Raw genomic sequence first — 56845 nt, 5'->3', positions numbered from 1 at the left:
ACGGGAATCGGTCGCGTCGTGACGAAACGAAAAGATCACACTGCGGTTCGTCATGATTTATTACCTGCGGCCGGAGTATGTTCATACCGGACGTTGGTGCGTCAAGAGGCCAATTCCGGCAATGGCCGAGCAGCTACCACATGTCGCCAATGCAAATGCTATTTGGTAATCGTGCGAAGGCGAGCAATCAAGAAAAGGCACAGCGGCAGGGTGGCACGGTGCTATGAGAGGCTTTCCGGAACGGTGGGGTAGGGATTTTGCGCCCCTTCTATCGTCCGGAAACTCTTCAAAACAACCCTGCCACCTTGCCGCGTAGCCAGAACTTGATATAGCGAAAGTAATGGCTTTGGCTTTGAATACTCCTTAACCCAGTCGGGCTTGTCACTTTTGGGCCACTTTTCGTGATTCACCAGGGAGACCAACTTCTTCCTGCCTCGCCGAGTAGCAACGCGACGGTTAGCTGGCTGACACTGGCGGTGAAACCCTCTTGCCATCACCGTCGTGTTGGTTCGTGCAGTGTGGTCGCAGTGATACCCTCTTGCACCCACCAGCCACGCTTCCCGTCCCCGGACTTTCGCAATTGCGATCCCGAAGTGGCTCCAAAATGCAAAAATCCCAACCGCATTGGCCGGGCCAAGTAGAAGAAACGCAACAAAAAGATAATTGGTGGGTTGTGACAGATTCCAACTGTCGACCTACGGATTAAGGGCTATATTTTCTGTAATTAAACCGACGTCTTGACCCGCCTTCACTCGCTAATGCTCATGGAGTAGTCCCACACTTGCCGCTTGGCACTATTCATTTATCTGCCATGAGCTTCCACTTGCTATCATACGTCATCAGGCAGCATCCGGCCATGAACGGTCCTTTAGGAGTTCTCTCCATGGAGATCATCTGGAAATGCCAAAAGCTCTACGTCGGTGCCCCCAAATATTGGAGATGTTATACGGATACAGAAAAAAATAATCCAATTGCAGTTCATGCTATTAGATTACGATAATGCTGCCATCAATAATAATTGTTATAGAGACCCATGGGGCCGTGTAAACACTATTAGACAGAACAACAAACCAAACTACAGGAGGTACTACGATGATCCCGGGAAAATTGCTGGAAATTTTGAAACAGGATGGGGTTGTTGCCATTGCGACACTGGGGAAGGATGGGCCGCATATGGTGAACACCTGGAATAGCTACATCAGAATATCGTCAGACGAACGATTGTTCATTCCTGCAGGTTACATGCATCAGACAGAGGTTAATATTGCCCACGACCCCAATGTGCTAATTACGCTGGGGAGCAGCAAGGTTGAGGGCTTGCATGGGGCAGGTACCGGTTTTTTGATCAAGGGTAAGGCCATCTTCATAACATCTGGACCTGATTTTGATTTCATGAAAGCAACGTTTAGTTGGCTGCGAGCCACCTTGGCCGTTACTATCGATTCTGCTACTCAAACTTTGTGAAGGTGAGTAGAGAGTGTGTATGTACGTTGCAGTTTCGTGGCTTCTGCAGGCATGGGACAATTGCAAATCATAACTAAACTGTCTAACAATGTGCTTCACCTGACGTGCCACGCAGGTGAGCACTGGCGTTCCTGAATGGCAGTTGTCTGAAACATTCAACGGCTGCAGTGGGTCGTAAAGTGTCAAGCGGGGGTGTCTGAATTGAAGCGGTAAGAGACTTTTCCACGGTACCGCCGCCTTACCATTTGGCCAAGCCCTTGAAATTCTGGTGGGTTGTCGGAGATTCGAACTCCGGACCTACGGATTAAGAGAGGCGGCCGGTGATCTTTACACTTTATAATCATAACGTTATAAGACGTTTTCAAACTGGACTACAAAGTGGACATGCAAGAATCACCATAAAACTGCCACTTAACGAGGTAAATAATAAGCACTGAGCCGCTGATCGCCAACCTGTGTTTTAGAACAATTCAAGTCTAACCTAAATCCCTAATAGTTTTCATATTTCCTTATCACTCCTGCCAAACCCTTGCGATCCGTGGGCCTACAACCCACCAAAACAGTGGTAGGAGAAAAAATCATAATGTCATATATTTGGATCACCGTTTTTTTGGGGGATTCCAGAAATGGCACAGGCAAAAACACTCAGCGACAGAGAGCTAAAAATCGTGCTTTCTACTGTCGCACAAGGCAGGCATGCCGCCAGAAATCGAGCAATGGTGCTGATGAGCTTCTGGGCAGGCATGCGGGCTGGCGAGTTAGCAGCCCTAAGAATGAGCGATGTAGTTGTTCCAGATGGAACAATCAAGGCAGAGATTCGTCTGGAAGCAGATCAGACCAAGGGTCAGCGGGGGCGAGTTGTCATGCTTGGAGACAAGCTCAGGAAGGAAATGGCAGTCTATCTTGCATCCCTTGGCTACCCGCCCGATGACGGGCCATTTTTCTATTCCCAGGTGATGCGCTCAGGGTTATCTGCGAACACTGTGGCCCAGCTTTTCCTGCAAATCTATGAGGCGGCAGGGGTGCAAGGGGCCAGCAGTCACAGCGGCCGCCGCACATTCATTACAACTCTTGCCAACAAAGGTGTCGGTGTGCGGGTGTTGATGGCTCTGGCAGGACATCGGCACATGAGCACCACGCAGCGGTATATCGACTTGAACGACGAAATGCTCAAGGTGGCAGTAAATCTGGTCTAGCAGCCGACAAATAAGCCTGGAAGCACAAGATAGAATCGTCGCAGAAAACCGAGGTGGAAATGGCTAAAAGAACATTTGTAGAATTTTGCGCGGGAATTGGAGGGTTTCGCCTCGGCCTTGAGGCTGCGGGATGGGAGTGCATTTACTCAAACGAGGTTGATAGTGAGTGCGAGCGCACCTACTCAAGCAATTTTGGAACAGGCTTTAGCTCAAAAGACCTCCTAACACTGAATGCTAAGCAAGTGCCTTATGCTGATTTGCTTTGCGCTGGATTTCCTTGTCAGCCGTTTTCAATTGCTGGGAAACGACTAGCCACAGAAGATCCGCGCTCAGCTGTCTTGCCGAAGCTACTAGAAATCATAGGCGAAACAAAGCCAAGAGTTGTCCTCCTAGAGAATGTCTCCCATTTTGCGAAACTTCACAGTGGTGAGCATATGCGGGCATTGGTTAAGGCACTTTCCGAACTTTCGTACGAAGTCCACTTTGAGCTCCTCAACGCAAAATACTTTGGCATTCCCCAAAGCAGAGAGCGGATTTTTATTGTCGGTATCCGTAACAAAACGACACCGCATCACTTCTCCTTTACGAAGGATACGCGGCGAAGGAAAAAGTTAAGTGATGTGCTGATCGCCGGTGACAACTCTATCCCGATCTCCCTGAAGTGGCAGCGCTATATTGACTACTACCTTGGGCACATCACTAGCAAAGATATTGGCTTTGCAATCCCCAAGACTAGGACTGCGATAGAACGGAGTGATGCTACTGCCGACCTTGGCAATTGCGTTCTACAAATACGGTCAAGCGGAATACGGGCAATTTCCCTATCTAGCCAATTTCCCACATTTGCCGTTAGTCACAGTGGTGGTGGCGCGATGATCCCTGTCTTTACAGGGGAACGCAGGCACTTGTCCTTAGCAGAGATGACGCGCTTGATGGGGTTCCCTGATTCGTTCAAATTCCCTGTATCGAGAACAAATGCAATAAAGCAACTTTCCAATGCAGTTTGTCCGGAAGTTATAACCTCAATCGCTCACGACATCGAAAGAAGCTTACTTTCGCTTGGACGGAATTCGGTTGTCAAAATGAGCTGACATTCGATCCCGAACGTCTTCCTTGGTTGGGCTTATTAAGGAAGTGGTTTCGGGAAAGGCTAGTGCACAATTTTTGCAGTCAGCTACAGTGCAGATATTGCAGATTTGCCACTTGGACTTGTTGCAATAAAAGCAAAGAAGCTGGTAATTGTCCAATGAATCACTGCCGCCACCTTTCTCAACGGGATGGCGATGATCTGCTACTACCCGTCGATGATCCCGTGCAAAAGTGTTTGTAGTTATGCTTGTTCGAATGAAGAGCAACGATCCACAAAAATTACAGCGGCCATGCTGCGCCTGTAACAAATCAGCCGCATCAACCTTGGTTGGAGCTTTTCTGAGTGCTTTATGCCTAACTTCAAACAGGCGATCATGATGTTCACGGTCTAGTCGGTATCCTTGGCTCCGCCCAACCTTGTCTCCACCCGTGTTATCGATGAAAGTAAAGCCTTCTTCATTCCACAACTCGCTAAAAGGCTTATTAGCGTCGCCGTACGAGTCCTGTACAAGGCCCTCAGGGAGCTTTGCGCCAAGGATTTTGCGAATGTCTGGGATTGTTGAATTGCCAGCAGCAATATCAGATTCGGCTCCTACGCCTTTGTGAATGAGAACGAGCAACGAAACAATCGTCCGTCGCTTTGTGAGATGAATCGTTCTTCCATCTAAGAATTTAATCTCATAACCCGGTCTATCAGCCGAGGCGGACTTTCCGATTGTCTGAATCTGGCTGAGTGTCAAGTATTTTGGGCTTTTCATATTCAAGGCGAGTAGGTCCAAGTTGGTTTTGTCGCTAAGAGCCTGTACGCGCTGCCCACCATAAATTGAGCGCTTCCATTACTGCACGCGATCTAACCTTATTTGACGGTGACCGAGGACCAACCACGCCTTTATGTTCAACAGCGCAGTTCCATGTTTCGTCATCACCGCTCCCCTCGCGCAATGCAAGAATTCGGATGGAATTCCCTTTGCCTCGATCTTCTGCGCTAAGCCATACATCCAAAGCATAATTTCTAGACGTAGGGGCGCTAGTGGTTGATTTCCACTGCCAATGCTTTTCGCACTTCTTTCTTACTAGTTGGCGTATAGCTGCGATATCAAGTGTGCTGGACGTAGGTTTCGTCATTGTCGCTATCGATCCAAATCAATGCATGCCTATCAATTTTCGCGAAGAATATTGAAATCCTTCCGCGATACTTTTCTGCAACCAGACTGAAGAGACGTGCCCCATTTCTGCCTGTTCTGCGGGACAAACGAAAGTTCATCAAGCTTCGCTCTGAAGGACACGGGCGATTGGTAGATCATGATGGAATCAAACCTAAGGTAACGCACGGGAAGTTCAGTCAGTAGATTATTTGAAAGTCTTCCATTAAACGGGGCAACCGTCATTACTGTCGCCTCGCCGACAACATGTTGTGCGTTGCTTCGCCTTCCCGCTAGGTAGAACAAACAGCGGTCGCCAACATTTATTGCAGCGCGATTGCGCGTCCCTTGATATAGATCCCAATGATTGCTCGCTAAGCGCGCTTGAACCACGTCTAACGCAGGAACCAACTTGCCTTGGATATCTTCGGCATCATTTGCCACGAGAATATAGTAACTAACTGGCATGGACTCCCTTTATATCCGCCATGGGTACATCTACTGGGCACCGACAAGGATACTGCATAGAATTGATGTTCAACTTGGGTAATGCTCAATACCGTGTTCCTACTTGGCTTGAGCCACTTGGCGCATGTCTACAATGTAAGGCTGTTCGCTACCGCTCCTCCTCACACTTTCCAGCTTGTCACATCAATCTTCTTCTGGATCGCAGACTTGTTTGGTGAATTCTTGGCTATAGAACGTATTTGCCCCCCGACCCGTCCATCAGCAACCTGAACATTTTCAAAACTTGATTTGAGGGCCGCGAGCTTTAGTGATCGCCGAACTCCAGTCAGCCACTCAACGCCACCGTCCGGGTCCCTATTCCCCGACTTTGACATCTTGAGCCTGGGTACCGCCAAAGGATCGGGTGTGGGAGCCTTTTCGGGCGAAAGACTGAATTCCCGATCCAACCACATCACCAAGTCAGGTTGATTGCCCAAAGCCTCAGTCAGTACTACAAGCGCAGCTTCATATGCACTTTCTGACTGATGATATAGCCCCTGCCTGACTCGCGGATCGCCATCAACAACCATGCTCTCAGCGCGCACGTAGAGGAAATCTGCCCGTTTCAGGCGGGCAATGTATGGCCTGAGCGTGGCTGGAACCTCAACAAGCTGGGCTTTCAAGTCCCGACGCTGCTCTACCTCAGCCTCATACCTGTCCCACTCGTCAGCAGTAAGGACTAGCTGCAAGTCACGCCGCGCCACGTCCTTCCCTGTTTCAAGCCACCCGATCAGGGTTTGTAGCCTTCGCAGTCGCTTGCTCTTGTTCATGGGGAAATAGACAACAAAAATTCATGCATTATTTTGCATGAAAAGTTCCTGTCTATTTCACCTGCTGAGAAATTTCTAGCCTGCCATGGACATAAATACTAAATATATTTGGAAGGGCAAAGCCACCATGAGGGCGTTCAACTACATACCTGACAGAAACAGACTGACAAACGAGCTAGTTCGCTGGCTGTCGCCAAATGATCAAGGCTATTTCATCAGCCTGAATTCTCTTGTCACGCTGAATGACGCAAGTGATTCTCGGTTTGAGCATGAAATGTTCAAGCTACAGCCCAAGATCACCAAGCTCTGCGGTTTTTTGAAAGAGTATTGCTATGGCAATGGCTTTCGCCGCAGCCGTGACGAGAGCCTGATTAAATGCGTTCTAGCCTATGAGATCGGCCAGGACAATGGGCGCCTTCATGTCCATGTGGTTGGGGCACATGATGGGACTACAAACAGAACAGCAGACGATGTGCAGAAGTTCATGAGCCGCAAGTGGGCAAAGCTCATGAAGATTGACGATCATGAGGGCTTTGCCCACGTTGAAGCAATCGACGTTCTAAGAGATCGAGTTTGGTATGTCACTAAGCAATCGCGATTCCTGTCGCGCTGGCATGGCGAATCCACGCTTGATTTGGCCTGATTTGTGACGCTTGCAAGTTAAGAGAAATTGCCCTTCTGGCAGTGGATCGGCGGCACCTTTTGTTATGAAGAATCAGTGAAAGGCATGCGACGAAAGGGCGCAGGATTTATTTTGTCAAATGCAATATCAATCACAACCAACAACAGAGGAAAAACATGCTGACACTAATCAAATTCATCCAGCTACCTGAACAGGAGCGACTGTCCCTGATGAAAAAGAATGTCGTACAGGCAGACGCGACAGATCACAACATGAAAAATCTGCTTGACAGCAAGCTTATGTCATTCAAGAAATATGCCCAGAACTGGCTCAACATCATTACCAAGTACGCAGACTATCAACTAAATAAAGATGCAGTGGCAACCGATTCAAAGGCCGCTGCGTCACGATCGGATTCAGAGCCCGTTCAAGATCAGCATCATCAACCAACAGGAGAAAGCCATGCCTAGACAACTTGTCCATGATCACTGCACCAGCATCAGAATGCCTTGGAACTGGCATACCAACATGACAGAAATCGCCAAAAAGTTTGGCATCTCGCATTCAGAGATTTATCGGCAGGCAGTCCAGCATTTCCTGCGCGTGCGAAAGCCAGAACATGCCTCTAATGGAAAGTAGTCCAGCAACTCCGCAGACGATCCACAACCACAATAGTAAGGAGAAAAACATGCATTTCACAAGCAGCCCACAACACCCGGACAACTCCATCGTGCTCCACCAAGAGGACGATAAAAACTACCTGCTTGCTTTCCGCGATACTGCCGTTGCGGTGGATTGGCTTACTTCACTTACCAACATGTCACACAAGCACAAGCGCACGCGGGAGATCGTGCAGAAGTTGGGCGAGATGCTTTACATGATACCCGCACAACACACCCGCAAGGGCAAGGTGAAGGTTAGCGAGAATCACTGACCGATAGCTAGGCTGGAGGCTTGTTTGCCGCTGCCTTGGCCTTGCGACCCTCCGCCGCTTTTTCTGGATCATGGCGGCGACCAGCCAACACGTCAGCGGCCATGGCGGCGGTTAGATGACTGTAATGTTTTTCAATCATGGCAACCGAGGTTCCCATTTGCACTGCCAGTGTGTGAATGTCTAATTTGTCAATCACTATCCTGGTGGTGGCGTACATATGGCGGAGGCTGTATAGCGAGCGACTGTCGCCTTGCTTATCCTTCAATAACCCATGCTCCACCAGATAGTCATTGAAGACCTTGTAGAGATTCTCTGACCGTTTGCCGTTGCGCATCCTGAACACATACACATCAAGCTTTGCCTTCAACAGTTCATCAAAACTCATCTTTGCCAATTCTGGAAAGCGGCTCTGATTGCGCTTGAAGAAAGTCTCGCATCGATGACGGGCGACAAATTCACGCTTGCCTGTTTTACCATCCACTGCAACACTCAGATAAGGGTCGCCGTTCCTGTCCTTTGCCCAACTGATGTGCTTCCATTTCAGGTTGTATGCTTCTGTACCTGTTCGCATGCCAGTATTGGCAAGGATCATCACATAATCCCAAAGCAATTCGCGGATTTGCTTGCTTCTTTCACTTGTCGCTTTATCCACCCAGCGCCATAGGGTGTTACCAATCTTCCGCCATTCGTCGTAGCTGAAACTTGGACGGCGTTCACTCTTTCTGCCAACAGCCCGCATGGCAGGAACCTTGGCGTGCAATATCCAGCCATTGGCAATTGCTGTTTCAAATACTCTCCGCAATGCTGCATTGTGATTGAGCAGTGTGCTGGCCGCTGGCGATCGTTTCATCTGCTGTGCTCGCCATGCCTCAAACTGCATCATGTCTGCGTCGTTGATTAGATCAATGTGCTTGCTGCCAAAGTATGGAATGAAATATTTCTCTAACGCCTGCTTGTAGTCCTTGTGAATCGCCTTTCCATGACCCGCAGCCTTGGCGTTTTCAAGTTCTGCGATGGTCAGCCTAGCAACATCCTTGAAACGCCGCGATACGGGGCTCTGGCCGGTTTTAAATCTGAACCTAGCCTCATCGTATGCCTCGCCTGCAATTCGCCTCGCCTCGTCAAGGCTGGCGCGTTTGGTGGATAAGTTATGCCATGCACCATCGGGGAGTTTGAACCTGGCCTGCCAGCGACTACTTTCAGGCCGCTTGTAGAGGACAACCTCGCCATCTCTGAGCTTGTGTAGCTGGTCTGGCAAGGCATAGCCCTCGATCTTAGTGGCACAGCATGGACAATCAATCATGCTATCACCCCGCGCCGCCGTTCGCTGTCATCGCGGTGGCAGACAATCCACCATAGTTTTCGCTCTCGCCAAATGAAAAGTGGGGTAAGAGTGGATATGACAAAAAGATTAAAAAGAAAAAGCCCAACCAGGCTAACTACCTGATTGGGCTTATTATTTGGTGGGTTGTGAGTGGCTCGAACACTCGACCTACGGATTAAGAGTCCGCTGCTCTACCAACTGAGCTAACAACCCCGAAAAACAGGCGGCGATTCTACCATCGCTGTCATTGCTTTGGAACCTGTCGCGCTACATCAGCACAATGTCGAACTGTTCCTGGGTATAGCTGGATTCGGCATGTAGCGAGATGGTGCGATTGATGAAGTCGGAGAGCATCGCCAGCGCCTGTGATTCATCTTCATGAAACAGGTCGATCACGCTGGGCGCGGCGACGAGGCGGAATTCTCGGGCGTTGAACTGGCGCGCTTCGCGCAACAGCTCGCGCAGGATTTCGTAGCACATGGTTCGCGCGCTCTTGATCTCGCCGCGGCCGCCGCAGGTTGGACAGAGCTCGCAGAGGATGTGGGCCAGCGACTCGCGCGTGCGCTTGCGCGTCATCTCGACCAGGCCGAGACCGGTGAACCCATTCACGGTGATGCGGGTGCGGTCGCGGGCGAGGGCGCGGTTGAGTTCCTCCAGCACGGCGCGGCGATGCTCTTCCGAATCCATGTCGATGAAATCGGCAATGATGATGCCGCCCAGGTTGCGAAGGCGCAATTGGCGCGCGATGGTCTGCGCCGCTTCGAGGTTGGTCTTGAAAATGGTGTCGTCGAAATTGCGCAGCCCGACAAAGCCGCCGGTGTTGACGTCGATCGTGGTCATCGCCTCGGTCTGGTCGAAGATCAGGTAGCCGCCGGACTTGAGATCGACGCGTCGCGCCAGCGCCCTCTCGATTTCGTCCTCGACGTTGTGCAGGTCGAACAGCGGCCGTTCGCCCGTGTAGTGCTCCAGCAGTGGTAGCACTTGCGGTACGTACTCGCTGGCGAAGGAACTCAGTTTCTGGAAGTTTTCGCGCGAATCAACGACGATCGCGCTGGTGTCATGCGTGACGAGGTCGCGCAGCACGCGCTGCCCCAGCGTCAGATCCTGATGCAGCAGCGCCGGCGTCGGCGCGGTGGCGGCGCGCTGCCGCAACTCATTCCAGAGGCGGCGCAGATAGGCGATATCGGCGCGCAATTCCTCATCGTTGGCCGCTTCGGCAATGGTACGCACGATGAAGCCGCCGTTCTCTTCGCCTACCAGCGACTGGATGCGCGTGCGCAGTTGCTCGCGCGCCGACTCGTCGCCGATGCGTTGCGAAATGCCGATGTGCCTGTCCTGGGGCAGGAACACCAGCAGCCGCCCGGCAATTGATATCTGTGTGGACAGGCGCGCGCCCTTGGTGCCGATCGGATCCTTGAGCACTTGCACCAGCAGCGACTGGCCTTCAGTGAGAATGCGTTCGATAGGCCGCGCTTCGACGTTGCCGAAACCGTTGCCGCGCTGTTCTTCCCAGATGTCGACGACATGCAGAAACGCGGTGCGTTCCAGGCCGATTTCGATGAAGGCCGACTGCATGCCGGGCAGCACGCGCACCACGCGGCCGAGATAGATGTTGCTCACCAGGCCGCGGCTGGAAGTGCGCTCGATATGCAGTTCCTGCACCACGCCATTTTGCAGCAGGGCGACGCGGGTTTCCTGCGGCGTGAAGTTGAGGAGAAAACTTTCGCTCATACAACTATCCCGAATTGCTTCAGCAGCAGTACGGTGTCGCACAGCGGCAGGCCGACGATGCCGGAATGCGAACCGCGTATCTCTTCGATGAAAGCAGCGGCGCGGCCCTGTATCCCATATGCGCCGGCCTTGTCGTTGGCTTCGCCGCTCAGCACATAGCGCCGGATCTCGTCGGCATCGAGGCTGCGGAACGACACCTCGCTGATGTTGAGACGGTGTTCGAGTCGAATCTGGTCGGTAACGGCAATCGCGGTGAGCACGCGGTGCCGGCGTCCGGAAAGGCGGGCGAGGATGCGTTGCGCATCGGCGTTATCGGTGGGTTTGCCGATGATTTCGCCATCGAGTTCAAGCGTGGTGTCGGCCGCCAGCACCGGGCGTGGCAGCAGTTGGCGTACCCGAAGCAGGCGCGCGGCAAACTCGGCTTTGGCGCGTGCCACGCGCACCACATAGTCTTCGACGTGTTCCTGCGGCAGCGGTGTTTCATCCACTTCGACATCGGCGCGCGGCGCGGCACGGAACAGCAGCAGGTCGAAGCGAACGCCGATCTGCGCCAGCAAATCGCGGCGGCGCGGGCTGCGTGAAGCGAGATAGATGCGCGAATCAAAGGCGGCCATGGCTACTCGCGATGATAAGGGTGGCCGCGAATCACGCTGCTGGCGCGATACAGCGCTTCGGCGAGCATGACGCGCACCATGGCGTGGGGCAGGGTGAGGCCGGAGAGCCGCACCCGTTCGGCGGCTTCCTGCTTGAGCGCGGGATCGAGTCCGTCCGGACCGCCGATCAGGAAGGCGGTGTCGCCGCCTTCATTCATCCAGCGTTGCAGGCGTTGCGCGAGATTCTGCGTGGTCAGTTCCGCGCCGCGCTCGTCAAGGACGATGGTACGGCAGCGCGGCGGTAACGCACCACGCAAACGCTGCGCCTCGGCGGCCATCATGCCAGCGACGGTCTTGCCTTCGCTGCGCGGCTCGGCCTTGACCGCCGCCAGTTCCAGCGGCAGTTCGCGCGGCATGCGTTTGGAATAGTCGGCGAAGCCTTCTTCCACCCAGTTTGGCATGCGGGTACCTACAGCCGCAATCACGAGTTTCACACGACCTTCGCTTTTGCAGGGGACCGGACTCTCTTCGCCCTTGCGCCGGAAGGCGCCAAACAGTCACCTCCTCCGCCTGGCGGGGGAGGCTGGGAGGGGGTGTTCTGCCTTTTCCCTTTAGGGGCGGGCACAGCCCGTCCCTCGCTTGGCGAGGGATGCCGGGAGGAAGTGCGCTTTGATTCCCCCTTGGGCTGGGGCCTGGCCCCAGCCCAGAGCTCTTCGAGGTTGTAATAGGCGCGTACGGCGGGCTGCATCACATGCACAACGATGTCGCCGAGATCGATCAGCACCCACTCGCCACCGTCCTCGCCTTCGAGGCCGATCACGCCGCCGCCGGCTTCCTTGACCTTGTCATGGACGCTGCGCGCCAGCGCCTTGACCTGGCGCGTCGAGTCGCCGCTGGCGACGATGATGCGGTCGAACAGGGAGGTGAGCTTGGTGGTGTTGATGACTTCGATGTCTTTCGCTTTGACGTCTTCGAGCGCGTCTACGGCGAGTTTCTGTAGTTTGCGGATATCCATTCAGTGGCCGGAGTAAAGGTGGTTGTTGGCAATATAGTCGAGAACGGGCTTGGGCAGCAAATCCTGGATTTCCTGTCCGGCGGCGAGCCGGGCGCGAATCGCTGAAGCCGAGATGTCGAGCGGGGTGATGGCAAAGGTGATGATGCATCCAGCGGCTTGTGCAGTCAGGCACGAATAATCGCCACTGCGTCGGCGCAGGTATTCCTCGTGCAGCTTGCCGTCCAGCGCTTGCGCATCCAGCGCATAGCCGGGCCGGGTGGCGATGGCGATGTGGGCCAGCGCAAACAGTTCGCGCCAACGATGCCATTTGCTTAGTCCATGAAAGGCATCGGCGCCGAGCAGCAATACCAGCGGCCGGGCGCCGTGAATGGCACGCAGGCGCTGCAAGGTGGCGACGGTGTAACTCGGCGCGCTGGAGCGGACTTCGCTGTCGTCGATCGTGAATTGGGGGTAGCCATTGAGGGCAAGCGCCACCATGGCCAGCCGTTGTTCGGCTGAAGCCTGGGGGCGATCCCGATGCGGCGGATTACCGGCGGGAATCCATAACACCTGCACGAGACCGAGATTGGCACAGGCGTCTTCGGCGAGTTGCAAGTGCGCGCGATGTACGGGATCGAAAGTGCCGCCGAGAATGCCGATCGGCTGTTCAGTCATTGGTTGACGCTACGGCAGTGGTGAAAATGTCGCGGTAGCTGATATAGCTGCCGGCAAGGAAGATGGGCAATAAGAAAATTATCATCAGCACCTCCACCACCTTCGCCACGATCTGACCGAAGTTCTCCGATATCTGTACCGCAAACACGGCCAGCGTGGTCGCCAGCAGCGTTATTGCCGCAAGTGCGAACGCATAGACCACAAAGGCGCGCCAGTTGCGCAAGCAGGCGACGAGGCTGAAGAACACCGATTTCAGCGGCGGCAGCTCATGCCAGCCGGTCAGCAGCGGCGCGAACCAGAATGCCAGCAGCAGGGGCAACGACAGCGCCGCCGCCAGCGCCAGCGCCGACAACAGTTGGTCGGGCTTTTCGGTATCCGGTTTTATGCCAAAGGCAAACATGAGCAGCATCACCAGCAGCGAACCGGCGAGTTGCAGCGCGCCGAGTTTGAGCAACTCGCGGCGGCGCGTGCGGATGCCGGCCAACAGGTCGGGCGGCGGCCCGCGGCGGCCGGTTGCGGCGATGCCGCGACAACCGTTGGCAATAGCCAGAACGAGCATGGGTTGCAGGACGGGAAACAGCACGCCGCCGACACCGGCCGGCAACAGCAGCATCACGGTGAACGCCATCAGGTAGAGAAAAGCGAGCAGGGTCAGCAGCGGCGGGTTGGCACGAAACAGGCGATAACCGGCAACAACCCAGACAATGCCCTGACGGGCTGGCAAACGACGCGCCTGCATTTAGCGTGAAAGAACGTAGAACAAGAGATTTGTCTGAATCGAGCGCAGCGAGCAAGTTGAAAGCCCCGCCTTGGGGCGGGGTTGGGGGTGGGGAGCGTTCAATTTGCCTTTGCGTATTTTCATCATCAGTGGTGCAACAATCATTGCAAGAGCGTCAGTGAAATATATCGCGGTAGGAGAGATAGAGGGACGTCGCGACGAGCGGGACGACTACCAGCAATCCCACCACCGTGATGGCGACAATGCACATCAGCACAAAGGCGAGAATGCCGTAGATGGTGATGGAGAGCCAGTTGTGCAGGCAGGCTTTGAGGCTGTTTTTCATGGCGGCGAGCGGCATCATGCCGTCGAAGAACACCAGCGCCGGAGCGAACCATAGCGCCATGATGAGCGGCGGCAGCAGCGACAACGTTACCAGGAACGCCAGCAGTATACTGCCCAGCGCCAGACCGATGCTGGCGCCGCTGGTCGTAGCTGCCGCATCGGCATCGGCGATATGCATGAGCGCGGAAAACGCGCCCGTGCCGCCACCGATAAAGACGATGACAAAGGCAATTGCGCCGATGGCAGCGAGGGCGCCGAGCGTGAGCAGGCCAACCATCACCAGATTGCCGGTGCAATGGCGAAAGCCCGCGAACAGGGCCTCGAAGGGTGGCACGGCGCCGCTCTCGGCAATGCGGCTGGCTTCCAGCAGACCTGCCGCCAGCACTGGCAACAGCAACATATGGGCAACGATGCCCAAGGCTGGTACCAGGCCAAGCAGGACGTGGATCACGGCAAACACGACGCCGATTGCGATCCACACGGCGGGCGCCGCCATGAACAGCTTCCAGCCGCCGGAGAGCCATGCGGTGGCCTGACTGGAATCGACAATATGCGGCTCGGGATGGACGTCGTAGGTTGTCATTGAGGCGAAATCAGAAACGCTTGATCACCCACATCGGCGGACGCGTGCCGGAGGTGAGCGTGTCCTTGCGGGTCATGACGCCGTCACCGTGTTCGTCCACCAGATAATAGGGCACGCCATGCGGCGGCGTGACCTTGATCATGTATAGCTTGCCGGAAAGGCGGTATTCCTCGACCTTGTCCTCGCCGCGCTGGATGATGGTGACCTGCGGTTCCAGTTCTTCGTCGGACGCGCCGGCGGGTATCGGCGGAGGTTCCGGAATGGGCTGCAAGCCCGGCGGCAGAGCGGGTGTCTGCGCCGCGGCGGACAGCGCAAACAGGGCGAACAGCAGGAACAATACTCGGCGCATAGAATGATCCTTTGCAGTAGATAAGCCCATTTTACCCTCACAGATTGAGTAACAATTCGTGTTCTTCCGGCAGACGCGGGAAACCGCGCTTCTCGTAATGGCTGAAGATGGCATCGACGATGAGTTTCGGTTCGTCGATGACCTGGATCAGTTTCATGTCCTCCGGGTGAATCATTTTTTCGGCGACAAGCCGCTCGCGGAACCAGTCGAGCAGGCCGCTCCAGTATTCCGTGCCGACCAGGATGATCGGGATGTGTGGCGACTTGTTGGTCTGGATCAGCGTCAGAGCTTCGAGCAGTTCATCGAGCGTACCGAAGCCGCCCGGCATGACGACATAGGCGCGCGCCATGCGCACGAACATGTATTTGCGCGCGAAGAAGTGCTTGAACGATTGCGAGATGTCCTGATAGGCGTTGTTCGCCTGTTCCATCGGCAACTGGATGTTGAGGCCGATGCTGACGCCCTTGCCCCCGAACGCGCCTTTGTTGGCGGCTTCCATGATGCCGGGGCCGCCGCCGGAGATGACCGAGAAACCCGAGTCGGACAACAGGCGCGCGATTTTTTCCGCGAGCTGGTAATAAAGCGAATCGGGCGCAAGGCGGGCGCTGCCGAAAATCGAAACAGCCGGGCTGACGCGCTTCAGGCGTTCGGTCGCCTCGACGAATTCTGACATAATGCCGAACACTCGCCAGGCCTCTCTGGCTGTGATATCCGGCGCGGTTTTCCACGGGTCGTACTGTTTTGGCAGCTTGTCGTAAACACTCATATCTTCTCCATGCCATCCTTATTACTCGTTGACGGATCGTCATATCTTTATCGCGCCTTTCACGCGCTGCCCGACCTGCGCAACAAGGCGGGCGAGGCGACCGGCGCGATCTATGGCGTCATCAACATGCTACGTCGGCTTGAGGCCGACTACAAGGCGGATTATCGCGCCGTGGTGTTCGACGCCAAGGGCAAGACCTTCCGCGACGACTGGTATCCCGAATACAAGGCGCATCGCCCGCCGATGCCGGACGATCTGGTGGCGCAGATCGAACCGCTGCACGCCTGCGTGCGTGCGCTGGGCTGGCCGCTGCTGATGATCGACGGCGTCGAGGCCGACGATGTGATCGGCACGCTGACGCGCGAAGCCTCGGCGCAGGGCATCGATTGCATCGTCTCGACCGGTGACAAGGACCTGGCGCAACTGGTCAATCCGCACGTGCGGCTGGTGAATACCATGAGCAACGAAACGCTCGACGAAGCCGGCGTGCTGGCGAAGTTTGGCGTGCCGCCTGCTCGCATTGTCGATTACCTGGCGCTGGTCGGCGATGCCATCGATGGCGTACCCGGCGTAGCCAAGGTCGGGCCGAAGACGGCGGTGAAATGGCTGAATGAATACGGCTCACTCGACGGCATCATCGAACGTGCTGCCGATATCAAGGGTGCCGTCGGCGAAAACTTGCGCCGGCACCTCGATTTTTTGCCGCTGGGCAAGAAGCTCGTCACCGTTGCCTGCGAGCTGCCGCTGCTGCTCAAGGTGCGGGAACTGCTGCCGCAGCCGCATGACAATACGGCGTTGACCGAGTTGTTCACCAGACTCGAATTCAAAAGCTGGTTGCGGGAAATCCAGGGCAATGGCGGTCTCAAACCGGTGTCCGAGAGAAGCGCAGCGCCTGCCGTTAAGGGCTCGTACCCGACTCTCGACTCTCAACCGGCGACTATCGTTCAGCCCGATCGCAGTGGCTATGAAACGCTCTTCACCTGGGAACAGTTCGACAAATGGCTGAAGATCATTGATGCCGCCGAACTCACTGCGCTCGACACGGAAACCACCAACCTTGACCCGATGCAGGCAAAACTGGTGGGTATTTCGTTTTGTGTAGAGCCGGCCGTCGCGGCCTATCTGCCCATCGGTCACAGTTATGCCGGGGTGCCGGATCAATTGCCGTTGAGCGACGTTTTGTTGCGTCTCAAGCCGTGGCTCGAATCGGCACAATATAAAAAAGTCGGACAGCATCTCAAGTACGATCGCCACGTATTCGCCAACCACGGCATCGAGTTGCGCGGCATCCATGACGACACGCTGCTCGAATCCTACATTCTCGAAAGCGACAAGTCGCACGACCTCGGCGCGCTGGCGTTGCGCCATTGCAGCCTGTCCACCATCGGTTATGATGATGTCACTGGCAAGGGCGCGGCGCGCATTTCGTTCGCGCAGGTGGCGCTGGAACAGGCCGGTGCCTACGCGGCTGAGGATGCCGACGTGACGCTGCGCGTGCATCAGGCGCTGGCACCGCAACTCGTCGAAGAACAGAAACTTGAACAGCTCTACCGCGATGTGGAACTGCCGGTCGCCGAAGTCCTGTATCGCATGGAGCGCAACGGCATATTGATCGATGTCTTTGCGCTGGCGCAACAAAGCGAAGAACTCGGGCGACGCCTGATGGAGCTGGAACGTCAGGCGCATGAACTCGCTGGCCAGCCCTTCAATCTGGCTTCGCCGAAACAACTGGCGGAAATCCTGTTCGACAAGCAGCAGTTGCCCGTGGTGAAAAAGACGCCCTCGGGTGGCCCATCGACCGACGAAGAAGTGTTGACCCAACTGGCGCTCGATTACCCGCTGCCCAAGCTGCTGCTCGAACATCGCAGCCTGGCCAAGCTCAAGGGCACCTACACCGACAAGTTGCCACGCAGCGTGAATCCCGCGACAGGACGGGTGCATACCAGCTTCTCGCAGGCAGTCGCGGTGACCGGCCGGCTGGCGTCGAACGATCCCAACTTGCAGAACATCCCGATCCGCACCGAGGAAGGCCGCCGCATCCGTTCCGCCTTCATCGCGCCGGCAGGCCACGTGCTGGTCTCGGCCGACTACTCGCAGATCGAGCTGCGCATCATGGCCCATCTCTCCGCCGACGAGCGCCTGCTCGACGCCTTCGCCAAGGGCGAGGACGTGCACCGCGCTACCGCTGCCGAAATCTTCGGCATCACGCCGCTCGAAGTGACGAGCGACCAGCGCCGCGCCGCGAAGGTGATCAACTTCGGCCTCATCTACGGCATGTCGGCCTTCGGCCTCGCCCGTGAACTGGGGCTGGAGCGCAGCGCAGCAGGCGCCTACATGGACCGCTACTTCACGCGCTATCCGGGTGTCGCGCGTTACATGGAACAGACGCGCCAGCTGGCGCGCGACAAGGGCTATGTCGAAACCGTGTTCGGCCGCCGCCTGTGGCTGCCTGAGATCAAGTCCTCCAACGCCGGCCGCCGCCAGGGCGCCGAACGCGCCGCGATCAACGCGCCGATGCAGGGCACCGCCGCCGACCTGATCAAGCTGGCGATGATCGCGGTGCAGGGCTGGCTCGACGATAAACAACTGGCATCAAAGCTGCTGCTGCAGGTACATGACGAACTGGTATTGGAAGTGCCAGACGGCGAACTTGCGCTGGTACGCGAAGCCCTGCCCCACCTCATGGGCAACGTGGCCCAGCTTGCGGTACCGCTGTTGGTGGAGGTGGGCGTCGGCGCAAATTGGGATGAGGCGCACTGACAAAGCCTCTTGCATTGACCGAAGATTCTGGCGGCAGAAACCGTAATCCGCGAAGGAACTCTAGCTGTTATCAAAAAAGCAAGCCGTAGATCACGAATCCGGGAACATGAAAAATACCTCACAGCATAATTACCACCCTTCATACCGAAGAGACATAGACGGACTCCGCGCCTTGGCGATTCTCAGTGTAGTGGCATATCATGCCTTGCCAGCATATGTGCCAGGCGGGTTCGTCGGAGTTGATGTTTTTTTCGTCATTTCTGGTTTCCTGATCTCGACGATTATTTTCAAGAGCCTGGCAGATAACGATTTTTCCTTTCTTGAGTTCTATGCTCATCGCATTCGCCGGATATTTCCGGCATTGCTCATTGTCATGGCCTGCTGTTTTGTTCTGGGGTGGTTTGCACTGCTGCCGGAAGAATACAAGCAATTAGGGAAACACATCGCTGCTGGTGCCGGGTTCGTGCTGAATTTCATTTTATGGAAAGAAGCGGGATATTTTGATGTCGCATCAGAATTAAAGCCCCTCATGCACCTCTGGTCGCTGGCGATAGAGGAGCAGTTTTACCTCGGTTTCCCCCTGCTCATCTGGCTCGCCTGGCGCATTCGCATTAATTTGGTGCTCGTCATCTCGACAGTATTAGCCCTGTCTTTCGGTGCCAACATGATTGGTGTTCATTACGATGTCGTGCAAACTTTTTTCGTGCCGCAGACACGTTTCTGGGAATTAATGACGGGTGTGCTGCTGGCGTGGCTATCTCTCAATGGGGGCAACAAGGGAGAGGGTGGTCTCATTTGGGGTAATCGCTGCATGACGCGTGGGGGCGCCCTCTGTGACGTTACGACACGGCAGGCAATGTTGATGAGTATGTTGTCGCTGGTCGGACTGGCACTGATTTTGGCCAGTGTTTTCCTGTTCAATAAAACCATGCCCTACCCTGGCGCGCGCGCGGCCATGCCAGTCGCCGGATCGATGCTGCTGATTCTCGCTGGCCAGGAATCACTGATAAATCGAATCCTGCTTTCTAGCCGCGTCATGGTATTCGTCGGCATTGTCAGTTATCCGCTATACCTCTGGCACTGGCCCCTGCTTTCGTTTGCACGCATCCTGGAATCGGAGACACTTTCGCTCGAAATTGGCGCAACCGCAGTGACATTGAGCTTTATTCTGGCTGCCCTGACCTATCGCCTGGTTGAAAAACCGATCCGTTATGGTGGCCATGCCGGAACAAAATCGATAGTTTTGTGCATTTTGATGGCGCTGGTTGGTTTTATTGGCTACAACGCTTTCGATCGGGAGGGGCTGCCATTTCGCCAGAAACAATTATTGCTTAATAACGAGCGGCATCAATTCCGCAAAATTGCCGCTTCTGATGAATCCCGCTGTTTACGTCGATTTCCGACTTTCAGGGGTTATTGCCTGCTCGCCAAGGATTCGCAACCAACGATCGCAGTCATTGGCGACTCGCTTACCCCCGGCCTTTTTAATGGTCTCAAAGAGGCCACTGCGAACGATGCAAGCGTGAATATTCTCGGACTCAGCCTGGGTGGAATGTTGCCCCTCATGGGGGTCAGCAGTTACGATAACCTGAGCCCCTATGAGCGGCAGGCAGCAAGTGCCTTGGGCTCCAGTCAGATGGTATCGATAGCAGGTAAAACCGCGTCGGTGGAGTTGGTCGTCATGGTCGGAAACTGGACGCTTTATATCGATCCCCAGCCGGATCGCAAAATGTTCGTCCGCCTTGCTGATCGGCCGGAAATTACTGATAACAGAGAGGTATACCGGATTGCGTTAACGCGAACGTTTTCCTACCTGCTACAGCAAAACAAGCAAGTGGTATTCGTCCTTAATCAAGCCGGACTCAACTTCGATCCGCAATCCTGCGCGAACAATCGCCCTCTGCGTCTGGGCAATGAAATGAGGTCAACATGTGCGGTTTCTCGTGATGACTTCGAAAGACACAATCGCGAGTACCGCGAAATCGCAGCTTCAGTGTTGAAAGATTTCCCGTCGGTCAAAGTGTTTGATGTCGCCAAGTTCTTGTGCGATGACCAATGGTGCTGGGCCATGAAGGGTTCCGAACTTCTCTATGCCGATAGGACCCATTTTTCCCGCCAAGGGGGAAGCTATATCGCCCAGTTTCTTGCTCCTGTCATTCAAGAGGCTCGGCTAGGGCGTATCCAGACGAACTGAACGCACCAAAGGGTTTGGTGATGAATGCAGAGCCTGGTCGCGGAGTAATCACTGACCCTTTGAGCATATCAATTTATCGACGATTCCCGCTTAAGAATTCCCATTTAACGGTTTGAAACAATAACTCTCCCTGTATCCTTGCAATATGAACCTTAAGCTTCCCAGGCCGGACCGGCGTTTGCTTGCAGTAGCGCTTTTCGGCGCCTTGCTATTGACCGCGTTGTGGTATTCCGATAGGGATGCCAAGAGTATTCATCGCGGTTTTATTACCATTCCATCATGGGCCGTAGTGACCATACTGATCGCTCATTCGGGCAATTTAATATTTATCAAGGCCGTCTTCGAAGGCAAACCAATTGACGTGTTCAACCATGGCAGGATGCGGCGCGAAGTGACCTATATCGATGCATCGTTGAAAGAGTGATTCGCGCACCAACCGCCACGATTAGCAAGGGAATCTAGCCGTATGCACAGTTATATCGTAATTACTATGGCATATGACGAAAAACCTTCATGGTCCCTCAAGATGGAGTCGAATCGTCCGTGACCCGCTTGATCCAGGCGAGATCCGTTTTTTTCGTCACCGGCGCGACGGTGGCCGTGGGCGTCGTGACGCTGCTGCAGGATATTCTTCTGGCCGCGTCCTTTGCTACGGGAACCTCGGTTGATGCCTATCAACTCGCCATTGCCCTGCCAGTGGCCGGCATCAACATTTTCGCCGGCGGTACCGTGCAGTCACTTCTGATACCGATCTTTGTGCGCACCGAACATGCCGGCGGAAGCGCTGCCGCAGCAGGGCTTGTTGCCTGGGCGCACCGGGCGCTCTTGATAGTGCTCTGCGGCGCATTACTTGTGCTGGCCGCATTGTTCATTATTGGGGCGCCCCTGGTCGCCACCAGTTTTTCCGCCGATACCCTGGCGCTCAGTCATACGCTGTTCTGGAGCGTCCTGCCGCTGTTCTTTTTTGGTGGTTTGTCCAGTCTGTACGTCACGGCACTAAACAGCATTCGGGCGCACGCCCTGGCAGCATTGTTGCCAATACTTACGCCCGCTGCCGCCGTCGCTGCCTTGCTGACCCTGGGAAAATCGAGCGGCGTTGCCTCGGTTGCCTGGGGCGCATCGCTGGGCGCTCTGTTGCAGTATCTACTTGCCAAGACAGTTCTCGGCCAGCGTGGCTACGGCAGCGCCGTGGCCACGCTGCCGGCCAACGGCGCTGGCCGCCGCATCCGCCGCGACTACTGGTTACTGGTGATCGCCGCGACATTGCTTGGGGGCATACTGCTGACCGACATCATCCTGGCGACGACCCTGACCGCAGGTGATACCGCGACGTTCGGCTTCGCCTCGCGGCCGGTTATGCTGGGCCTGGCCTTTCTCACCATTATCGCCAGCAACATTACGCTGCCCCATTATTCCGATTTGGTGGCCAAGCAGGACTGGCGCGGACTGGCCAAATCCTATCTGGTAAGTGTACGTTCGCTGCTCATCATTTCCGTGCCGGTGATCCTGGCGTGTCACTTTTTCGCCAACGGCATAACTGCCCTGATCTACCAGCGCGGTGCGTTCAGCGCCGCCGATTCGCAGCGGGTCGCGCAAATATTGCGCATCCTGATCTGGCAAGTGCCCTTCTACCTGACGGCAATGATAGGCTTGCGCGTGGCGAATGCGATCGGCAAAAACTATGTGCTGCTGCTCATTTCCCTGACATGCTTTGTGCTGAACTTGGCGACGGGTTTGCTATTGGTACGCGGCCATGGTCTGAGCGGCATCGCCGCTGCCACAGTCATCACTTTCGCCATCTGGGCCGGCTTGGTGACCTACTATGTCCATGGTTTGTGCCGGAAACGGATCCATGAGGCCTGAAGCGAACCATCATTTTTTGTTTTCTTATGCACGGACGGCAGTGCTGCGATAGACGATATGAAAGATACACTTGATCAAGCCTCGGGAAGGATAACCACCCAGCAATACTGGGAGGCGGGTTGGCGCGACGCTGCTCTGCCCGGACCGCTCGACCCAGTGCATGGCAGTTATTTTTCCCGGCTGCTGCACCGTTGCTTCAAGGAGGCGCTGGCGCGGCAGGGCACCGGCAACCGCCGCTTCATCGAAATTGGTTGCGGCACCTCGCACTGGCTGCCCTACTTCTGCAACGAATTCGGTTTTACCGTCAGCGGTATCGACTACTCGCCCACCGGATGCGCCAACAGCAGGGAAATTCTGCGCCGTGCCGGTTGCGCCGGCGACATCCGCGAAGGCGACATGTTTGCGCCGCCGCCACAATGGCTGTCCCATTTTGACGTCGTCGGCTCGTTCGGACTGGTAGAGCATTTCAAGCATACTGCCGCCGCGGTTGCCGCCTGCGCCACCTATCTGCGCCCCGGCGGCTGCATGATCACCCTGGTGCCGACGATGCGCGGCTTGCCTGGCCTGGCCTACCGCCTGGCCCGGCGCGCGGTTTATGACACGCACGTTCCGCTCGGCATCGAGACGCTGGCACAGGCGCATCGGCAAGCCGGCCTGGAGGTGGCGAGCTGCCGCTATCTGCTGGGGCTACCCGGCGTGCTGGGAGAGTTCGACACGGATGAAAAACCACTGTCCGTGCGCGGCATGATCAAGCGCATCAGCCGTGGCTATTGGTGGCTCGAGGAGCGTGGCTTAGGGGTGCCACCCAACCGCTACACCTCGCCCTATGCCTTATGCATTGCAACGAAGCCGGTAGCCTGAATCGATCATGCGCATCTGTCGCATCGCCACCGTGCCCTTCTTCCTCTTCCATCATCTGGGCGAGCAGATCGCTGCCACCGCCCGCTCCGGGCACGAAGTCGTCCTGGTTTCCAGCCCCGGGGAGGGAACCGCGGCCCTGCAGTCGATTACGGGCGTCAGTCATTATGCTTTGAACATCTCCCGCCAGATCAGCATCTTTCGTGATCTGGTGACGTTGTTGCGGTTGCTGGTTTTTTTCCGCCGCCAGCATTTCGACCTAGTGCATTCAACGACGCCTAAAGCCGGGCTGCTTGCCGCCATCGCCGGTCGGCTTGCTGGCATTCCCGTCAGGCTCCACACCTTCACCGGTCAGGCGTGGGCGGAACGCAGTGGCTGGGTGCGCTGGATCGCCAAGGCCTGCGACCGCCTGGTGGTCAAGCTGAACACGCGTTGTTACGCCGACAGCATTTCACAGCGCGACTTCATCGTCGCCGAAGGCGTGGCGCGGGCCGACGAGATCACCGTGCTCGGCCAAGGCTCCCTGGCGGGGGTCGATTTCACGCGCTTCAATCACCATCGCAGCGGCACGGCGGCTGCGGTCAAGGCGCGCCTGGAAATCCCGGCCGGGGCGCGGGTAGTGGGTTTCGTCGGCCGCGTCACCAAGGACAAGGGTATCCAGGAACTGGTCGCTGCTTTCGATCTGCTTGCGTCATTCGGCTGCGAGAACGTCTATCTGGTACTGGTCGGCCCGCTCGAACCCGAGCGAGACCCCCTGCCAGCAGAGTTGGTCGCGCGCATACACCGCGACAAACGTATTCGCATGGTTGGCTATATGCCCGCGCCTGAGGAATATATTGCCATGTTTGACATTTTTTGCCTGCCCAGCTACCGCGAGGGATTCGGCAACGTAGTACTGGAGGCGGCCGCTATGGGCATACCCACTGTTGGCACTCGTATCATCGGCCTGACGGACGCCATCGTGGATGGGGTCACCGGAATATTGGTGCCGCCGAAGGATGTCAGCGCATTAGCCCGGGCGCTCAAACTTGTGCTGCTGGATGACCACCTCCGGTCGCGGCTGGGCAGCCAGGCGAAAAGCCGGACTGCAACCCTGTTCGACTCAAGAAAAGTCAATGCCGGCGTGCTCGCCGAATATGAAAGCCTGCGGCTTGGCGGAAAGCTCAGGCCGCATTGATCGCTAACGTCAAACAGGCGATATCGCGGATCACTCCCCGAGATATACGCCTGCACGTCCTCATCTACCGCCAGGACTGCTTTGCCAAGTATGCGAAAATATTGGTTATTCAAGCCAGGTCAACGAAATCCCGGTCATGAAAACTCTCGTTGCCAGCGCCAGGCGCGGCTGACCCCGGATGTTAGGCTCCGCTTTACACCTGATCGAGTCAGAGCCGCATTTAGAACGCGGTCGGAAACGCCATGCTCGAAGGTCGCCGTTGCTTGCTTGGATTTGTTTTTATCAGCTTGGTACATGAGATGCTGTTTCAAGGAATATTTTGGTTGATGGTCGGTGCTGCTTCGGCTCTGCCTGACAGGAAAGCGATTGCTTTGTGACAGCGGAGTCGAATACAGTTCTCATTACTGGTGCGACTGGATTTGTAGGTCGTCACCTTTGCTTTCTATTGAAATCGCATGGGTATTCTTTGCGTATTGCAACGCGGCGTCGTGTGGAGAACGGCGATCCTTTGTGCTCACTGGGACACATGGCAGTTATCGGAGACTTGGGTCCCGATACCGATTGGTCTGACGGATTGTTCGGGGTAGATACGGTAGTGCATCTGGCAAATCGCGTACATGTCATGCAAGCACGAGATCCTTTGGCCGAGATTGATTGCTATCACCAAGTCAATGTTGAGGGTACCCGGCGGCTCGCGCAATCCGCTGCTGCAATTGGAGTTAGAAAATTTATTTTCGTCAGCTCAGTCAAGGCACTCGGTGAACGCGGTGTATTTGATGCAACAACAATGGCATCCCCCGAGGACGCCTATGGCCGCTCCAAACTGGCAGCTGAAAATATCCTGATGGAAATTGCAGATCGGTCAGGCATGAGGGCGGTGATACTGTGCCCACCGCTGATATATGGCCCCGGAGTAGGCGCCAACTTTCTGCGTCTGCTGAGTTTGGTGGATCGCGGGATTCCCTTGCCATTAGCCGCGGTCAACAACCGGCGCAGCTTGCTTTACGTAGGCAACCTGGTGTCAGTCATCGCGCGTTGTCTCGAAATGGAAACTTCGTCGAACGGGCGTTACTGCATCAGCGATGGTGCTGCTGTTTCGACACCGGAATTGATTCGAGTCATGGCGCAGGCACTCGACCGGTCCTGTCGTTTTTGGTTTATTCCCTTGCCGGTACTGCTGACGCTTGCCGGTTTCCTCGGCAAGCAGCAGGAGATTCGGCGTCTTACCGATTCGCTGGTGGTTGACGATGCGCCGTTCAGGAACGCGTTCTGCTGGGAGCCGCCCTATTCCATGCGAGATGGCCTGCTTGCGACTGCACAGTGGTACCGTAGCTGTCCATGACATCCCTCCCTTTCCTTCTTCCGGCACTGTTGGTTCTGGTGGTCGCCGCGGAGGTTGCCCTGCTGTTCCTGCTCTTACGCACGGGCTGGGCAATGCGCCTTGCTCCCGACGTGCCCAACCATCGCTCCCTGCATGTCGCCATCACGCCACGCATCGGTGGGATGGTGATAATGCCATTGGCACTGCTGCCGGCTCTTGTCCTGTTTCCCGGTATGAGATTGATTGCCGTCGTGGGACTGGCTTTATGGCTGTTGTCTTTGATCGATGACTGCCGCGGCTTGCGGGTAAGCGTGCGATTGCTGGTGCAGGCCGCGGCAGCATTGGCCATGCTTGTGTTTGGCAATCTGGCTTTCCCACCGCTGTTAGGCGTGATTTTTTTCCTGTTACTGCTATGGAGCACCAATCTCTACAACTTCATGGATGGTGCCGATGGTTTGGCAGGCGGCATGGCGACAACGGGTTTTTGGGCCTATGGAATAGCTTCATGGCATGTTGCGCCGGAGCTGGCATCGCTTTGCTTTCTGCTCGCGACCGTTGCCTTCGGCTTCTTAATTTTCAATTTTGCACCGGCAAGGATTTTTCTTGGCGATGCCGGTTCAGTGCCGCTTGGTTTTCTGGCAGCGTGGTTGGGGTTTCTAGGCTGGGAGCAGCATGCTTGGCCAGCATGGTTTCCGCTGCTGGTTTTTTCGCCGTTTCTTGTCGATGCCACGGCAACGCTGGCGAAACGTATATTCCGTGGCGAGCAAGTGTGGCAAGCGCACCGAGAGCACTATTATCAACGCCTGGTGCGCATGGGCTGGAGCCATCGCCGTCTTGCGTTCGCAGAATATGCCTTGATGATGGCCAGCGCAGCATCGGCATTGCTGTTGCAGAATGTTAATAGCCTGTCCAGGCACATCAGCTTATTGGCCTGGGTTTTGATATATGCTTTGGTAATGACAACAATCGATCTATGTTGGGAAAAGTACCTCAAAAATACAAACAATCCCTGAGCTGGCGTACTGCCGCTGCAACGTTGCATGATATTGCCGCCGCAGTGCTGGCATGGGTGACGGCTTATTGGCTGCGCTTCAACTTCGACATTCCCGTCCAGTATGCGACGTCGATGACACGTACTCTCTTCTGGGTGGTTGGGATACAGACCATCGTCTTTCTTGCTTTCGGCCTTTATCGCGGCATCTGGCGTTTTGCCAGCATTCCCGATCTGCGTCGCATCGGGCTTGCCGCTGCAACCTCGGCGCTCGCCGCGCCGACTGTATTGTTCATGCTCGACCGCATGGAGGACGTGCCGCGTTCGGTGTTGGTTCTTGACCCGATCTTGTTGCTGTTAATCATGGGCGGCAGCCGTTTTTTTTATCGGGCGTGGAAGGATGGGCACCTGTTCTCGCTTCAACAACTCGGCGCGACGCCGGTCATCATCTTGGGCGCGGGGGCGGCGGCGGCAGCGTTGCTGCGCGACCTGGCGAGCGATTCGCGCTGGCGTGTCGTGGGCCTGCTCGATGATGACCCTGCCAAGGCGGGCTTGCGCCTCCAGGGAGTCACCGTGCTGGGGCCTCTGGCCGAATTGAGCCGTCATGCAAAGCGGCTGGCTGTCGAGAACGCCATTGTCGCAATGCCGAGCAGAACGGTTGGCGAGCGGCGGCGGGCCATGGAAATAGCCGTAGAAGCCGGGGTCAGCGCATTGACGGTACCTTCCATGGCCGATGTGCTTTCAGGCAAGACTGCCGTCTCCCAGATTCGCAACGTCGAACTTGAAGATCTGCTCGGCCGTGATCAGGTTCAGTTGGACGATGCTGGCCTGCGTGGTCTTTTGACGGGCAGAGTGGTGATGGTCACCGGCGCCGGCGGTTCGATCGGTTCTGAACTGTGTCGCCAAATCGCGGCATTTTCACCCGCGAAACTGGTGTTTTACGAAGCGTCGGAATTTGCGTTGTATAGCATTGAGCAGGAGTTCGTGCAGCATTTCCCCCGGCTTGCGATTGTTGCTGTAGCTGGCGATGTCAAGGACGCTGCGACGCTGGAGCAGGCATTCTCGATACATCGTCCGAAAGTAATCTTTCATGCCGCTGCCTACAAACACGTACCTCTGATGGAAGCGGACAATGCCTGGGCTGCGGTGCGCAACAATGTGTTCGGTACGGCCTGCGTGGCACGCGCCGCCATCAGGCATGAGGTCGAAAGATTCGTGCTCATCTCGACTGACAAGGCGGTGAATCCGACCAATGTCATGGGCGCGAGCAAGCGGCTGGCGGAATTGGCGTGCCGGGCATTGCAGGAACAAAGTCCGCTGACATGCTTTGTATCTGTGCGCTTTGGCAACGTGCTGGGTTCCAGCGGCAGCGTGATTCCTAAATTCCGTGAGCAGATAGAGAAGGGTGGCCCGGTTACCGTGACCCACCCCGATATCGTGCGTTACTTCATGCTGATTCCGGAGGCGGCTCAACTTGTGCTGCAAGCGGGACTGATGGGCAAGGGCGGAGAAATTTTCGTGCTCGACATGGGTGAGCCGGTGAAGATCGCCGATCTGGCGCGCGACATGATTCGCCTGTCGGGTTTCAGTGAAGACGAGATTTGCATCGAATTCACCGGCCTGCGTCCAGGAGAGAAACTGTTTGAGGAACTTCTCGCCGACAGCGAAACTACACTGCCAACGCTGAACCCGAAATTGCGTATCGCGTGCGCCAATGAAACGCATGAGGCAGAGTGGTTGGCCACACTGGATACCTGGCTTGCTGTACCGGTCAAGCCGGCTGATGAGGTAAAGCAGGAGCTCAAGCAATGGGTGCCTGAGTATATGGTGTCTACCCGGCCAGCTATTCTCTGAAAGTGCGCTGTCGCCGAAAAAGTCGGTCGTTTTATCTGATTTACAAACCATGTAATAGCGCGCACAACACCAACATGTCCTTTCAACTTGCCGTCATACGCCAACGCTACACGCCCTACGGAGGGGCTGAACGCTTTGTCAGTCTGGCACTGACTGCGCTGGCAGATCGCGGCGTGACCCTGTCCTTATACACACGCCAGTGGCCCGAAGGGGAGAGCGTCTTTCAGCCGGTAATTTGCAATCCCTTCTACCTGGGCAGCTTATGGCGGGACTGGAGTTTCGGACGCTCTGTCTGCAAGGCCATCGAACGCGACCAGCCAACGCTGGTGCAGTCCCACGAACGTATTTCATGCTGCGACATTTTCCGGGCCGGTGACGGTGTACACCGCGTCTGGCTGGAACAACGGCGCCGACACATGTCGTGGTGGGATAAAGCAAGGATTGCGCTTAATCCGGCGCACCATTTCCGACTTGCGGCAGAGCGGCGCCTTTTCGCCAGTCCGCGTCTGAAGGCCGTCATCTGCATCTCGGAAATGGTCAAGTCGGAAGTGCTCCAGCATTTTCGGATCGCCCCTGAAAAGTTGCATGTTATCTACAACGCAGTTGATGCTGACCGCTTTTCTCCGGCACTGGCTATTCACCGTGGGGAAATACGCCGTCGTTACGGTATTCCGGAATCTGCAATCCTGTTTCTGCTGCTTGGCTCCGGCTACGATCGCAAGGGGGTCGGCCCCGCCATCGAGGCCATCGCTCGGTTGCCGCCGCATGCGCATCTGTTGGTGGTTGGCAAGGACAAACACGCTTCCCGCTACCAGGCCCAGGCCCAGAGGCTAGGCTCGAATCGTATCCATTTCGCCGGCCCCCAGGCGGACCCGAGGCCGTTCTATGGCGCTGCCGATGTATTTGTCCTTCCAACCCTCTATGACCCTCTGTCCAATGCCGTCCTTGAGGCTCTCGCCTGCGGACTGCCGGTGATCACCAGTCTCAAGTGCGGCGCCGGGGAAATAGTTGCAGCCAGCAGCGCGGGTTTCCTCAACGATGCCCGCGATATAAAGGCCCTGTCGCAGAACATGATCCGGTTGCTTGACGCAGACACCCGCATGATGTGTTCAATCAATGCGCGTAGAGCGGCGCAGGTGCTGACTGCCAAGGAAATGAGCGGCCGCCTGCTCGCACTTTATGACGGACTATTGAATCCCGATGCGGGCATATCAAATTCAACACCGGGATTCATAAGCGGGCAGTCCGCGTAATCGGCCGCTGGCAAGGCAGCCGGTATAATCTTCGCTTGTTCACGTCGGCAGCAAGCGCTGACTTCCCTATTGCCCATGACCTTAAAGATACTGCACACGGAATCCTCCACCGGATGGGGAGGTCAGGAGCACCGCATCTTCAAGGAAATGGTCTCGCTGCGGGCGCGCGGCCATACCCTGGAACTTGCATGCCGTCCCGAAGCTCGGCTCGGAGTGCGCGCCGAGGAAGCTGGTTTTACGGTACACCGCATCCCCATGCGGGGTGGCGGCGACCTCGTAGCCGCATGGCGGCTGGCCCGCCTGTTGCGGCGCGAACGCTTCGATGTAGTCAATACGCATAGTGGCCATGACAGCCTGCTCGGGGGCATTGCCGGCCGCCTGGCGCGGACCCCCTTGATTGTTCGTACCCGCCACCTGGCTTTGCCGATCACATCTCCAGCCACTTACCGTAAGCTGCCGCACAAGGTGGTGACGGTCAGTGATTGGGTACGCAACTATCTGATTTCCGTCGGGGTACCTGCCGAAAACGTGACGACGGTGTATACCGGCATCGAGCCTCTGCCGGAAACCTGCAGTACGCTGCGCCGCGAACTGGGGCTGACCGATGACAGCATTCTGATTGCAACCGTGGCCATTCTTCGCTTTGAGAAAGGCCACCTCGACCTGATCAATGCCGCCAAACCTCTCCTCGCCGAACGTCCTGCTGTGCATCTGGTCTTTGCGGGTGATGGACCGATCTATGACCGGCTATGCGACTATATCGCCGAATGTGGCCTGACAGACCGTATCCATTTGCTCGGATTGCGCCGCGACATTCCCAATGTTCTGGCCGGCTGCGACTTCTTTGCCCTGGCCACCTGGCAGGAAGCGCTGGGTACCTCGTTCATCGAGGCCATGGCTGCCGGATTGGCGGTCGTCGGGACTGCGGTAGATGGTGTTCCCGAAGTCATCAGCGATGGGGTCAATGGCCTGCTTGTTCCGCCCAAGGATCAGGCGGCCCTGACGCGGGCGCTATATACCCTTGTCGATGATGCGGCTCTGCGCCGCCGTCTGGGCGAAGCCGGTCTCGCCATTACCCGCACTCGTTTCAGCGTTGCCACCATGGCCGCGGAAATGGAAGCTTTCTATCTGGCCAGCCTGGCGGAAAGGCACAGGGCGTGAAGCCCGCCCGCTCCGTGCCGGTACTGATGTACCACCACATATCGCCCTGTCCCGGCCTGGTCACGCTGACACCTGGCCATTTCGCGGAGCAGATGGCAGCCCTTTCCGCGGCGGGCTATCGCACCCTTGATGCCAATCAGTTTGGCGCCTATCTCGCGGGCAACCCGGTTCCAGACAAATCAGTGGTGCTTAGCTTCGACGATGGCTACCTGGATAACTGGGTGTACGCACATCCGGTGCTGGAAAAATTTGCATTTACGGCGCTCATGTTCGTCGTCACCGGCTGGGTCAGGGAAGGCCCGCGGCGGCCCCACGCCAATCAGGGAAGCAACAACCTGCCAGCGACCCCTGAGCATAATGTCTGCAAACGAATCATCGCCGAGGGCCGTTCGGATGAGGTTATCGTGCGCTGGAGTGAGATTGAGGCCATGGTTTCGGCCGGCACCTTCGAATTCCATTCACATACCCACACACATAACCGCTGGGACAAGACCTGCGTCGCCCCGGCTGAAAAGCGCCACGCGCTGGCCAGCGACCTCGCGTCGGCCCGATCCCTTCTTGAAACCCGTCTCGGCAGTACCAGTGACCACCTTTGCTGGCCGCAGGGATATTTCGACGATGATTACCTTGCCGTAGCCAGGAACGCGGGCTACCGCCATCTCTACACTACCGTCCCGGGTGCAAACCTGCCGGGTGACGATCCCGCTTATATTCACCGCATTGTTGTCAAGGACAAGGGGGCACGCTGGTTGCTCAGCCGCCTGTGGCTCTATCGTCATCCCACGCTGGCGCATTGGTATGCCACTCGCCGCAAGCATTGAGAAGACGCGAAGAATGTCCAGCAGAAAAATCATTGCACGAGTTCATGCCTGATGTGCGGCATCGCCGGCTTTTTCGGTAATCGTCCCCTGGCGCCGGCCACCCGGCGTGCCATGCTTGCCGCACTGGCCAAGCGCGGCCCCGACGCCTCCCACGAAATAGCGTGGCAACAGCAAAACCAGGTCGGTCCTGAAGCTGCGGCGACTTCAGCCTTGCTGCATGCCCGTCTGTCCATCCGCGATCCCCGCCCGGTTGCTGACCAACCCATGGCCAGTGATGACAATCAGATCTGGCTCTGTTACAACGGCGAGGTCTATGGCTGGGAAGCACAAGCTGCCGCCATGGCTGCCCAGGGCATTCCCTTCCGCACGCATTCCGATACCGAATTCATCCTGCGCGCCTACCAGGAATTCGGTTTTCCTGCACTTCTGGAACATTTGCGCGGGATGTTCGCCCTGGTCATCCTCGATCTGCGCCTGGGCAAGGTCTTTCTGGCCCGCGATCGCCTCGGCCTCAAACCGCTCGTCTATGGTGTTCAAGCCGATGGCATTGCCTTCGGTTCGACAGTTCGCTGTTTGCTGCCCTGGCTTCCGGTTAACCAGCGGGCATTCGATCCCGAGGCCATTGATGCCTACCTCGCCCATCGCTACATTCCGGCACCGCGGACGATTTTTTCACGCCTGCGCCGCCTTGAAAATGCCCACTATCTGACATATGACCTTGTCACCGGCCACCTTCAAAAAAACCGTTACTGGTTCCTGCCCGAGCGCAATGGCCAGCCCCCCGGAACATCGGCCGTCGAGGAAGCGCTGGAGGAACTGCGGCGTGCGGTCATGCTGCGCACCGCGGCGGATCGTCCCTTGGGCGTCTTCCTTTCCGGCGGCATTGACTCCAGCGCGATTGCCAGCATTCTGGCCAGCAGCGGCCGTAGTGATTTGGGAACCTTCACGGCAGCGTTTCCGGACTCCAGCTTTGACGAGAGCATCGAAGCCGCGGAAATTTCCGGGGTCCTGGGCCTGCCCAATACCTCCATTTCCATTCCGATGCGTCTGGGTGACGCTTTCGATCGCATCGTCGCGGATCTGGATGAGCCGTTTGCCGACCCATCCAGCATACCAACCTGGTTCCTGGCGCGGGAAACCGTCAAGCATGTGACCGTGGTACTCGGTGGCGATGGTGGCGACGAGATCTTTGCCGGCTACAAACGTCATCCCAAACACCTTCGTACTCACTGGCGGGCCGGGCTGAAATTGCCCCTGCCCGCGCCGGTGTCGCTGGACGGGAAAGGCTGGAGTCGCCTGGCGGATGAACTGAGGCTCCCGTGGGAACTGGCTTATACCTTGCGCTTCTCGGGGTTTACTCCGGCCCAGCGGCGCTTCTTGAGCGCCAGCCAGAAACTGGAAAGCGAAGTCTGGTGGCGACCCATCGACACGAATCCGTCAATGCCTTTGGAATATATGCTGGCCTGTGATTTCGCCAACACGCTGCCCGAGTACATCCTGCGCAAGGCAGATCTGTGCACCATGGCCCACGGGCTCGAATTGCGCGCGCCGTTGCTGGACCACCACTGGCTGGAAAAGCTGGCGCTGGTTGCGCCAGCGGCCCGCTACACGCACCCCGCAAAACATTTCCTCAACGCCGTCATGGTTCCCCTGAGCCGCCTGCAGCTTTTCGAGCGCAAGAAACGGGGTTTCAATCCTCCGCTGGGCGATTGGCTTCGCGGTGACCTCCGGGACGCGTGGAGGGTATGGGAACGAGGCTCTCCGCATTAACGGGTAACCTTTTGAAAAAGGATCCCATAGACCGTCTGGCGAGTGCCTACTATGACGGCGCCCAGCACCTCGCCGAACAGTTGTTGCAACTCTTGCTGCTCGACGAGAGCCTGCACCAATTGGACCGTCTGCGGAGTCAGGTGTGAAACCCAGGTTCCTCGACCGGATGCTGAACAACTCCCGGGTTCCAGGCCGACTGCTGGTATTCATCCTGCTGATCATGCGCCTGCCGACCCGCTGGTTCCGGCACCCCGTTCCACCGCGCAATATTCTCGTCCTGCATCATCTGCTTCTGGGCGATACCATCATGCTCGCCGGATTGCTGGCCAAACTGCGCCAGGGTTTTCCCGAGGCAGCAATTCATTTGGCTACACCACCCGCTACTGTTCCGCTGTTTGCCGGCCGTCCTTATGACGTTCATGCCCATCCATTCAATCCGAAACGCCTTGCCTCCCTGCTTGCGCTGTTTCGCCTGCCTCGCCCGGACCTGGTGATTATCCCTGCGGAAAATCGTTATTCGCCGCTTGCAGCCAGTCTCGGCGCACGCTGGATCGTCGGTTTTGAGGGTGACACTCCCGCCTGGAAAAACTGGCTGATCGACGAGCTGCGCCCTTATCCAGCCAACCCTACTGCCTGGCCCGACATGGCGGCATCATTAGCAGAAGGACCGCCCCCAAAAGCATTCCAAACCCGCGATTGGCCTGCACCACCCTGCCGCGACTTTTCAATGCCGCCCAAACCTTATTGCGTCCTGCACGTGGGCGCGAGTTCCCCGCTACGTCATTGGATACCGGAACGCTGGCGCGGCCTCGCCGCCTGGCTGGAAGATCAGGGATACGCAATTGTCTGGAGCGGCGGTCCTGGCGAGGAGGCTCTGGTGCGGCAGTGCGATCCGAATGGGGAATACCTTTCCTTCGCCGGCAAACTGGATCTCGTCCAGCTATGGCATTTGCTGGCTGGGGCAACTTTGCTCATTTCGCCCGACACTGGCATCGCCCACCTGAGCAAGGCTACCGGCACCCCGAGCGTCACCCTTTTCGGCCCGGGTTCGGCCATCATCTACGGTCCCGGACAGTTCTGGCGCGAACACCCCTACCGCGCTGTGACCATTGCGGAGTTTCCCTGCCGGGATGGCCGGATGCTCTTCGAACGAACAACCGTAAACTGGGTACGCCACTGTGCCCGTCCTGCCTCGGCCTGTGCCAAAGCACTTTGCATGGAAGCGCTGACGCTTGCCGCAGTGCAGGATGCTGTATCCGCGCTATTGCCCACCCTGACCGCTGAACAACCAGGACCGCCAGTCGAATGACAATTTCTCAATCCAGAACTTATTCTTTTTCCTTGTCCGAATGGCTGCTGGTAGGTCCAGCCTGTGTGCTGCTCTTCGTCTGGTCGCTCCCCGGCACAATTGCTCTTCGCCTGGCCCTGACTCTGGTTCTATTGATCATCGCACTGGGGCAATGCCGGAAGTCCGGTATTTTCAAGGGCTTCCTGGCCGACAGGGTTCTGTGGCTTACCTTTCTCGCGCTTTCTGCCTGGATCGTCATCCAGGCAGTTCTGTTTGGCATACACACCGATGCTGCCCTAAAGGAATTCTGGGGGCAATGGGTAAGAAGCGGGATCACCGGACTTATCGGATTCATGGTCGCAGCGCTCATCACGCGGCGCCAGCCGGAGCGCTCCGGACCCTTGCTGGCCATGGCCATGACTTTGACCCTGGCATTTCAAATCGGCCTGCATGATGTCGACACGCTGTGGCGCTGGTGGCATGAGGGAAAGCTTCCCTTCCAGGAAACCCGTATTGTTGAAAACCGCACCGGGATAAGTCTTCTGACCAACCTGCTCATGGCGATTCTGTGCAGCGAAGTCATGGCCCGCATGCTCTACAAGCGCGCCTATCTGCCTCTATCCCAGGCCTGGCTGGGCCTGTTGTTCGCCATGTGCATATTTGCAACGTATGTGGTGGGCACCCGCTTCGGAACCATGGGATTCATCGCGCTCATCATTTCCTGCGTGCTGGTCTCCCTTATCGCCAAGCGACGGAGTCTCAAGACAACGAAACTGTTGGCAATCGGCATTATTGCATTGGCATGTATTGGTACGTTCGGCTGGATCTCCGTCAAATCCGATCAGCGCTGGCTGACCCTCATCGATACCATCCACCTGGCGCTCGACACCGAACACCAGCGTGCCTGGCGGGATTCTTCCCAACCTCTTCCCCAGCTTCCCAGCGGAGTAATAGTCGAACATTCCAACTACATGCGTATAGCGTGGGCCAAGGAAGCCGGATTGGCGATCATCGACCACCCCCTCGGCGTAGGCTACGGACGAAACGCATTTGGCGATGCGATGCAATTGGTCTACCCGGATTACGCTTCAAGCAAGAATTGCCATAGCGGCATTCTCAACTTCACCCTCGGTGTCGGCATTCCGGCGCTACTGATGTGGCTGGTATTTGCCGGAATCCTGGCATTGCATGGGTGGATATCCTTTTCCCATTACGGAAATCCGGCGGGCCTGACCCTGCTTTTTGTCGTCAGTGGTTTTTTTATCCGCAGCGTTGTCGACGGAAACTTTCAGGACCACATGTTCGAACAATTCATGTTTCTTGCCCTGATGTTCAATGTGCTGGCGCGTCAAAACCAGCGTTCCCCCTCCGGCGAGTCAGAGACCGGTCGGGACGGGTAGCAGGCCTTTCTTCTGTTTCCAATAGAAGCAGAAGCGGAGCAGCTTGGCGGCGCGATCCACGTAGCGGTGTTCCGACATGACCCGATGATGTGCCGCCTCGGCTATCTCACGGGTCAGGACGAAGTTGTCCGCATAGTAGGCAATCTTGCCGACACAGTCGTCAAAGCTGGAAAAGGCCACCCACTCCTTGCCATCGACAAAATCGTCATAGGCATGGACCCGTTGGTCATTGAGCACGAAACCGCCGCAGGCAGGGATACCGTAACACCGTTCCGGTAGCCCCCAACTGAAGGGTTCGCCATGATATCCCCCCTGATAGCGCACATCGCAGCCAGCGTAGAAACTCAGGTTGATGATTGAGGTCTGGATCAGTTGAATCTGTTCCGCGACAGGAACATCATGAGCACCAAAAAAATAACGCAACTTTCTTGCTTCCAGAACCGGCTTCAGTTTTTCAACAAAGGCGGCACGAAAATGAGTTTCGGGAAAGCGGCCCGGATCAATACGCCCGAAGAAAGAAACATCGTAACGATAGGCCGCCCGGTCACGCAGGGACTCAAGGGTTCTCCCCGCCAGGTTGTAGCGCTCGGTCCAGGCGGCGTTCGGGAGATAAACCACCTCGTCTGAAAATTTTCCAGCATCTTGCAAGGTATGCGTAGCGTAGGCATCCATGAATTCGACATGCTTAAGCAGCCAGATTCGCCAAGCTTTCTCCCCCATGTGGGACGGCCCATCCCGATCCCAGAAAATGAAGGGCGCTCCGAGGTTATTGATCTGCCGCTTGGCAGCAAGGGCCTTCCAGGGCCGTTTGATATCCAGGTGGATATTGGTCACGCAGGCAACCACGTCGCCATGTCTTAACTGTCGCAGGTCGCTATCAGGACGATCAACCCAGGTTTCATAGCCGAGACTCTCGAACGCCGTGACCAGAGGCGCCATGTTCCAGCAGTCGCGGAACACCACGATGCGTCCATTTTCTTTGGCAGTTGAAGAAATCAGATTCGACACGAAGTGCTCACGAAACTATCGTAGTCATTTAAATGCAGTTGCCGGGGAGAAGCTGTCGGCGTTCTTCGCCAAAACCATGGCATATATGTCGCAAACATCCAAAACAAACGCAGCAACTGCGGTGTAAAGGCGCGTCGATAGGCTGGAAACTTGTAGCGAAACGGCAACCCCGCAACTTTGGACTTGATGTCCTCCAGAGGCAGCGCCGGATCATCGCTACTCTTGGAAGTGAAAACATGCTCCGGCCAATGCAGGCACGACAGACTCAGGCCCTGAGCCATGATACGGTGGCTGAGTCCAAGTTCTCCATACAGGATCGCCCCCGGGCTGTCGGTACATTGCCTGCCGGGAAAATCGGCAAGCAATGAGCTGAAATGGCGCCACTGGCTCAGATAAACGTAGGTCTGAACATGGCGCGGGTCCATTCCTTGCGGCATGTTTGGCGGGCCGCTGAGATGCATGGTGCTTCCAACCAGACCGGAATTGGCATGCCGGCGAAACTGGTCGATATAAACGGAATACCAGCCGCCAGAAAAGGGACCGTAGCCACTGCGGTTGCGAATCAACACGAAATCATCATCGTACGCGCTTTCGGCCAGGGATCGAAGACACGCCTCGGCAGAACTGAAATCCCTGCCAATATTGCCTTTCCAGATCACTGTCCGCACCCGAAGCCACGGTACGGAGGAGGCGAGATGCACCAAGGAGGAGATTTGCCGCGCATCGGCGGAAGAGAAAGGTCGGACCTGGCTGATGGCAATGGTGACTTCCACGCACGGTACCCCAGGGGGGTGTCGCGCCATGTTGCGGAAATTCAGATAGTCGATGCTGAAGTCCCGACCATCGTTGGCAGTCAAATAGGCAAGATAATAGTTCTGTGACGCATCTCCAGAACCTGATTGGGCTATCTCAGTCAATTGAAAACATCCTGCACTCAGGCCAGCATTTCATTGAGGATACGGCTTTCCTGCTTTCCCTGCCGCGGTTTACTTCTGTGTGGCGACCATCACGCTGCGTGTTCCAGCGCATATTGCATGCGGTACAGCTTGGCATAGAGACCATTGTTGGCGAGTAATTCGGCATGTGTACCCTGTTCCATCACACACCCATGTTCCAGTGCGACAATCTTGCCGGCGCCTTCAATCGTCGACAGGCGATGCGCGATCACCAGCGTGGTACGGTCAGCCATCAGATGTTCCAGTGCGGCCTGCACCTGGCGTTCCGATTCCGAATCCAGCGCCGAGGTGGCTTCGTCGAGAATCAGGATCGGCGCGTTCTTCAGCAGTGCGCGTGCGATGGCGAGGCGCTGGCGCTGGCCGCCGGACAGGCGCACGCCGTTCTCGCCGATCAGCGTGTCATAGCCTTGCGGCATGGCGGCTATGAAATCGTGCGCATACGCGGCGCGGGCAGCGGCTTCAACGTCGGCGCGCGACGTGGTCGCCAGGCTGCCGTAGGCAATGTTATTGGCGATGCTGTCGTCGAACAGCACGACATCCTGGCTCACCAGCGCGATGTTGGCGCGCAGGCTGGAGAGTTTCAGTTCTTCGAGGTCGTAGCCGTCCAGCATAATGCGGCCCGCAGTCGCATGATAAAAGCGCGGTAACAGATTCGCCAGCGTAGTCTTGCCACCGCCCGAGGGACCGACCAGCGCCACGGTTTGACCCGGCTCGATGACGAGATCAATGCCGGTGAGGGCCTCGCGTTCGGCGCCCGGATAGCGGAAGCGCACGCCCTCCATCACGATGCGGCCCGAGGCGCGGGCGAATTCGTGCCTGCCCCGGTCATCTTCGGGTTTTTCGTCAAGCAGGGTGAATACGCTTTCGGCCGCGGCCAGACCGCGTTGCAGCGGTGCATTAATGTCGGCCAGGCTCTTCATCGGCGATAGCATCATCATCATGGCCGTGATGAAAGACATGAAACCGCCTGCCGTCATACCATCGGTGGTGCTCTGCGACAGCGCAAGATAGACGACGAAGGCCACGGCGAAGGAGGCGAAAATTTGCACCAGCGGAACGGTCGCGGAGGCGGCGATGTTTTGCCGGATAGCATAGCGGCGCAGGCTGTTGTTGATTGCGCCGAAACGTTTCACCTCCTGTACCTCGCCGCCATACACCTTGACTACCTTGTGTCCGTCGATGCTTTCCTGCAGGATCTGCGTCATGGCCGCTATGCCTTCCTGGCTGGCGTGGCTCATCGAACGCATGCGCCTGCTGAAAGTGCGCACGACAAACGCCATCGGCGGCGCTACTACCGCCATCAGGAATGTCAGTTTCCAGTTGCTGTAGAGCAGGAAACCCACCAACCCAATGACGGAAAAGCTGTTGCTCAGGGCCGTGCCGATGACCGATGTTGCAGCGGCGGCAACGTTATTCACGTCATTGGAAACGCGCGTGATCAGGCGGCTCGACGGGTTGTCATGCAGGTAGCCGGTCGGCAGGCGCATGATGCACTCGAACATCTTGCCGCGAATGTCGAAGATGATCTGATTCGATACCCAGGACAGGCCGTAGGAACCGATATAGCCCAATAGGCCGCGCACGACAAACAGGCCGACGATGGCCGCCGGGGCAAGATACAGGTATTGCGGCGCCTTGCCGGAGAAGCCCTTGTCGAGCAGCAGCTTCAATAGTGCCGGCAGCATCCACTCGGTGGAAGCGGTGATCGCTGTCATCAGCATCGCCGCCGCGAGCATCTTCCAGTAGGGCCGCACGTAGCCCAGCAGGCGGCGATAAAGAATGCCCGAGTGGGTGGTAGGCATCATAGGGAGGCCCGGCATGGCCGGAACAAAACGCGGACGGCGAATTATAGCCGCCACCGTCAGGGAGATATATCGGCAGCCCTGTGCTTTCGATTGCGTAGAACGCGGCTTCTGCTTCCGTCATTGGCGTGCTGGACTCGGGGCGTGGCATACTCGCGGCGCACCGGATTTTGTGATGGGCGCTGAAAAAGGATATGGCATGAATACTGTTGGTGTGGTTGGTCTGGGTTATGTTGGCTTGCCGCTGGTTATCGAGTTCGGCAAAATGACCCGGACTATCGGGTTTGATATCTCCGAAGACAAGGCGTTGAGTTGCAAAAGGGGAAAGGATCCGTCTCACGAGATTCCGGATGAGGCAATGCGCGCTGCGATTCATGCCGAGTACAGCACGGATCCCCATGCTCTCGCGCAGGCCGATTTCATCCTTGTGGCGGTCCCGACGCCCGTGGATGACGCGCATCAGCCGGACTTTGCCCCGCTGATCGGCGCCAGCGAGTCGGTCGGACGCCACATGAAGAAGGGGGCGACCATAGTGTACGAGTCCACTGTCTATCCCGGCGCGACGGAAGAAGTCTGCATCCCCGTTCTGGAGCAGGCATCCGGCATGCAGTGGAAGCGCGATTTTTTCGTGGGTTATTCGCCTGAGCGCATCAACCCCGGAGACAGGGAACACATGCTGACCAATGTGGTCAAGGTTGTCGCCGGCGATACTCCGGCTACGCTGGACAGGATCGCGGCCTTGTACGAAAGGGTGGTTCAGCCCGGCGTGTACCGCTGCAGCAGCATCAAGGCCGCCGAAGCCTGCAAGGTCATTGAAAACACCCAACGCGATCTGAATATTGCGCTGATGAACGAACTGGCAATCATCTTCAACAAGATCGGCATCGATACCACCGAAGTACTCGAAGCGGCGGGCACGAAGTGGAATTTCCTCAAGTTCAAGCCCGGCCTGGTGGGCGGACACTGCATCGGGGTTGATCCCTATTACCTGACGCACAAGGCGGATACCCTGGGCTACCACACACAGGTAATCACCGCCGGCCGCCGCATCAATGATGGCATGGGCAAGTACATCGCCGAGCAGGCGGTGAAGCAGATGATTGCCGCAGGCTGTTATGTAAAAGGCGCCAAGGTCAATATCCTCGGCTTGACCTTCAAGGAGAACTGCGCCGATCTACGCAATTCAAAGGTGATGGATATCATTAAGGAATTGCTGAGCTACGGGATCGAGGTCTTTGTCCACGATCCCGAAGCCGATCCCGGGGAGGCCATGCAGGAATATGGTATTCGCCTGTGGGCATGGGAGGATCTTCCGTGCGCCGATGCAATCGTGGCAGCGGTGGCGCATCGAAGTTACCTGAATCTGGACATCGAGGATTTCACCAAGAAACTTGTCAAGCAGGGCGCATTCATCGATGTAAAGGCAATGTTCGATGCTGCCCGCTTGAAGGCGGCTGGGATCGGTGTGTGGCGGTTGTAAAGGGCCTGTCTGGAATAAGGCGTCAGCCAGCAATCATTTCTCCACGAAAGCACGTTCAATGACGTAGTCGCCCGGCGCGCCGATGTGCCGCGAAATCTTGAAGCCGCGCGCATCCAACAAGGCGCTGGCGTCTTTGAGCATGGTCGGGCTGCCGCAGATCATGGCGCGGTCGACGGCGGGATCGAGTGCGGGCAGGCCGATATCCTCGAACAGTTTGCCGCTCTCGATCAGGTCGGTGAGACGGCCGCGGTTGCGGAACGGCTCGCGCGTCACCGTGGGGTAATAGATCAGCTTCCGCCGCACGTCTTCGCCAAAGTATTCGTTCGACGGCAGTTCCTCGGTAATCACATCCTTGTAGGCGAGTTCGTCAATCTGGCGAACGCCGTGGACGAGCACGACTTTCTCGAAGCGCTGGTAGGTTTCCGGATCCTTGATGATGCTGAGAAACGGCGCCAGCCCGGTGCCCGTGGAAAACAGGTATAGATGCTTGCCCGGCAGCAGATCGTGCAGGGTCAGCGTGCCGATGGGCTTGCGACCGACCAGGACCGGGTCGCCGGGTTTGAGATGCCGCAAGCGCGAAGTCAGTGGGCCGTCCTGCACCTTGATGCTGAAGAATTCGAGAAACTCGTCATGATTGGCGCTGGCGATGCTGTAGGCACGCATCAGCGGCCGGCCCTCGACTTCGAGGCCGACCATGACGAAATGCCCGTTCTCGAAACGCAGCCCCGGGTCGCGGCTGGTAGTGAAGCTGAACAGGCTGTCGTTCCAGTGATGTACGCTCAAAACGCGTTCGGTGCCTACGGCGGCCATGATGAATCTCCCACGCAGCAATTGGACAAGCGTCATCTTAACCGGTTCAATGTACCCGGTAAATAGATTAATATAGATAATATCTATCCAATAAATAGATAATAAAGCCGCGATGAAACTGACCTTGCGCCAGCTTGAAATCTTTGTTGCCGTCGCCCGCCACCAGAATGTGTCGCGCGCGGCGGATCAACTCACGCTATCGCAATCGGCCGCCAGTACCGCGCTTAATGAACTGGAACGACAGTTTGATGCGCAGCTGTTCGACCGCGTCGGCAAGCGCATCCGGCTCAACGAGTTGGGCAATTCGGTGCTGCCACGCGCCGCCGAGTTGATCGATCGAGCGCGCGAACTGGAAGCCATGCTGCATGCGCAGGATGCGCCGGGCGAGTTGCAAGTCGGCGCTACGCTCACTATTGGCAATTACCTCGGCACCCTGATCGTGAGCGACTTCATGCAACGTCATCCCGGCAGCAGGATCACGCTCGATGTCGAAAACACGGCACACATCATCGCCAAGGTGGCGAGTTTCGATCTGGATCTCGGCCTGGTTGAAGGGCGCTGCCAGCATCCCAATATCGATGTCATACCCTGGGGTGATGACGCGCTGGAAGTGTTCGCCGCACCCAATCACCCGCTGGCGAACAAGCGCCGCCTGACAGCGGCCGATCTGGCCAGGGCGGACTGGATCGTGCGCGAGCCCGGTTCGGGCACGCGCGAGACCTTCGATCTCGCCGTTGCCAGCGTACTGCCCGGGGTAAAGATCAAGCTGGCGCTCTCACACACCGAGGCCATCAAGCGCGCCGTCGAGTCGGGGCTGGGCATCGGCTGCATCTCGCGCCTCGCCCTGCGTGAGGCCTTCCGTCGCGGCAGCCTGGTGCGGCTCAAGACGCCATTCCTGAAGATGGACAGAAAATTCTTCATCCTGGTGCACAAGCAGAAATACCGCACGGCGACGTCGCGGCAGTTCATCGAGTTGTGCCGCCAGCATATGGCGGCCGGCCTGCGCGACTTGATGCCCGGCAATATCAGATAGCAACGAGCGAGGAATAACCCTGGAAAAAGCAATTCACCACGGCGAACACGGCGACACGGCGGAAACACAAGGCATGGCAGGCATGCGGTGCCTCACCCATCGGGTGAAACGAGGTCCATTGGCAAGCTTTCGATTTTCTGCCGTCCCACGGGGATCCCACAGTGATTCCCTGTGGTCATTTCCTTTGCTCATGCCCGCCGTGTCGCCGTGGTTCAAATGAGGTTTTCAGGATAAAGCGCTGTCATCGTTGCCGTCATGTCGGCGAGAGCACAGGTGGCGCCGCCGAAGGGGTTGTACTTCTGTCGGACCAGCGCCAATTTCATGTCAACATCGTCACGACAGCAATTCGTTCGCGGCCTTGAGCACTTGTTCCATTGGCAGCGTGACGAGGCAGTCGCTGATTTTGCCGCCGCCGCAGCCGTCCTGTCCGCAGGGACGGCAGGTATGGTCGGTGGTGACGACACGATGCGGCACTTGCCACGGCCCCCACTCCTTGTCGCCGGAAGGACCGAACAGTGCGACAGTTGGCGTACCCATCGCGGCGGCGATATGCATCGGCGCCGAATCGACGCCGATGAAGAGCCGCGCCTGCGCTGTCAGCGCGGCGAGTTCCTTGAGCGACAGCCGCCCGCACAAATCGATAAATGGCGTTTGTGTTTTTGCCTTGATCTCCGCGATCAAGCCTGTCTCCTTGGCATCCGGTGCGGCGGTGAGCACCAGACGGTGACCCTGCGCATGCAGCGCATCCATCAGTGCGGCGGTTTTCCCCGCCGGCCAGCACTTGAATAGCCAGCGCGACGTGGGGTGCAGATGGATAAAGCCTTTTGGGGCAAGTTCATGGCTGCGCATCAATTCGGTGACGCGAGTTTCGGCATCAAAGCCCGGCACCATGACCAGCTTGCGTTGTTCGACTGCGGGATGAATACCCAATGCGCGCAGCGCATCGAGGTTGTATTCAACCACATGCCGCAAGCCACGATTGTCGAGGTGATAGTGATGCGAAAAACTGTTCCGCCAAAACCGGCCGCGTTTGGGTATCTTGGGTGCAACGCTGAAGCGCGGCGCCAGGAGACGTGTCAGCCAGGCACCGCGGCGGTGCTCGGTAAGGTGGATCACAAGGTCGTATTGCCGCGCGCGTAGTTGCTTAAGCAGATGCCATTCCGCCGCCGCTTGTCCAATAATGCCGAGTTGTTTCCAGCGCCGGTCGATCGTATGAATCTCGTCGAGTGCCGGGTGGCCTGCCAGCATCGGCGCGGTATCGGCATACACCAGCGTATCGATCCTGCATTGCGGCACCTGCGCTTTAAGCACCGACAACACCGGCGAAGTCAGCAGCACATCGCCATGGTGACGCAGCTTGATCACCAGTGCGCGGCGCAATTCATGGAAGGGAATCGGCTTGTTCATTGCATCTATTGTGCCAGAGCAGCGCTCTGTTGCCGATGATTTCCGGCATTGGCTGCGTCAGCGCAGTCAGGAAACCAAGTGCGATGGCATTAACCGCTGGCCCAGTGCATGCCGTTCTGCAAGATGCAACTTTTCTCTTCGACTTGTGTTTAGCGAAGGCCGCCGCTGCTTCGACAAACTCAGCGCGAACGGCCCCCGGGTGGTGCCACGTTTAGAAAACGGTATTTCTCAAAGCGCTGCGTCTTTCAGTTTTTTGAGCGCCCGCACCTTCACGCGCACGCTCGCCGGCTTGGCCGGGAACCAGCGTTCGACGCCGGTGAATGGGTCCTTGCCGAAGCGCTTGGCTTTGGCCGGAACATTCTGCGCTGTGACCTTGAGCAGGCCGGGCAGCACGAATGCGCCGAGGCCCTTTTTGCTGACGGAGCCCAGTGCCGTAACTTCCAGGGCGGCCAAAACAGCTTTCACGGCCTTTGCTTCCACGCCGGATACTTGTGCCAGTTGAGTGACCAGTCCCGCCTTCGTCAATGCTTCCTTGATCGGTTTGACGACAGGCGCTGCTTTCGGAGCTGCCTTTTTGGCGGCCGGTTTTTTGCTTGCTTTGTTTGATGTTTTCGGTTTGGTTGCCATAAATTGTCCTTATGAGTTGAGGAAAGAAAGTGCGGCGAACTGTGCAGGCCCAGAGCCTCCCCGACCTGCAACACTGACCAACACGGGGCAAAGCCTAACGGTATTTCCGCGAAAATCCAAGTGTTATGCGTATTTGGAGTCATTTTTATCGGATCGCGCCGCAACAATCGTGGCTCATGCCTTCATTGAGCAACTCGCGCTACGAGCAGAATTTTTACATCCGAAGAAAACGCGATAGGCTGAGGCGTGTTGGAACTAATGACATTATGCTCAATGCGAGCGCAGCAGCCAAGATTGGAACGGAACAGGAAATTGTCATTACTGCCAACGAGGACTCCAAGCTGCTGCTGTTCGGTCTGGACTGAGTTGTTGGGGCATAGCCATAACCGGCATGATTTTCAATTAATGCCCTTGCATGCATGGCAAAAATTACCTAAAGTGTCTAATAACAGGTTGATTCTGTAGATGCCGCAGGAGTATGATTCTCGCGTTATAACTCACGTAAAGGAAATGCCATGGCCAAGCCAAAATTTGATCTTTCGAACCTCGCCGATTACCGCAAGAAGCTGGGGGTAAACCAGCAGACCTTCTGGTCGGGACTTGGCGTTACCCAAAGTGGCGGCAGCCGCTATGAGACGGGAAGGAATCTTCCGCGGCCGGTGGCCTTGCTTCTGACGCTCCGGGAAACGGGCAAGATCACGACAGCAGCACTCGACGCAGCCACGACCTTCATCAAGAAGTCCAAGGCGAAAAAGTAAGCTTTGAGTATTTGAACAAGATCACCCCGGGGGCGTAGAGCGTTCCCGGGCAGTATCTTCTGGACCGTTACTTCTGGTCTCTGATTTTGCGCTTGCCTTTTTCCGAGACATTGCGCAGCACAGTTTGAATCGTGCGTTGCGCCGCGAGCAGACCGGCGATCTTGCCGCAGAGGGGTGTGGTCCGGTTTTGGCGGGCAGCAAGCCGGAAGCCCCTGCATGCTAGAATCCACGCGACTTTCCGCCCAACCCCTTTCCCGATCATGACCGCCTTACCCAATCGCATTGTCATCGCTACGCGCGAGTCGCGGCTTGCCCTCTGGCAGGCGGAGCATGTGCGCGATCTGTTGCGCCAGCAGTACCCGTCATGCAGCGTTGAACTGCTCGGTATGACGACGCGCGGCGACCAGATTCTCGATCGTCCGCTGGCCAAGGTGGGCGGCAAGGGCCTGTTCGTCAAGGAACTTGAAACCGCGCTGCTCGACGGCAGCGCCGACATCGCCGTGCATTCGATGAAGGATGTGCCGATGACGCTGGCCGAGGAGTTTGCCCTGGTGGCCATCGGCCCGCGCGAAACGCCGCTCGATGCCTTCGTTTCCAGTCGCTACGCAGCGCTGGACGACATGCCGCCGGGAGCGGTGGTGGGCACTTCCAGCCTGCGGCGCGAATCGCAGCTCCACGCGCTTTATCCGCACCTTGCGGTGACCAGCCTGCGCGGCAATCTCGATACGCGCCTGAGGAAGCTTGATGCCGGCGATTACGACGCCATCATTCTTGCGGCGGCCGGGTTGACGCGCCTCGGTCTGGCAGATCGAATCCGCAGTGTGCTGCCGGCCGAGATTTCGCTGCCCGCGGCGGGGCAGGGCGCCATCGGCATCGAAGCCCTGGCGGCACGGCCCGAGGTGGCGCAGTGGATGGCGCCGTTGAACGACGCCGAGACGGCGGCCTGCGTGCGTGCCGAACGCGCCGTGTCGCGCGCGCTGGCGGGCAGCTGCGAAGTGCCGTTGGGAGCCTATGCGACGTTGCGCAATGACAGCTTGTGGCTGCGCGGCCTGGTGGCGCGTCCAGATGGCAGCCGCATCGCCCGCGCCGAGCTTGAAGGTCGCGCCGCGGATGCCGAACAATTGGGGCTGACTGTCGCCGAACGGCTGCGTGTCGACGGTGCCGACGAAATTCTGGCCGAGCTTGGCCAGTAAGTAGGCATGGTTGCCGCATCGCCGCTGGCGGGCAAGCATATCGTGGTAACGCGGCCGGCCGGGCAGGCGGCCCATCTGGCTGAAGTTTTGCAGAATCTGGGCGCGCACCCCATCCTGTTCCCCGTGCTGACCATTTGCGATCTCGATGACGCCAAGCCCCTGCATGACATCGCCTTGCGGCTGGACGATTTCGATTTTGCGGTATTCGTTAGTCCGAACGCCGTCGATAAATCGCTGGAGCATGTCCTGCGCCATCGCGGCTGGCCGGCGCATGTACGTGCCGTGACGGTGGGCGAGAGTAGCGAACAGGCGCTTTCGCGCCATGGCATCACGAATGTACTGACGCCACGCGGCCGCTTCGATTCCGAAGCCCTGCTGGAGGTGCCCGAACTACAGAACGTCGCTGGCCGGCGCATCGTGATTTTTCGCGGTGATGGTGGGCGCGAGTTGCTCGGCGACGTGTTGCGCGAACGCGGTGCCGAGGTGCTGCATGTCGCCAGCTATAGGCGCGGCAAGCCTGCCAATGACGGGATGGTCTTGTTGAAGCATTGGGAAGACCGTACCCTCGATGCGATCACCGTGACCAGCAGCGAAGGCTTGCGCAATCTCCACGAAATGGTGGGCAAACTCGGGCAGGCATGGCTGCGCAAGACCCCGTTGTTCGTGCCGCATGCACGCATCGGCACGCAAGCAGGCGAGCTTGGCCACACCCTCATTCAGCAGACCGGCTCCGGCGACGATGGTCTGGTCGCGGGCTTGATAGAATATTTTGCCCACTATGGATAACAAACCCTCTGCCGCGCCAGCCGTTCCCCCTGTCGAAACCGCTCCGGCGCCCGACCAGCCCGCTTTGCGCCGGCGCTCGCTATTGCCGCTGGTGGCGGCCGTATTGGCGGCGCTCCTGCTGTGGCAGTGGTTCGACACCCACACGCGGATCGAGGGTCTACGCCAGGACTTCGCCAAGCGCCTGGCAGACAACGACATCATGGTGCGTGAGAGCAGGGCGCTCGCCAAACAGAACCAGGAACTCGCGGCCGCGCTGCAGGCACGAGTGGCCCTGCTCGAAGCCGACTCTGCCTCCGCGCAAAGCCAGCAGGTCGCGCTCGAATCGATGTACCAGGAGTTGTCGCGCACCCGCGATGAACGCCTGCTGGCCGAAGTGGAACAGTCGATCACCATCGCCGTCCAGCAGTTGCAACTGGCGGGGAATGTCGAGGCGGCGCTGATCGCCCTGAATGGCGCCGATGCGCGCCTGGCCAAGGCGGCGCAGCCGCAATTCCTGCCTTTGCGCAAATTGATTGCGCACGATATCGCCAATCTCACCGCGCTGCCGGTGGCCGATATTTCCGGCCTGGCGCTGAAGATCGAAAGCATTGTCGCGCAGGTAGACAGCTTCCCGATGGCCTTTGAGCAAAGACCGAAAAACGAAAGCGCGAAAATGCAAAATGCACAGGCTGCCAAACCCGCTAAAGCGGTGGTGAAGCAGGATGCCTGGTGGCAGGCGCTACTTAACGACCTGTGGGCAGAGGTGCGCCAGTTGATTCGCGTCGAGCGCGTCGACCATGCCGATCCCGGTTTGCTGCCCCCAACGCAGGCTTACTTCCTGCGCGAGAACATCAAGCTGCGGCTGGTCAACGCCAGGCTTGCCCTGCTGGCGCGCGACGCCCGCAGCTTCCGCGAAGATACGCGCCAGGTGGCGGAGTGGCTGGATCGCTACTTCGATACGCAGTCGCGTCCGGTGCAGTCCGCGATTGCGACGCTGAAAGGGCTTTCCGCACTGAATGTCGTGCAGCAGGCGCCTTCGCTCAACGAGACACTGGCGGCGGTGCGCAACTTCAAGCTCGGCAGGAAATAATGCGCGCGCTGCTCTGGCTGCTGATACTTGCCGCACTGGCGGCCGGACTCTCGCTGGCGGCGCTTAACAACGGCGGCTATGTGCTGCTGGCGTTGCCGCCCTGGCGGGCTGAACTGTCGCTCAACCTGATGCTGATTCTGACGCTGTTGGGCTTTTTCCTGTTCTATCTCTTTGTGCGTTCGTTCGGCGCCCTGATCGCCTTGCCGGCATCCGTGCGCGAATTCCGTAGACATCGCGCGCACGAAACGGCGGACAGTGCCTTGCGCGAGGCGGTAATCATGTCCATGGAGGGACGTTACAGCCGCGCGCTGCGCTTGGCCGAAATATCCTTCGATGCAGGACACGCACCGCTACTGGCGGCGTTGTTGGCGCAGCATGTTGCACATCGCATGCGCGACGAGGAGCGTGAAACGATCTGGCGACAGAAAGCGCGCGCGAGTGATCCGCATGGCTCAGGCGCGCGCCTGATGATCGAGGCCGGCATCGCGGCCGACAAACGAGATTATGCCGCTGCCCTGGAGTTGCTCGAAGAATTTACGCGCACCGGAGGCCGGCACGTTGCCGCGCAGCGCCTGTTGCTGCGGGTTTATCAGGGACTCGGACAATGGCGCGAAGTGGAGCGCGTGGTGCGGCAACTGAAAAAGCACAAGGCGATGACCGCGGAACAGGCGGCGCCGCTGCGGCATCGCGCACAACGTGAAATCCTCGGTCAACTCAAAGTTAGAGGAGAGACTGGCGCCGAGTTGGAACATTTCCTGCGCGCACTGCCGGAATCCGATCGGCTCGAACCCGGCTTGGTGCTGCATGCTGCTCCGATCCTTTGTACCACCGAGAACCATGCCGAAGCGGCGCGGCTGATCGAGGATGCGCTGGACGCCCATTGGGACAGCGACCTGGCCGCAGCCTATGGCGATTGCAAATGCGGCGATACCCTGGCCCGCATTGCTCATGCCGAGCGTTGGCTGCATGTTCATCCCGGCGATGCCAAGTTGCTGCTGGCGTTGGGGCGGCTATGCCGTCGCCAGCAACTCTGGGGCAAGGCGCAAAGCTATCTGGAAGCTTCTCTGTCGGTGCAGTCCTCGCGTTGGGCGCACCTTGAGCTGGCGGCCCTGCTCGATCAACTCGGGCAGGAAACTCAGGCCAATGCGCATTACCGCGCCGCCGCGGGGGAATTCTCCCAGTAGCGCTAAACCAAGAAAAAGCAGTTCACCACAGAGCACACGAAAAACACGGAGGAGAAACAAGGCATTGCCTTCTCTTATCCCCTTACCTCGTTGGGGAGGTAGATCAGTTTCTGTTTTCTCGGGTTTCCTCTGTGCCCTCCGTCCCACGGGGATTTTCTTCGGTCACGTCTTCTGTGGTGTGACCCGAGGTTTTCAGGTTAAACCCAGTCGCGCGGCCTGAGGAAATCGGTGTAGAGCTTTTCTTCGGTGCTACCGGGTTCGGGATGCCAGTCGTAGCGCCATTTCACGATGGGCGGCAGCGACATCAGGATCGACTCGGTGCGCCCGCCCGATTGCAGACCAAACAGCGTGCCACGATCAAAGACCAGATTGAATTCGACGTAGCGCCCGCGCCGGTAGGCCTGGAAGTCGCGTTCGCGATCACCATAGGGCAGATCGCGGCGGCGTTGCAGAATCGGCAGATAGGTATTGATGAAGTTGTCGCCGACCGCGCGTGTCATGCCGAAGCAACGCTCGAAACCGCCTTCGTTGAGGTCGTCGAAGAAGATGCCGCCGATGCCGCGCGGTTCATTGCGGTGCTTGAGAAAAAAATATTCATCGCACCACTTTTTATAGCGCGCGTGCACATCGCTGCCAAAGGGCGACAGCGCATCGCGGCAGGTGCGATGAAAATGCACGGCGTCTTCCTCAAACCCGTAATAGGGCGTGAGATCCATGCCGCCGCCAAACCACCACACCGGATCTTCGCCTTCCCTGGTGGCGATGAAACAGCGCACATTGGCGTGCGCGGTAGGGCAGTAGGGATTGCGCGGATGCAATACCAGCGAAACGCCCATCGCCTCGAAGCGGCGGCCCGCCAGTTCCGGGCGGTGCGCAGTCGCTGAAGCCGGCATCCGCTCACCGATGACATGTGAGAAATTAACTCCGCCGCGTTCGAAGCAGTTGCCTTCCTCGATGACGCAGGCAGTGCCATGCTCCCAGCGATCACGCAGGAAGGGCTTGCCGTCAAACGTCGCCAGCGCCGAGACGATGCTTTCCTGAAGAGAAGAGAAATATTGGTGAACGGATTGCGTGTCCATGGTCAAGTCTCAAGATTCAAGGGGGCAGGATTCAAGAGGCAAGGTAGAAGGCTCGACAAATTTCTACCTTGAATCTTGGACCTTGTATCTTGAACCTTTATTTCTTGATTGCGCGGTGACCGATGTCGTTGCGGTACTGCATGCCATCGAAGGAGATTTGCGCCACGGCCTCGTAAGCGTGGCTCTGCGCCAGTTTGAGCGTATCGCCGAGCGCGGTGACGCAGAGCACGCGGCCGCCGGAGGTGATGACTGTGCCGTCTTGTTGCGCCGTGCCGGCATGAAACACGCGCACATCGTCGACGCGGTTATCCAGGCCGCGGATGACATCGCCCTTCTTCGGGCAGTCGGGGTAGCCACCGGCAGCCAGTACCACGCCGAGCGCGACACGGCGATCCCACTCGGCTTCCACCTCATCGAGCCTGCCGTCGATGCCGGCATCGATCAGTTCGCTGAAATCGCTCTTCAGGCGCAGCATGATGGGCTGGGTTTCCGGGTCGCCGAAGCGGCAGTTGAATTCGAGCACCTTGAGCGTGCCATCCGGTTTGATCATCAGGCCGGCGTAGAGAAAGCCGGTATAGACGAGGCCATCGGCTTCCATGCCGCGCAGGGTCGGCATGATTACCTCGCGCATCACGCGGGCATGGATTTCGGGCGTTACCACCGGTGCCGGCGAATAGGCGCCCATGCCGCCGGTATTGGGGCCGGCATCGCCATCCTGCAGACGCTTGTGATCCTGGCTGGTCGCCATCGCCAGTGCATGCTTGCCGTCGGTCATGACGATGAAGCTGGCTTCCTCGCCGTCGAGGAATTCCTCGACCACGACACGCGCGCCGGCATCGCCCATTTTGTTGTCCACCAGCATCATGTCGATGGCAGCCTCGGCTTCGGCCTGGGTCATGGCGACGACGACGCCCTTGCCGGCGGCGAGGCCATCAGCCTTGACCACGATGGGAGCGCCTTCGGCGCGTACATAGGCACGCGCTTCGTCGGCATTCGAGAAGGTCTGGAACTTCGCGGTCGGAATGTTATGCCGCGCCATGAAGCGCTTGGCAAAATCCTTCGAGCTTTCGAGCTGGGCCGCGGCCTGTGTGGGGCCGAAGATGCGCAGTCCGGCGGCGCGAAACGCATTGACGATTCCCGCCGCCAGCGGCGCTTCCGGGCCGACCACGGTGGCGTGGATGCCTTCATTCTGCGCAAAGGCGATCAGGTTCGGGATTGCGTTCAATGCAACATTTTCCAGGCCTTCCTCATGCGCCGTGCCGGCATTGCCGGGGGCGACGAAGACCTTGTGCACTTTCGGCGACTGCGCCAGGCGCCAGGCCAGCGCATGTTCGCGGCCGCCGGAACCGATGACCAATAACTTCATGGAATACCCATCAATGCCGGAAGTGGCGGAAGCCGGTAAACACCATCGCCAGGTTCTGCTCGTCGGCGGCGGCGATGACTTCGGCATCACGCATCGAACCGCCGGGCTGGATCACCGCCGTGGCGCCGGCTTGCGCCAGCACGTCGAGCCCGTCGCGAAAGGGGAAGAAAGCGTCCGATGCCACCACCGAACCTTTCACCTTCATCTTGGCGTTCTCGGCCTTGATCGCGGCGATGCGCGCCGAGTCGACGCGGCTCATCTGGCCGGCACCGACACCGACCGTCATGCCGTCCTTGCAATAGACGATGGCGTTGGACTTGACGTACTTGGCGACGCGCCAGGCGAACAGCAGGTCGCGCATTTCGGTCTCCGTCGGCGTGCGTTTGGTGACGATCTTGAGGTCGGCCAGCGCGACATGCGCTTCGTCGGCGCTCTGCACCAGCAGCCCGCCGCCTACGCGCTTGTAGTCGAAGGCGCCGCTGACCTGGCCGTGGGGAACCACCAGTACGCGCAGGTTTTGCTTGGCGGCGAAGACGGCCATCGCTTCCGCGCTGATCTCCGGCGCGATGATCACTTCGGCGAACTGCCCCGCGATGGCTTCGGCCGCGGCCTTGTCGAGTATGGCATTGAAAGCGATGATGCCGCCGAAGGCCGAGGTCGGATCGGTTGAAAAGGCCTTGCGGTAGGCTTCTTCCGCCGTCTTGCCGAGCGCGACGCCGCACGGGTTGGCATGCTTGACGATGACGCAGGCGATGCCGCCGTGACTATCGAAGGCCTTGACGCATTCCCACGCCGCATCGGCATCGCCGATATTGTTGTAGGAGAGTTCCTTGCCCTGCAGTTGCCGATAGCTGGCGATGCTGCCGGGAACCGGCGCCGGCTCCCGGTAGAAGGCGGCCTGCTGGTGCGGATTCTCGCCGTAGCGCAGGGTCTCGACCTTGTCGAAAGCGAGTTGCAGCTTGTCCGGGAAGGTGCCGGGTTGGTTGTTTTCGTCGAGGCTGGTAAGCCAGTTGGCGATGGCGGAGTCGTAACGCGCCGTATGCGTGAAGGCTTTTTTCGCCAGGGCGAAACGGGTCTTGTAGCCGATGCCCTTGCCGGCCTTGAGTTCCTCCATGATTTCGGCATAGTCGTCGGGATCGGTGACGATGGCGACGCCGCCCTGTTCATTGCCGTGATTCTTGGCTGCGGCACGCACCATGGTCGGGCCGCCGATGTCGATGTTCTCGATGGCGTCGTCCAGCGTGCAATCGGGCCTGGCCACGGTCTCGCGGAAAGGGTAGAGGTTGACCACCACCAGGTCGATCGGCGTGATGCCATGCGCGGCCATGGTTTTCAGGTGCTCCGGCGAATCGCGGCGGCCGAGGATGCCGCCATGCACCTTGGGATGCAGGGTCTTGACGCGGCCGTCGAGCATTTCGGGAAAACCGGTATGTTGGGACACATCGGTCACGGCGAGGCCGGCTTCGCGCAGCAGCCTGGCGGTGCCGCCGGTGGACAGCAGTTTGATGCCCATTGCATTGAGGGCGCGGGCGAAATCGACAACGCCGCGCTTGTCGGAAACGCTGATCAGTGCATGTGAAATGGTCATGGAAAGTTTCGGTAATTAAAGTAAGCGGTAATCGTTGAGTTTGCGACGCAAGGTGTTGCGGTTGATGCCGAGAATGTCGGCGGCCAGGGTCTGGTTGCCGTCGGCGTGGCCCATCACCACTTCGAGCATGGATTTTTCGACGGTGGATACCACCATGTCGTACACCGCGTGCGGCGCTTCGCCATCAAGGTCGCGAAAATAGCGATTCAGTGTTTTCTTGACGCAATCGTGCAGTTCGTTGCTCATGAATGTCTTCCCCCGATTCGCCTGGTATTGTTTTGTTTCAGGCGGCCTGTGCCGATTCAAAATTATCGTAGCTGAGCTGGTCGCTGTGCGCGGCCTGCTCGGCGAAAAAAACATCGGTTGCGGCAAGTTGCGCTTCGACCGTCTGCAACTGATTCATGGCATGGCGGAAGTTTGCCGCTCCCTGCAGGCCCTTGGTATACCAGCTAATGTGCTTGCGCGCGATCTTGAGTCCGGTGTCCTCGCCGTAGAAGGCGTAGAGGTCGGCGAGATGGTCGCGCAGAATGCGATGGATTTCGACGACGCGCGGCGGCGGCAGTATGGCGCCGGTGTTGAGGTAGTGCTCGATCTCGCGGAACAACCAGGGTCGGCCCTGCGCGGCGCGGCCGATCATGACGCCGTCGGCGCCGGTGACGGCAAGCACCTGCTTGGCCTTTTGCGGCGTGGTGATGTCGCCGTTGGCGATCACCGGAATGCGGATCTGCGATTTGACCAGCGCAATGGTTTCGTACTCGGCCTCTCCCATGTATTGATCGGCGCGGGTGCGGCCGTGAATCGCCACGGCGCGGATGCCGCAGTCCTCGGCGATGCGGGCGATGACCGGTGCATTTTTGTTTTCGCGGTTCCAGCCGGTGCGGAACTTCAGCGTCACCGGTGTGTTGGGCACGGCCTTGACAACAGCACCGAGAATCCTGGCCACCAGCGCTTCGTCCTGCATCAGCGCCGAGCCGGCCATGACATTGCAGACTTTCTTCGCCGGACAACCCATGTTGATGTCGATGATCTGCGCGCCTGCGTCGACATTGTAACGCGCGGCCTCGGCCATCATGGCCGGATCGGCGCCGGCGATCTGCACTGAGACCGGGCCGGCTTCGCCGTCATGGTTGGCGCGCCGCCGCGTCTTGGCGCTGCCATAGAGCAGCGAATTCGAGGTGACCATTTCCGATACTGCGAGTCCGGCGCCAAGTTTTCGGCACAACTGGCGGAAAGGGCGATCGGTAACGCCGGCCATCGGAGCTACGAATAGATTATTACGGAGCGTAAAGCCGGCGAATTGCATCGGTATGAAAAAACAGTGGAGGTGAGGCAGGGAGATGAAAAGAATTTTACTCCACGCCTTGGCAAAGTCCAAAGTTCATAACCGTTGACGCGAAAGCGTTATTGGAGTGAAAAGCAAAAACGATGCGCATTGTGACTATCGAGCGCAGCGAGCAAATCAGTAACCCCGCCCCGGGGGTTGAGGCGGGGTTTCGCAAAGCACTGCTTTGCGCCGACGAAACGGGCGAGCCATGCAGGGCGAGCCCTGGAGCAGGTGGGGGTGGGGGGCGTTCAATTTGCCTTTCGCGCATTTTCATCATCATGGGTGGTGCTGGCGACCATGCGCGTTCTGACTACCAGGCGCGCGCGCCGAACATCATGCGCCGGGCGAGGAAGCTGCGCGCCGCCGGCAACAGATCGAGGCCGAGCAGGCCCGCGCCGCACGCATGGCCGAGCAAGGGGTTGTCGTTGCTGAACAGGCGCACCAGGGTATCGGTGAAGCCGATGGTGCAGCGCCGGTCGAGCTGGCGCTTTTTCGCATAGCGATGCAGCAGGTCGGGTGCGCCGGAATCCACGGCGTTTGTCAATGTTCGCGCCAGTTCGCGCACATCGCGCAAGGCCAGGTTGAAGCCCTGGCCGGCGACCGGGTGCAAGGTTTGCGCGGCATTGCCGAGCCACACCTGACGTTCAGCCACGGCTTCGTGGCGATAGCGCAAGCCAAGCGGAAAGGAATGACGCGGTCCGGTGCCAGTGAAGTGCAAGCGTTGTCCGAAGCAGTCTTGTAACTGGGCGAGAAACTCTGTTGCGGGCATTGTCGTCAATGCGCCAGCGATTTCGGGTGAACAGCTTTGCACCAGCGCAAAGGCATGCCCAAACGGTAACAATGCGATGGGGCCTTGGGCCGT

Annotated in this window: 56 protein-coding genes and 1 tRNA gene (1 of these 57 running past the window's edge); 31 read left to right on the top strand and 26 right to left on the bottom strand. The window is 57.8% G+C overall.

Annotated elements, in window-relative coordinates; translation table 11 throughout:
• Positions 1 to 1092: 1092 nt before the first annotated feature.
• The 3 genes from K5E80_RS10285 (at position 1093) to K5E80_RS10275 (ending at position 3751) form a co-directional block, all read left to right on the top strand.
• Positions 1093 to 1464, top strand: a complete 372-nt coding sequence (locus K5E80_RS10285; protein WP_220636063.1) for a pyridoxamine 5'-phosphate oxidase family protein — start codon at positions 1093 to 1095, stop codon at positions 1462 to 1464.
• Positions 1465 to 2090: 626 nt separating this feature from the next.
• Positions 2091 to 2660 (top strand): tyrosine-type recombinase/integrase, encoded by a 570-nt coding sequence (locus tag K5E80_RS10280; protein WP_220636062.1) that lies wholly within the window; start codon positions 2091 to 2093, stop codon positions 2658 to 2660.
• 59 nt (positions 2661 to 2719) lie between these two features.
• Entirely contained in the window at positions 2720 to 3751 is a 1032-nt protein-coding gene (locus K5E80_RS10275; RefSeq protein ID WP_220636061.1) for a DNA cytosine methyltransferase, read from the top strand.
• Here K5E80_RS10275 and K5E80_RS10270 read toward each other — a convergent pair.
• From K5E80_RS10270 to K5E80_RS10260, 3 genes are all read right to left on the bottom strand, one after another.
• Positions 3710 to 4507, bottom strand: coding sequence for an HNH endonuclease (locus K5E80_RS10270; protein ID WP_220636060.1), 798 nt, complete (start codon positions 4505 to 4507; stop codon positions 3710 to 3712). The genes K5E80_RS10275 and K5E80_RS10270 overlap by 42 nt on opposite strands.
• A 399-nt stretch (positions 4508 to 4906) precedes the next feature.
• Positions 4907 to 5359, bottom strand: a complete 453-nt coding sequence (locus tag K5E80_RS10265) for an EVE domain-containing protein (protein ID WP_220636059.1) — start codon at positions 5357 to 5359, stop codon at positions 4907 to 4909.
• A 161-nt stretch (positions 5360 to 5520) separates the two neighbouring features.
• Positions 5521 to 6168, bottom strand: coding sequence for a hypothetical protein (locus tag K5E80_RS10260; protein WP_220636058.1), 648 nt, complete (start codon positions 6166 to 6168; stop codon positions 5521 to 5523).
• 127 nt (positions 6169 to 6295) lie between these two features.
• On the opposite strand from K5E80_RS10260, the gene K5E80_RS10255 reads away from it, so the two are divergent.
• The 4 genes from K5E80_RS10255 (at position 6296) to K5E80_RS10240 (ending at position 7724) form a co-directional block, all read left to right on the top strand.
• Complete coding sequence (locus K5E80_RS10255; protein ID WP_220636057.1) at positions 6296 to 6811, top strand: hypothetical protein; 516 nt, start codon at positions 6296 to 6298, stop codon at positions 6809 to 6811.
• A gap of 155 nt (positions 6812 to 6966) precedes the next feature.
• Positions 6967 to 7260: a hypothetical protein gene (locus tag K5E80_RS10250; protein WP_220636056.1), complete on the top strand. Its 294-nt coding sequence runs from the start codon at positions 6967 to 6969 to the stop codon at positions 7258 to 7260.
• Positions 7253 to 7429 carry a ribbon-helix-helix domain-containing protein gene (locus K5E80_RS10245; protein WP_220636055.1) on the top strand — a complete coding sequence of 59 codons (177 nt, stop codon included), beginning with the start codon at positions 7253 to 7255 and terminating at the stop codon, positions 7427 to 7429. The genes K5E80_RS10250 and K5E80_RS10245 overlap by 8 nt, the downstream gene beginning before the upstream one ends.
• A 49-nt stretch (positions 7430 to 7478) precedes the next feature.
• The gene (locus tag K5E80_RS10240; protein WP_220636054.1) at positions 7479 to 7724 is read left to right on the top strand and encodes a hypothetical protein; all 246 of its coding nucleotides are present in this window, start codon (positions 7479 to 7481) and stop codon (positions 7722 to 7724) included.
• Between the two features lie 7 nt (positions 7725 to 7731).
• On the opposite strand, the gene K5E80_RS10235 is transcribed toward K5E80_RS10240, so the two are convergent.
• The 11 genes from K5E80_RS10235 to K5E80_RS10185 form a co-directional block, all read right to left on the bottom strand.
• Positions 7732 to 9027, bottom strand: a complete 1296-nt coding sequence (locus K5E80_RS10235; protein WP_220636053.1) for a tyrosine-type recombinase/integrase — start codon at positions 9025 to 9027, stop codon at positions 7732 to 7734.
• Positions 9028 to 9185: 158 nt separating this feature from the next.
• Positions 9186 to 9261, bottom strand: a tRNA-Lys gene (locus K5E80_RS10230).
• A gap of 54 nt (positions 9262 to 9315) precedes the next feature.
• Entirely contained in the window at positions 9316 to 10779 is a 1464-nt protein-coding gene (rng, locus tag K5E80_RS10225; protein ID WP_220636052.1) for a ribonuclease G, read from the bottom strand.
• The gene (locus tag K5E80_RS10220) at positions 10776 to 11393 is read right to left on the bottom strand and encodes a Maf family protein (protein ID WP_220636051.1); all 618 of its coding nucleotides are present in this window, start codon (positions 11391 to 11393) and stop codon (positions 10776 to 10778) included. Before K5E80_RS10220 ends, rng begins: the two co-directional genes overlap by 4 nt.
• A gap of 2 nt (positions 11394 to 11395) precedes the next feature.
• Positions 11396 to 11866 (bottom strand): 23S rRNA (pseudouridine(1915)-N(3))-methyltransferase RlmH, encoded by a 471-nt coding sequence (gene rlmH, locus K5E80_RS10215; protein ID WP_220636050.1) that lies wholly within the window; start codon positions 11864 to 11866, stop codon positions 11396 to 11398.
• Positions 11863 to 12387, bottom strand: coding sequence for a ribosome silencing factor (gene rsfS, locus K5E80_RS10210; protein ID WP_220636049.1), 525 nt, complete (start codon positions 12385 to 12387; stop codon positions 11863 to 11865). Before rsfS ends, rlmH begins: the two co-directional genes overlap by 4 nt.
• Positions 12388 to 13041 carry a nicotinate-nucleotide adenylyltransferase gene (gene nadD, locus K5E80_RS10205; protein ID WP_220636048.1) on the bottom strand — a complete coding sequence of 218 codons (654 nt, stop codon included), beginning with the start codon at positions 13039 to 13041 and terminating at the stop codon, positions 12388 to 12390. It abuts the gene before it with no gap.
• The gene (locus K5E80_RS10200; protein ID WP_220636047.1) at positions 13034 to 13765 is read right to left on the bottom strand and encodes a BPSS1780 family membrane protein; all 732 of its coding nucleotides are present in this window, start codon (positions 13763 to 13765) and stop codon (positions 13034 to 13036) included. The genes nadD and K5E80_RS10200 overlap by 8 nt, the downstream gene beginning before the upstream one ends.
• Before the next feature lie 169 nt (positions 13766 to 13934).
• Positions 13935 to 14687 (bottom strand): BPSS1780 family membrane protein, encoded by a 753-nt coding sequence (locus K5E80_RS10195; RefSeq protein ID WP_220636046.1) that lies wholly within the window; start codon positions 14685 to 14687, stop codon positions 13935 to 13937.
• A 10-nt stretch (positions 14688 to 14697) separates the two neighbouring features.
• Complete coding sequence (locus K5E80_RS10190; protein ID WP_220636045.1) at positions 14698 to 15036, bottom strand: DUF2782 domain-containing protein; 339 nt, start codon at positions 15034 to 15036, stop codon at positions 14698 to 14700.
• Between the two features lie 37 nt (positions 15037 to 15073).
• Positions 15074 to 15802: an LOG family protein gene (locus K5E80_RS10185; RefSeq protein ID WP_220636044.1), complete on the bottom strand. Its 729-nt coding sequence runs from the start codon at positions 15800 to 15802 to the stop codon at positions 15074 to 15076.
• A 9-nt stretch (positions 15803 to 15811) separates the two neighbouring features.
• Between K5E80_RS10185 and polA the strand changes: the two genes are divergently transcribed.
• The 17 genes from polA (at position 15812) to K5E80_RS10110 (ending at position 36513) form a co-directional block, all read left to right on the top strand.
• Positions 15812 to 18562, top strand: a complete 2751-nt coding sequence (gene polA / locus K5E80_RS10180; RefSeq protein ID WP_220636043.1) for a DNA polymerase I — start codon at positions 15812 to 15814, stop codon at positions 18560 to 18562.
• Between the two features lie 106 nt (positions 18563 to 18668).
• Positions 18669 to 20756, top strand: a complete 2088-nt coding sequence (locus tag K5E80_RS10175) for an acyltransferase family protein (RefSeq protein ID WP_220636042.1) — start codon at positions 18669 to 18671, stop codon at positions 20754 to 20756.
• Between the two features lie 145 nt (positions 20757 to 20901).
• On the top strand, positions 20902 to 21180 hold the full coding sequence (locus K5E80_RS10170) for a hypothetical protein (protein WP_220636041.1): 279 nt from the start codon (positions 20902 to 20904) through the stop codon (positions 21178 to 21180).
• Between the two features lie 119 nt (positions 21181 to 21299).
• Entirely contained in the window at positions 21300 to 22619 is a 1320-nt protein-coding gene (murJ, locus tag K5E80_RS10165) for a murein biosynthesis integral membrane protein MurJ (protein ID WP_220636040.1), read from the top strand.
• 57 nt (positions 22620 to 22676) lie between these two features.
• Positions 22677 to 23480 (top strand): class I SAM-dependent methyltransferase, encoded by an 804-nt coding sequence (locus K5E80_RS10160; RefSeq protein ID WP_220636039.1) that lies wholly within the window; start codon positions 22677 to 22679, stop codon positions 23478 to 23480.
• 7 nt (positions 23481 to 23487) lie between these two features.
• Complete coding sequence (locus K5E80_RS10155) at positions 23488 to 24654, top strand: glycosyltransferase family 4 protein (RefSeq protein ID WP_220636038.1); 1167 nt, start codon at positions 23488 to 23490, stop codon at positions 24652 to 24654.
• Positions 24655 to 24896: 242 nt separating this feature from the next.
• Complete coding sequence (locus tag K5E80_RS16960) at positions 24897 to 25031, top strand: hypothetical protein (RefSeq protein ID WP_281420236.1); 135 nt, start codon at positions 24897 to 24899, stop codon at positions 25029 to 25031.
• Positions 25028 to 25996, top strand: a complete 969-nt coding sequence (locus K5E80_RS10150; protein ID WP_220636037.1) for an NAD-dependent epimerase/dehydratase family protein — start codon at positions 25028 to 25030, stop codon at positions 25994 to 25996. Before K5E80_RS16960 ends, K5E80_RS10150 begins: the two co-directional genes overlap by 4 nt.
• Before the next feature lie 38 nt (positions 25997 to 26034).
• Positions 26035 to 26988 (top strand): MraY family glycosyltransferase, encoded by a 954-nt coding sequence (locus K5E80_RS10145; RefSeq protein WP_246591094.1) that lies wholly within the window; start codon positions 26035 to 26037, stop codon positions 26986 to 26988.
• Positions 26949 to 28820: a polysaccharide biosynthesis protein gene (locus tag K5E80_RS10140; RefSeq protein WP_220636035.1), complete on the top strand. Its 1872-nt coding sequence runs from the start codon at positions 26949 to 26951 to the stop codon at positions 28818 to 28820. The genes K5E80_RS10145 and K5E80_RS10140 overlap by 40 nt, the downstream gene beginning before the upstream one ends.
• 74 nt (positions 28821 to 28894) lie before the next feature.
• Positions 28895 to 30073 carry a glycosyltransferase family 4 protein gene (locus tag K5E80_RS10135; protein WP_220636034.1) on the top strand — a complete coding sequence of 393 codons (1179 nt, stop codon included), beginning with the start codon at positions 28895 to 28897 and terminating at the stop codon, positions 30071 to 30073.
• A 75-nt stretch (positions 30074 to 30148) separates the two neighbouring features.
• Entirely contained in the window at positions 30149 to 31234 is a 1086-nt protein-coding gene (locus K5E80_RS10130) for a glycosyltransferase family 4 protein (RefSeq protein ID WP_220636033.1), read from the top strand.
• The gene (locus K5E80_RS10125; RefSeq protein WP_220636032.1) at positions 31231 to 32055 is read left to right on the top strand and encodes a polysaccharide deacetylase family protein; all 825 of its coding nucleotides are present in this window, start codon (positions 31231 to 31233) and stop codon (positions 32053 to 32055) included. Before K5E80_RS10130 ends, K5E80_RS10125 begins: the two co-directional genes overlap by 4 nt.
• Positions 32056 to 32106: 51 nt before the next feature.
• Positions 32107 to 33825: an asparagine synthase (glutamine-hydrolyzing) gene (asnB, locus tag K5E80_RS10120; RefSeq protein ID WP_220636031.1), complete on the top strand. Its 1719-nt coding sequence runs from the start codon at positions 32107 to 32109 to the stop codon at positions 33823 to 33825.
• An 11-nt stretch (positions 33826 to 33836) separates the two neighbouring features.
• Positions 33837 to 33971 (top strand): hypothetical protein, encoded by a 135-nt coding sequence (locus K5E80_RS16955; protein WP_281420235.1) that lies wholly within the window; start codon positions 33837 to 33839, stop codon positions 33969 to 33971.
• Positions 33968 to 35134, top strand: a complete 1167-nt coding sequence (locus K5E80_RS10115; RefSeq protein WP_220636030.1) for a glycosyltransferase family 9 protein — start codon at positions 33968 to 33970, stop codon at positions 35132 to 35134. The genes K5E80_RS16955 and K5E80_RS10115 overlap by 4 nt, the downstream gene beginning before the upstream one ends.
• On the top strand, positions 35131 to 36513 hold the full coding sequence (locus K5E80_RS10110) for an O-antigen ligase family protein (RefSeq protein ID WP_220636029.1): 1383 nt from the start codon (positions 35131 to 35133) through the stop codon (positions 36511 to 36513). Before K5E80_RS10115 ends, K5E80_RS10110 begins: the two co-directional genes overlap by 4 nt.
• On the opposite strand, the gene K5E80_RS10105 is transcribed toward K5E80_RS10110, so the two are convergent.
• From K5E80_RS10105 to msbA, 3 genes are all read right to left on the bottom strand, one after another.
• Positions 36490 to 37521: a glycosyltransferase family protein gene (locus K5E80_RS10105; RefSeq protein WP_220636028.1), complete on the bottom strand. Its 1032-nt coding sequence runs from the start codon at positions 37519 to 37521 to the stop codon at positions 36490 to 36492. The genes K5E80_RS10110 and K5E80_RS10105 overlap by 24 nt on opposite strands.
• A complete protein-coding gene (locus tag K5E80_RS10100) occupies positions 37509 to 38438 on the bottom strand; it encodes a hypothetical protein (protein WP_220636027.1) in 930 nt (309 codons plus the stop codon). The genes K5E80_RS10105 and K5E80_RS10100 overlap by 13 nt, the downstream gene beginning before the upstream one ends.
• Before the next feature lie 89 nt (positions 38439 to 38527).
• Complete coding sequence (msbA, locus tag K5E80_RS10095; protein WP_343213242.1) at positions 38528 to 40282, bottom strand: lipid A export permease/ATP-binding protein MsbA; 1755 nt, start codon at positions 40280 to 40282, stop codon at positions 38528 to 38530.
• Between the two features lie 196 nt (positions 40283 to 40478).
• Here msbA and K5E80_RS10090 point away from each other — a divergent pair, with 196 nt between their 5' ends.
• Positions 40479 to 41759, top strand: a complete 1281-nt coding sequence (locus K5E80_RS10090) for a nucleotide sugar dehydrogenase (protein ID WP_220636026.1) — start codon at positions 40479 to 40481, stop codon at positions 41757 to 41759.
• A 33-nt stretch (positions 41760 to 41792) separates the two neighbouring features.
• On the opposite strand, the gene K5E80_RS10085 is transcribed toward K5E80_RS10090, so the two are convergent.
• Complete coding sequence (locus K5E80_RS10085) at positions 41793 to 42569, bottom strand: ferredoxin--NADP reductase (RefSeq protein ID WP_220636025.1); 777 nt, start codon at positions 42567 to 42569, stop codon at positions 41793 to 41795.
• Between the two features lie 112 nt (positions 42570 to 42681).
• Between K5E80_RS10085 and K5E80_RS10080 the strand changes: the two genes are divergently transcribed.
• Positions 42682 to 43602, top strand: a complete 921-nt coding sequence (locus K5E80_RS10080; RefSeq protein WP_220636024.1) for a LysR substrate-binding domain-containing protein — start codon at positions 42682 to 42684, stop codon at positions 43600 to 43602.
• Positions 43603 to 43935: 333 nt separating this feature from the next.
• On the opposite strand, the gene rfaQ is transcribed toward K5E80_RS10080, so the two are convergent.
• Both rfaQ and K5E80_RS10070 read right to left on the bottom strand, forming a co-directional pair.
• Positions 43936 to 45009, bottom strand: coding sequence for a putative lipopolysaccharide heptosyltransferase III (gene rfaQ / locus K5E80_RS10075; RefSeq protein WP_220636023.1), 1074 nt, complete (start codon positions 45007 to 45009; stop codon positions 43936 to 43938).
• Between the two features lie 228 nt (positions 45010 to 45237).
• A complete protein-coding gene (locus K5E80_RS10070) occupies positions 45238 to 45636 on the bottom strand; it encodes an HU family DNA-binding protein (protein WP_220636022.1) in 399 nt (132 codons plus the stop codon).
• Between the two features lie 515 nt (positions 45637 to 46151).
• Here K5E80_RS10070 and K5E80_RS10065 point away from each other — a divergent pair.
• The 5 genes from K5E80_RS10065 (at position 46152) to K5E80_RS10045 (ending at position 50626) form a co-directional block, all read left to right on the top strand.
• Entirely contained in the window at positions 46152 to 46394 is a 243-nt protein-coding gene (locus K5E80_RS10065; protein ID WP_220637383.1) for a helix-turn-helix domain-containing protein, read from the top strand.
• A 260-nt stretch (positions 46395 to 46654) separates the two neighbouring features.
• Positions 46655 to 47587: a hydroxymethylbilane synthase gene (gene hemC / locus K5E80_RS10060; RefSeq protein WP_220636021.1), complete on the top strand. Its 933-nt coding sequence runs from the start codon at positions 46655 to 46657 to the stop codon at positions 47585 to 47587.
• 6 nt (positions 47588 to 47593) lie between these two features.
• Entirely contained in the window at positions 47594 to 48373 is a 780-nt protein-coding gene (locus K5E80_RS10055) for a uroporphyrinogen-III synthase (protein WP_220636020.1), read from the top strand.
• Positions 48366 to 49442 carry a uroporphyrinogen-III C-methyltransferase gene (locus tag K5E80_RS10050; RefSeq protein WP_220636019.1) on the top strand — a complete coding sequence of 359 codons (1077 nt, stop codon included), beginning with the start codon at positions 48366 to 48368 and terminating at the stop codon, positions 49440 to 49442. Before K5E80_RS10055 ends, K5E80_RS10050 begins: the two co-directional genes overlap by 8 nt.
• On the top strand, positions 49442 to 50626 hold the full coding sequence (locus tag K5E80_RS10045; RefSeq protein ID WP_220636018.1) for a heme biosynthesis HemY N-terminal domain-containing protein: 1185 nt from the start codon (positions 49442 to 49444) through the stop codon (positions 50624 to 50626). Before K5E80_RS10050 ends, K5E80_RS10045 begins: the two co-directional genes overlap by 1 nt.
• A 197-nt stretch (positions 50627 to 50823) precedes the next feature.
• On the opposite strand, the gene hemF is transcribed toward K5E80_RS10045, so the two are convergent.
• The 6 genes from hemF to K5E80_RS10015 all read right to left on the bottom strand — a co-directional run.
• The gene (gene hemF, locus K5E80_RS10040; RefSeq protein ID WP_220636017.1) at positions 50824 to 51705 is read right to left on the bottom strand and encodes an oxygen-dependent coproporphyrinogen oxidase; all 882 of its coding nucleotides are present in this window, start codon (positions 51703 to 51705) and stop codon (positions 50824 to 50826) included.
• 97 nt (positions 51706 to 51802) lie between these two features.
• Positions 51803 to 53071, bottom strand: coding sequence for a phosphoribosylamine--glycine ligase (gene purD / locus K5E80_RS10035; protein WP_220636016.1), 1269 nt, complete (start codon positions 53069 to 53071; stop codon positions 51803 to 51805).
• A gap of 10 nt (positions 53072 to 53081) precedes the next feature.
• Positions 53082 to 54659, bottom strand: coding sequence for a bifunctional phosphoribosylaminoimidazolecarboxamide formyltransferase/IMP cyclohydrolase (purH, locus tag K5E80_RS10030; protein WP_220636015.1), 1578 nt, complete (start codon positions 54657 to 54659; stop codon positions 53082 to 53084).
• A gap of 15 nt (positions 54660 to 54674) precedes the next feature.
• Entirely contained in the window at positions 54675 to 54905 is a 231-nt protein-coding gene (locus tag K5E80_RS10025) for a helix-turn-helix domain-containing protein (RefSeq protein ID WP_220636014.1), read from the bottom strand.
• A gap of 37 nt (positions 54906 to 54942) precedes the next feature.
• The gene (gene dusB / locus K5E80_RS10020; RefSeq protein ID WP_220636013.1) at positions 54943 to 55962 is read right to left on the bottom strand and encodes a tRNA dihydrouridine synthase DusB; all 1020 of its coding nucleotides are present in this window, start codon (positions 55960 to 55962) and stop codon (positions 54943 to 54945) included.
• A gap of 331 nt (positions 55963 to 56293) precedes the next feature.
• On the bottom strand, positions 56294 to 56845 hold the end of the coding sequence (locus tag K5E80_RS10015) for an FAD-dependent monooxygenase (protein ID WP_220636012.1). 585 nt of this gene lie beyond the right edge of the window; the window shows 552 of its 1137 coding nt (coding positions 586–1137); the start codon falls outside the window, past its right edge — the gene reads right to left on this strand; the stop codon is at positions 56294 to 56296.

It is taken from the genome of Georgfuchsia toluolica, from assembly GCF_907163265.1.
GTDB lineage: Bacteria > Pseudomonadota > Gammaproteobacteria > Burkholderiales > Rhodocyclaceae > Georgfuchsia > Georgfuchsia toluolica.
The sequence above is the reverse complement of the archived record's forward strand: the minus strand, read 5'-3'. Positions and strand labels throughout refer to the sequence as shown.

Excerpts from the sequence above, each read along its gene's own strand:
- nadD (WP_220636048.1), bottom strand. The coding sequence starts at position 13,041 with ATGACTGAACAGCCGATCGGCATTCTCGGCGGCACTTTCGATCCCGTA.
- K5E80_RS16960 (WP_281420236.1), top strand. The coding sequence starts at position 24,897 with ATGCTCGAAGGTCGCCGTTGCTTGCTTGGATTTGTTTTTATCAGCTTG.
- K5E80_RS10280 (WP_220636062.1), top strand. The coding sequence starts at position 2,091 with ATGGCACAGGCAAAAACACTCAGCGACAGAGAGCTAAAAATCGTGCTT.
- K5E80_RS10140 (WP_220636035.1), top strand. The coding sequence starts at position 26,949 with ATGTTGGGAAAAGTACCTCAAAAATACAAACAATCCCTGAGCTGGCGT.
- K5E80_RS10065 (WP_220637383.1), top strand. The coding sequence starts at position 46,152 with ATGGCCAAGCCAAAATTTGATCTTTCGAACCTCGCCGATTACCGCAAG.
- K5E80_RS10155 (WP_220636038.1), top strand. The coding sequence starts at position 23,488 with ATGCGCATCTGTCGCATCGCCACCGTGCCCTTCTTCCTCTTCCATCAT.
- rng (WP_220636052.1), bottom strand. The coding sequence starts at position 10,779 with ATGAGCGAAAGTTTTCTCCTCAACTTCACGCCGCAGGAAACCCGCGTC.
- purH (WP_220636015.1), bottom strand. The coding sequence starts at position 54,659 with ATGACCATTTCACATGCACTGATCAGCGTTTCCGACAAGCGCGGCGTT.
- K5E80_RS10245 (WP_220636055.1), top strand. The coding sequence starts at position 7,253 with ATGCCTAGACAACTTGTCCATGATCACTGCACCAGCATCAGAATGCCT.
- K5E80_RS10235 (WP_220636053.1), bottom strand. The coding sequence starts at position 9,027 with ATGATTGATTGTCCATGCTGTGCCACTAAGATCGAGGGCTATGCCTTG.
- K5E80_RS10080 (WP_220636024.1), top strand. The coding sequence starts at position 42,682 with ATGAAACTGACCTTGCGCCAGCTTGAAATCTTTGTTGCCGTCGCCCGC.
- K5E80_RS10240 (WP_220636054.1), top strand. The coding sequence starts at position 7,479 with ATGCATTTCACAAGCAGCCCACAACACCCGGACAACTCCATCGTGCTC.
- dusB (WP_220636013.1), bottom strand. The coding sequence starts at position 55,962 with ATGCAATTCGCCGGCTTTACGCTCCGTAATAATCTATTCGTAGCTCCG.
- K5E80_RS10170 (WP_220636041.1), top strand. The coding sequence starts at position 20,902 with ATGAACCTTAAGCTTCCCAGGCCGGACCGGCGTTTGCTTGCAGTAGCG.
- hemF (WP_220636017.1), bottom strand. The coding sequence starts at position 51,705 with ATGGACACGCAATCCGTTCACCAATATTTCTCTTCTCTTCAGGAAAGC.
- polA (WP_220636043.1), top strand. The coding sequence starts at position 15,812 with ATGCCATCCTTATTACTCGTTGACGGATCGTCATATCTTTATCGCGCC.
- K5E80_RS10265 (WP_220636059.1), bottom strand. The coding sequence starts at position 5,359 with ATGCCAGTTAGTTACTATATTCTCGTGGCAAATGATGCCGAAGATATC.
- K5E80_RS10110 (WP_220636029.1), top strand. The coding sequence starts at position 35,131 with ATGACAATTTCTCAATCCAGAACTTATTCTTTTTCCTTGTCCGAATGG.
- asnB (WP_220636031.1), top strand. The coding sequence starts at position 32,107 with ATGTGCGGCATCGCCGGCTTTTTCGGTAATCGTCCCCTGGCGCCGGCC.
- K5E80_RS10045 (WP_220636018.1), top strand. The coding sequence starts at position 49,442 with ATGCGCGCGCTGCTCTGGCTGCTGATACTTGCCGCACTGGCGGCCGGA.
- K5E80_RS10050 (WP_220636019.1), top strand. The coding sequence starts at position 48,366 with ATGGATAACAAACCCTCTGCCGCGCCAGCCGTTCCCCCTGTCGAAACC.
- K5E80_RS10160 (WP_220636039.1), top strand. The coding sequence starts at position 22,677 with ATGAAAGATACACTTGATCAAGCCTCGGGAAGGATAACCACCCAGCAA.
- K5E80_RS10260 (WP_220636058.1), bottom strand. The coding sequence starts at position 6,168 with ATGAACAAGAGCAAGCGACTGCGAAGGCTACAAACCCTGATCGGGTGG.
- K5E80_RS10175 (WP_220636042.1), top strand. The coding sequence starts at position 18,669 with ATGAAAAATACCTCACAGCATAATTACCACCCTTCATACCGAAGAGAC.
- K5E80_RS10275 (WP_220636061.1), top strand. The coding sequence starts at position 2,720 with ATGGCTAAAAGAACATTTGTAGAATTTTGCGCGGGAATTGGAGGGTTT.
- K5E80_RS10195 (WP_220636046.1), bottom strand. The coding sequence starts at position 14,687 with ATGACAACCTACGACGTCCATCCCGAGCCGCATATTGTCGATTCCAGT.
- K5E80_RS10285 (WP_220636063.1), top strand. The coding sequence starts at position 1,093 with ATGATCCCGGGAAAATTGCTGGAAATTTTGAAACAGGATGGGGTTGTT.
- K5E80_RS10250 (WP_220636056.1), top strand. The coding sequence starts at position 6,967 with ATGCTGACACTAATCAAATTCATCCAGCTACCTGAACAGGAGCGACTG.
- K5E80_RS10135 (WP_220636034.1), top strand. The coding sequence starts at position 28,895 with ATGTCCTTTCAACTTGCCGTCATACGCCAACGCTACACGCCCTACGGA.
- K5E80_RS10090 (WP_220636026.1), top strand. The coding sequence starts at position 40,479 with ATGAATACTGTTGGTGTGGTTGGTCTGGGTTATGTTGGCTTGCCGCTG.
- K5E80_RS10070 (WP_220636022.1), bottom strand. The coding sequence starts at position 45,636 with ATGGCAACCAAACCGAAAACATCAAACAAAGCAAGCAAAAAACCGGCC.
- K5E80_RS10270 (WP_220636060.1), bottom strand. The coding sequence starts at position 4,507 with ATGAAAAGCCCAAAATACTTGACACTCAGCCAGATTCAGACAATCGGA.
- K5E80_RS10185 (WP_220636044.1), bottom strand. The coding sequence starts at position 15,802 with ATGAGTGTTTACGACAAGCTGCCAAAACAGTACGACCCGTGGAAAACC.
- K5E80_RS10085 (WP_220636025.1), bottom strand. The coding sequence starts at position 42,569 with ATGGCCGCCGTAGGCACCGAACGCGTTTTGAGCGTACATCACTGGAAC.
- rsfS (WP_220636049.1), bottom strand. The coding sequence starts at position 12,387 with ATGGATATCCGCAAACTACAGAAACTCGCCGTAGACGCGCTCGAAGAC.
- K5E80_RS10025 (WP_220636014.1), bottom strand. The coding sequence starts at position 54,905 with ATGAGCAACGAACTGCACGATTGCGTCAAGAAAACACTGAATCGCTAT.
- K5E80_RS10055 (WP_220636020.1), top strand. The coding sequence starts at position 47,594 with ATGGTTGCCGCATCGCCGCTGGCGGGCAAGCATATCGTGGTAACGCGG.
- K5E80_RS10190 (WP_220636045.1), bottom strand. The coding sequence starts at position 15,036 with ATGCGCCGAGTATTGTTCCTGCTGTTCGCCCTGTTTGCGCTGTCCGCC.
- purD (WP_220636016.1), bottom strand. The coding sequence starts at position 53,071 with ATGAAGTTATTGGTCATCGGTTCCGGCGGCCGCGAACATGCGCTGGCC.
- msbA (WP_343213242.1), bottom strand. The coding sequence starts at position 40,282 with ATGATGCCTACCACCCACTCGGGCATTCTTTATCGCCGCCTGCTGGGC.
- hemC (WP_220636021.1), top strand. The coding sequence starts at position 46,655 with ATGACCGCCTTACCCAATCGCATTGTCATCGCTACGCGCGAGTCGCGG.
- K5E80_RS10130 (WP_220636033.1), top strand. The coding sequence starts at position 30,149 with ATGACCTTAAAGATACTGCACACGGAATCCTCCACCGGATGGGGAGGT.
- K5E80_RS10220 (WP_220636051.1), bottom strand. The coding sequence starts at position 11,393 with ATGGCCGCCTTTGATTCGCGCATCTATCTCGCTTCACGCAGCCCGCGC.
- K5E80_RS10255 (WP_220636057.1), top strand. The coding sequence starts at position 6,296 with ATGAGGGCGTTCAACTACATACCTGACAGAAACAGACTGACAAACGAG.
- rfaQ (WP_220636023.1), bottom strand. The coding sequence starts at position 45,009 with ATGAACAAGCCGATTCCCTTCCATGAATTGCGCCGCGCACTGGTGATC.